General features: G+C 38.2%; 60 protein-coding genes and 1 riboswitch (2 of these 61 cut by a window edge). Of the genes, 27 read left to right on the top strand and 33 right to left on the bottom strand.

What is annotated here, in order from left to right:
- The 3 genes from KCTC52924_RS00575 to KCTC52924_RS00565 form a co-directional block, all read left to right on the top strand.
- A protein-coding gene (locus KCTC52924_RS00575; RefSeq protein ID WP_251808701.1) for a formylglycine-generating enzyme family protein crosses the window boundary here: on the top strand, positions 1-454 show its 3' portion. The gene continues 683 nt to the left of window position 1, outside the view; only the last 454 of its 1,137 coding nucleotides appear in the window; the start codon falls outside the window, past its left edge; its stop codon occupies positions 452-454.
- 365 nt (positions 455-819) lie between these two features.
- Positions 820-1,956, top strand: coding sequence for a galactokinase (galK, locus tag KCTC52924_RS00570; RefSeq protein ID WP_251808702.1), 1,137 nt, complete (start codon positions 820-822; stop codon positions 1,954-1,956).
- Positions 1,957-2,137: 181 nt separating this feature from the next.
- The gene (locus tag KCTC52924_RS00565; protein ID WP_251808703.1) at positions 2,138-3,100 is read left to right on the top strand and encodes an ROK family protein; all 963 of its coding nucleotides are present in this window, start codon (positions 2,138-2,140) and stop codon (positions 3,098-3,100) included.
- Here the strand turns inward: KCTC52924_RS00565 and KCTC52924_RS00560 are convergent.
- From KCTC52924_RS00560 to trxA, 3 genes are all read right to left on the bottom strand, one after another.
- Entirely contained in the window at positions 3,091-3,381 is a 291-nt protein-coding gene (locus KCTC52924_RS00560; protein WP_251808704.1) for a chaperone modulator CbpM, read from the bottom strand. The two genes, KCTC52924_RS00565 and KCTC52924_RS00560, sit on opposite strands and share 10 nt — an antisense overlap.
- Before the next feature lie 10 nt (positions 3,382-3,391).
- Positions 3,392-4,285 carry a J domain-containing protein gene (locus KCTC52924_RS00555; RefSeq protein WP_251808705.1) on the bottom strand — a complete coding sequence of 298 codons (894 nt, stop codon included), beginning with the start codon at positions 4,283-4,285 and terminating at the stop codon, positions 3,392-3,394.
- A gap of 79 nt (positions 4,286-4,364) precedes the next feature.
- Complete coding sequence (gene trxA / locus KCTC52924_RS00550) at positions 4,365-4,664, bottom strand: thioredoxin (RefSeq protein WP_251808706.1); 300 nt, start codon at positions 4,662-4,664, stop codon at positions 4,365-4,367.
- Positions 4,665-5,117: 453 nt separating this feature from the next.
- On the opposite strand from trxA, the gene KCTC52924_RS00545 reads away from it, so the two are divergent.
- Positions 5,118-5,966: a universal stress protein gene (locus KCTC52924_RS00545; protein WP_251808707.1), complete on the top strand. Its 849-nt coding sequence runs from the start codon at positions 5,118-5,120 to the stop codon at positions 5,964-5,966.
- 209 nt (positions 5,967-6,175) lie between these two features.
- The gene (trxB, locus tag KCTC52924_RS00540) at positions 6,176-7,144 is read left to right on the top strand and encodes a thioredoxin-disulfide reductase (protein ID WP_251808796.1); all 969 of its coding nucleotides are present in this window, start codon (positions 6,176-6,178) and stop codon (positions 7,142-7,144) included.
- A 222-nt stretch (positions 7,145-7,366) separates the two neighbouring features.
- On the opposite strand, the gene KCTC52924_RS00535 is transcribed toward trxB, so the two are convergent.
- The 7 genes from KCTC52924_RS00535 to KCTC52924_RS00505 all read right to left on the bottom strand — a co-directional run bounded on the left by KCTC52924_RS00535 (position 7,367) and on the right by KCTC52924_RS00505 (position 13,722).
- Complete coding sequence (locus KCTC52924_RS00535) at positions 7,367-7,813, bottom strand: hypothetical protein (RefSeq protein WP_251808708.1); 447 nt, start codon at positions 7,811-7,813, stop codon at positions 7,367-7,369.
- 116 nt (positions 7,814-7,929) lie between these two features.
- Complete coding sequence (locus tag KCTC52924_RS00530; protein WP_251808709.1) at positions 7,930-8,994, bottom strand: aminotransferase class I/II-fold pyridoxal phosphate-dependent enzyme; 1,065 nt, start codon at positions 8,992-8,994, stop codon at positions 7,930-7,932.
- Positions 8,994-10,004 carry a dipeptide epimerase gene (locus KCTC52924_RS00525; protein WP_251808710.1) on the bottom strand — a complete coding sequence of 337 codons (1,011 nt, stop codon included), beginning with the start codon at positions 10,002-10,004 and terminating at the stop codon, positions 8,994-8,996. The genes KCTC52924_RS00530 and KCTC52924_RS00525 overlap by 1 nt, the downstream gene beginning before the upstream one ends.
- Positions 10,005-10,123: 119 nt before the next feature.
- Positions 10,124-10,849 carry a head GIN domain-containing protein gene (locus KCTC52924_RS00520; RefSeq protein WP_251808711.1) on the bottom strand — a complete coding sequence of 242 codons (726 nt, stop codon included), beginning with the start codon at positions 10,847-10,849 and terminating at the stop codon, positions 10,124-10,126.
- Positions 10,850-10,998: 149 nt separating this feature from the next.
- On the bottom strand, positions 10,999-12,756 hold the full coding sequence (locus tag KCTC52924_RS00515; protein WP_251808712.1) for a PspC domain-containing protein: 1,758 nt from the start codon (positions 12,754-12,756) through the stop codon (positions 10,999-11,001).
- Positions 12,757-12,758: 2 nt separating this feature from the next.
- Positions 12,759-13,094, bottom strand: a complete 336-nt coding sequence (locus KCTC52924_RS00510; RefSeq protein WP_251808713.1) for a PadR family transcriptional regulator — start codon at positions 13,092-13,094, stop codon at positions 12,759-12,761.
- A gap of 154 nt (positions 13,095-13,248) precedes the next feature.
- Entirely contained in the window at positions 13,249-13,722 is a 474-nt protein-coding gene (locus tag KCTC52924_RS00505; protein ID WP_251808714.1) for a DUF4870 domain-containing protein, read from the bottom strand.
- A 135-nt stretch (positions 13,723-13,857) separates the two neighbouring features.
- On the opposite strand from KCTC52924_RS00505, the gene KCTC52924_RS00500 reads away from it, so the two are divergent.
- From KCTC52924_RS00500 to KCTC52924_RS00475, 6 genes are all read left to right on the top strand, one after another.
- Entirely contained in the window at positions 13,858-14,313 is a 456-nt protein-coding gene (locus tag KCTC52924_RS00500) for a DUF4442 domain-containing protein (RefSeq protein WP_251808715.1), read from the top strand.
- A gap of 305 nt (positions 14,314-14,618) precedes the next feature.
- The gene (locus KCTC52924_RS00495; protein ID WP_251808716.1) at positions 14,619-15,416 is read left to right on the top strand and encodes a TIGR00266 family protein; all 798 of its coding nucleotides are present in this window, start codon (positions 14,619-14,621) and stop codon (positions 15,414-15,416) included.
- Positions 15,417-15,533: 117 nt separating this feature from the next.
- Positions 15,534-16,187 carry a DUF2461 domain-containing protein gene (locus KCTC52924_RS00490; RefSeq protein ID WP_251808717.1) on the top strand — a complete coding sequence of 218 codons (654 nt, stop codon included), beginning with the start codon at positions 15,534-15,536 and terminating at the stop codon, positions 16,185-16,187.
- A 120-nt stretch (positions 16,188-16,307) separates the two neighbouring features.
- Positions 16,308-16,895: a GDP-mannose pyrophosphatase NudK gene (gene nudK / locus KCTC52924_RS00485; RefSeq protein ID WP_251808718.1), complete on the top strand. Its 588-nt coding sequence runs from the start codon at positions 16,308-16,310 to the stop codon at positions 16,893-16,895.
- An 18-nt stretch (positions 16,896-16,913) separates the two neighbouring features.
- A complete protein-coding gene (locus KCTC52924_RS00480) occupies positions 16,914-17,423 on the top strand; it encodes a peptide-methionine (S)-S-oxide reductase (protein WP_251808719.1) in 510 nt (169 codons plus the stop codon).
- Between the two features lie 637 nt (positions 17,424-18,060).
- The gene (locus KCTC52924_RS00475) at positions 18,061-18,258 is read left to right on the top strand and encodes a hypothetical protein (RefSeq protein WP_251808720.1); all 198 of its coding nucleotides are present in this window, start codon (positions 18,061-18,063) and stop codon (positions 18,256-18,258) included.
- Between the two features lie 334 nt (positions 18,259-18,592).
- On the opposite strand, the gene KCTC52924_RS00470 is transcribed toward KCTC52924_RS00475, so the two are convergent.
- The 7 genes from KCTC52924_RS00470 to KCTC52924_RS00440 form a co-directional block, all read right to left on the bottom strand.
- On the bottom strand, positions 18,593-19,537 hold the full coding sequence (locus tag KCTC52924_RS00470) for a LysR substrate-binding domain-containing protein (RefSeq protein WP_251808721.1): 945 nt from the start codon (positions 19,535-19,537) through the stop codon (positions 18,593-18,595).
- 180 nt (positions 19,538-19,717) lie between these two features.
- Positions 19,718-20,647, bottom strand: a complete 930-nt coding sequence (locus KCTC52924_RS00465; RefSeq protein ID WP_251808722.1) for a metallophosphoesterase — start codon at positions 20,645-20,647, stop codon at positions 19,718-19,720.
- 58 nt (positions 20,648-20,705) lie between these two features.
- Positions 20,706-21,128 carry a DoxX family protein gene (locus tag KCTC52924_RS00460; RefSeq protein ID WP_251808723.1) on the bottom strand — a complete coding sequence of 141 codons (423 nt, stop codon included), beginning with the start codon at positions 21,126-21,128 and terminating at the stop codon, positions 20,706-20,708.
- Positions 21,129-21,345: 217 nt separating this feature from the next.
- Positions 21,346-22,113, bottom strand: a complete 768-nt coding sequence (locus tag KCTC52924_RS00455; protein ID WP_251808724.1) for a hypothetical protein — start codon at positions 22,111-22,113, stop codon at positions 21,346-21,348.
- 349 nt (positions 22,114-22,462) lie between these two features.
- Positions 22,463-23,380, bottom strand: coding sequence for an ester cyclase (locus KCTC52924_RS00450; RefSeq protein WP_251808725.1), 918 nt, complete (start codon positions 23,378-23,380; stop codon positions 22,463-22,465).
- Between the two features lie 9 nt (positions 23,381-23,389).
- Entirely contained in the window at positions 23,390-24,157 is a 768-nt protein-coding gene (locus KCTC52924_RS00445) for a hypothetical protein (protein WP_251808726.1), read from the bottom strand.
- A gap of 58 nt (positions 24,158-24,215) precedes the next feature.
- A complete protein-coding gene (locus KCTC52924_RS00440; protein WP_251808727.1) occupies positions 24,216-24,755 on the bottom strand; it encodes an ester cyclase in 540 nt (179 codons plus the stop codon).
- Between the two features lie 182 nt (positions 24,756-24,937).
- Here KCTC52924_RS00440 and KCTC52924_RS00435 point away from each other — a divergent pair, with 182 nt between their 5' ends.
- The 3 genes from KCTC52924_RS00435 to KCTC52924_RS00425 all read left to right on the top strand — a co-directional run bounded on the left by KCTC52924_RS00435 (position 24,938) and on the right by KCTC52924_RS00425 (position 28,594).
- The gene (locus tag KCTC52924_RS00435) at positions 24,938-26,893 is read left to right on the top strand and encodes a histidine kinase dimerization/phosphoacceptor domain -containing protein (protein ID WP_251808728.1); all 1,956 of its coding nucleotides are present in this window, start codon (positions 24,938-24,940) and stop codon (positions 26,891-26,893) included.
- A 2-nt stretch (positions 26,894-26,895) separates the two neighbouring features.
- Positions 26,896-27,633, top strand: a complete 738-nt coding sequence (locus tag KCTC52924_RS00430) for a response regulator (protein ID WP_251808729.1) — start codon at positions 26,896-26,898, stop codon at positions 27,631-27,633.
- A 172-nt stretch (positions 27,634-27,805) separates the two neighbouring features.
- Positions 27,806-28,594 (top strand): hypothetical protein, encoded by a 789-nt coding sequence (locus tag KCTC52924_RS00425; protein WP_251808730.1) that lies wholly within the window; start codon positions 27,806-27,808, stop codon positions 28,592-28,594.
- Positions 28,595-28,722: 128 nt separating this feature from the next.
- Here the strand turns inward: KCTC52924_RS00425 and rpiA are convergent, their stop codons facing one another.
- The 5 genes from rpiA to KCTC52924_RS00400 all read right to left on the bottom strand — a co-directional run bounded on the left by rpiA (position 28,723) and on the right by KCTC52924_RS00400 (position 34,062).
- Positions 28,723-29,400, bottom strand: a complete 678-nt coding sequence (gene rpiA, locus KCTC52924_RS00420; RefSeq protein ID WP_251808731.1) for a ribose-5-phosphate isomerase RpiA — start codon at positions 29,398-29,400, stop codon at positions 28,723-28,725.
- A gap of 37 nt (positions 29,401-29,437) precedes the next feature.
- Positions 29,438-30,055, bottom strand: coding sequence for an FMN-binding negative transcriptional regulator (locus tag KCTC52924_RS00415; RefSeq protein WP_251808732.1), 618 nt, complete (start codon positions 30,053-30,055; stop codon positions 29,438-29,440).
- 41 nt (positions 30,056-30,096) lie between these two features.
- Positions 30,097-30,939 carry an endonuclease/exonuclease/phosphatase family protein gene (locus KCTC52924_RS00410; RefSeq protein ID WP_251808733.1) on the bottom strand — a complete coding sequence of 281 codons (843 nt, stop codon included), beginning with the start codon at positions 30,937-30,939 and terminating at the stop codon, positions 30,097-30,099.
- Positions 30,940-31,156: 217 nt separating this feature from the next.
- The gene (locus KCTC52924_RS00405) at positions 31,157-32,434 is read right to left on the bottom strand and encodes a DEAD/DEAH box helicase (protein WP_251808734.1); all 1,278 of its coding nucleotides are present in this window, start codon (positions 32,432-32,434) and stop codon (positions 31,157-31,159) included.
- 71 nt (positions 32,435-32,505) lie between these two features.
- Complete coding sequence (locus tag KCTC52924_RS00400) at positions 32,506-34,062, bottom strand: NAD(P)/FAD-dependent oxidoreductase (protein ID WP_251808735.1); 1,557 nt, start codon at positions 34,060-34,062, stop codon at positions 32,506-32,508.
- Between the two features lie 584 nt (positions 34,063-34,646).
- Between KCTC52924_RS00400 and KCTC52924_RS00395 the strand changes: the two genes are divergently transcribed.
- From KCTC52924_RS00395 to KCTC52924_RS00370, 6 genes are all read left to right on the top strand, one after another.
- The gene (locus KCTC52924_RS00395) at positions 34,647-34,946 is read left to right on the top strand and encodes a hypothetical protein (protein ID WP_251808736.1); all 300 of its coding nucleotides are present in this window, start codon (positions 34,647-34,649) and stop codon (positions 34,944-34,946) included.
- 5 nt (positions 34,947-34,951) lie between these two features.
- Positions 34,952-36,289 carry a histidine kinase gene (locus KCTC52924_RS00390; RefSeq protein WP_251808737.1) on the top strand — a complete coding sequence of 446 codons (1,338 nt, stop codon included), beginning with the start codon at positions 34,952-34,954 and terminating at the stop codon, positions 36,287-36,289.
- Positions 36,290-36,432: 143 nt separating this feature from the next.
- Entirely contained in the window at positions 36,433-36,735 is a 303-nt protein-coding gene (locus KCTC52924_RS00385) for a 2TM domain-containing protein (protein WP_251808738.1), read from the top strand.
- Between the two features lie 26 nt (positions 36,736-36,761).
- Positions 36,762-37,091: a 2TM domain-containing protein gene (locus KCTC52924_RS00380; RefSeq protein WP_251808739.1), complete on the top strand. Its 330-nt coding sequence runs from the start codon at positions 36,762-36,764 to the stop codon at positions 37,089-37,091.
- On the top strand, positions 37,091-37,417 hold the full coding sequence (locus KCTC52924_RS00375; protein WP_251808740.1) for a 2TM domain-containing protein: 327 nt from the start codon (positions 37,091-37,093) through the stop codon (positions 37,415-37,417). Before KCTC52924_RS00380 ends, KCTC52924_RS00375 begins: the two co-directional genes overlap by 1 nt.
- 47 nt (positions 37,418-37,464) lie before the next feature.
- A complete protein-coding gene (locus KCTC52924_RS00370) occupies positions 37,465-38,220 on the top strand; it encodes a LytTR family DNA-binding domain-containing protein (RefSeq protein WP_251808741.1) in 756 nt (251 codons plus the stop codon).
- Positions 38,221-38,314: 94 nt separating this feature from the next.
- Here KCTC52924_RS00370 and KCTC52924_RS00365 read toward each other — a convergent pair whose 3' ends face one another.
- From KCTC52924_RS00365 to gndA, 3 genes are all read right to left on the bottom strand, one after another.
- The gene (locus KCTC52924_RS00365; RefSeq protein WP_251808742.1) at positions 38,315-39,499 is read right to left on the bottom strand and encodes an LETM1-related biofilm-associated protein; all 1,185 of its coding nucleotides are present in this window, start codon (positions 39,497-39,499) and stop codon (positions 38,315-38,317) included.
- Positions 39,500-39,709: 210 nt separating this feature from the next.
- A complete protein-coding gene (locus KCTC52924_RS00360; protein ID WP_251808743.1) occupies positions 39,710-39,997 on the bottom strand; it encodes a hypothetical protein in 288 nt (95 codons plus the stop codon).
- A 75-nt stretch (positions 39,998-40,072) separates the two neighbouring features.
- Entirely contained in the window at positions 40,073-41,479 is a 1,407-nt protein-coding gene (gene gndA, locus KCTC52924_RS00355; protein ID WP_251808744.1) for an NADP-dependent phosphogluconate dehydrogenase, read from the bottom strand.
- A gap of 187 nt (positions 41,480-41,666) precedes the next feature.
- On the opposite strand from gndA, the gene zwf reads away from it, so the two are divergent.
- Together zwf and pgl are read left to right on the top strand one after the other, a co-directional pair.
- Positions 41,667-43,199 (top strand): glucose-6-phosphate dehydrogenase, encoded by a 1,533-nt coding sequence (gene zwf, locus KCTC52924_RS00350; protein WP_251808745.1) that lies wholly within the window; start codon positions 41,667-41,669, stop codon positions 43,197-43,199.
- A 111-nt stretch (positions 43,200-43,310) separates the two neighbouring features.
- Positions 43,311-44,021 carry a 6-phosphogluconolactonase gene (gene pgl / locus KCTC52924_RS00345; protein WP_251808746.1) on the top strand — a complete coding sequence of 237 codons (711 nt, stop codon included), beginning with the start codon at positions 43,311-43,313 and terminating at the stop codon, positions 44,019-44,021.
- Here pgl and KCTC52924_RS00340 read toward each other — a convergent pair.
- The 6 genes from KCTC52924_RS00340 to KCTC52924_RS00315 all read right to left on the bottom strand — a co-directional run bounded on the left by KCTC52924_RS00340 (position 44,014) and on the right by KCTC52924_RS00315 (position 49,873).
- Positions 44,014-44,580, bottom strand: a complete 567-nt coding sequence (locus KCTC52924_RS00340; protein WP_370671493.1) for an acyl-CoA thioesterase — start codon at positions 44,578-44,580, stop codon at positions 44,014-44,016. The genes pgl and KCTC52924_RS00340 overlap by 8 nt on opposite strands.
- A 58-nt stretch (positions 44,581-44,638) precedes the next feature.
- Positions 44,639-44,989: a 6-phosphogluconate dehydrogenase gene (locus tag KCTC52924_RS00335; RefSeq protein ID WP_251808748.1), complete on the bottom strand. Its 351-nt coding sequence runs from the start codon at positions 44,987-44,989 to the stop codon at positions 44,639-44,641.
- 59 nt (positions 44,990-45,048) lie between these two features.
- Positions 45,049-46,449 carry a DNA recombination protein RmuC gene (rmuC, locus tag KCTC52924_RS00330; protein WP_251808749.1) on the bottom strand — a complete coding sequence of 467 codons (1,401 nt, stop codon included), beginning with the start codon at positions 46,447-46,449 and terminating at the stop codon, positions 45,049-45,051.
- Positions 46,450-46,587: 138 nt separating this feature from the next.
- Positions 46,588-47,301 (bottom strand): ABC transporter ATP-binding protein, encoded by a 714-nt coding sequence (locus KCTC52924_RS00325; protein ID WP_370671492.1) that lies wholly within the window; start codon positions 47,299-47,301, stop codon positions 46,588-46,590.
- 394 nt (positions 47,302-47,695) lie between these two features.
- Positions 47,696-48,727: an iron ABC transporter permease gene (locus KCTC52924_RS00320; protein WP_251808750.1), complete on the bottom strand. Its 1,032-nt coding sequence runs from the start codon at positions 48,725-48,727 to the stop codon at positions 47,696-47,698.
- Positions 48,728-49,873 (bottom strand): ABC transporter substrate-binding protein, encoded by a 1,146-nt coding sequence (locus tag KCTC52924_RS00315; protein ID WP_251808751.1) that lies wholly within the window; start codon positions 49,871-49,873, stop codon positions 48,728-48,730.
- Positions 49,874-50,445: 572 nt separating this feature from the next.
- Positions 50,446-50,665, top strand: a riboswitch (cobalamin riboswitch).
- Positions 50,666-50,740: 75 nt separating this feature from the next.
- Between KCTC52924_RS00315 and KCTC52924_RS00310 the strand changes: the two genes are divergently transcribed.
- On the top strand, positions 50,741-52,600 hold the full coding sequence (locus KCTC52924_RS00310; RefSeq protein WP_251808752.1) for a TonB-dependent siderophore receptor: 1,860 nt from the start codon (positions 50,741-50,743) through the stop codon (positions 52,598-52,600).
- Positions 52,601-52,731: 131 nt separating this feature from the next.
- On the opposite strand, the gene KCTC52924_RS00305 is transcribed toward KCTC52924_RS00310, so the two are convergent.
- Together KCTC52924_RS00305 and KCTC52924_RS00300 are read right to left on the bottom strand one after the other, a co-directional pair.
- A complete protein-coding gene (locus tag KCTC52924_RS00305; protein ID WP_251808753.1) occupies positions 52,732-54,204 on the bottom strand; it encodes a S41 family peptidase in 1,473 nt (490 codons plus the stop codon).
- A gap of 71 nt (positions 54,205-54,275) precedes the next feature.
- Positions 54,276-55,739, bottom strand: a complete 1,464-nt coding sequence (locus KCTC52924_RS00300) for a S41 family peptidase (protein WP_251808754.1) — start codon at positions 55,737-55,739, stop codon at positions 54,276-54,278.
- Positions 55,740-55,971: 232 nt separating this feature from the next.
- Between KCTC52924_RS00300 and KCTC52924_RS00295 the strand changes: the two genes are divergently transcribed.
- The 4 genes from KCTC52924_RS00295 to KCTC52924_RS00280 all read left to right on the top strand — a co-directional run.
- Positions 55,972-56,481 (top strand): RNA polymerase sigma factor, encoded by a 510-nt coding sequence (locus tag KCTC52924_RS00295; protein ID WP_251808755.1) that lies wholly within the window; start codon positions 55,972-55,974, stop codon positions 56,479-56,481.
- A complete protein-coding gene (locus tag KCTC52924_RS00290; RefSeq protein WP_251808756.1) occupies positions 56,468-56,896 on the top strand; it encodes a hypothetical protein in 429 nt (142 codons plus the stop codon). The genes KCTC52924_RS00295 and KCTC52924_RS00290 overlap by 14 nt, the downstream gene beginning before the upstream one ends.
- Before the next feature lie 11 nt (positions 56,897-56,907).
- Complete coding sequence (locus KCTC52924_RS00285; RefSeq protein ID WP_251808757.1) at positions 56,908-57,456, top strand: DUF4252 domain-containing protein; 549 nt, start codon at positions 56,908-56,910, stop codon at positions 57,454-57,456.
- 84 nt (positions 57,457-57,540) lie between these two features.
- Positions 57,541-57,671 carry the 5' portion of a DUF4252 domain-containing protein gene (locus KCTC52924_RS00280; protein WP_251808758.1) on the top strand. Its footprint extends 415 nt past the window's final position, so the window shows 131 of its 546 coding nt (coding positions 1-131); the start codon lies at positions 57,541-57,543; its stop codon lies beyond the right edge, outside the window.

Genomic DNA, 57,671 nt, shown 5'->3' with positions numbered 1-57,671 from the left:
TAAAAAAGAAGGGAGCATTTATTTTTGGGGTGATAACGATACCGTCCTTTCGCAAATGGCAAATACTTGGGAAGGCGAATTTCCTGTGAACAATAGTATGGCAGACGGATTTGAAACGAGGGCACGGGTGAAATCCTACCCTCCTAACGATTTTGGACTGTACGATATGGCAGGGAATGTATGGGAATGGACCAGCGACTGGTACAATACCAACTATTATAAGGACATTGCCCAACAAAATACTATTGGAATAAATCCTACCGGGGCAAAAACTCCCTACAATCCCAATATGCCCTATGCCAAAGAAAAAGTAATGAAGGGTGGGTCTTTTTTGTGTAACGCCTCCTATTGTGCTAGTTATAGGGTGTCTTCAAGAATGGCCTCTAGTTTGGATTCGGCTTTGGAACACCTGGGCTTTAGGACCGTGGCAACAGTAGATATGGTTGCGGAATAATGTGCCAATGTACCAATGTAAAAATGAATTAATTGGTTGATTTGAAGATGTGCTGATTTGGAAATATGGCTTCCACCGCCCATGCCTATCGACAGGTAAATCGGCCACCGTATTGTTGGAGATTGAGCGTAGTCGAAATCGGTTATTCGTACAAGGGGCGTCAATCGAATTTTGGTAATCTCAAAATGAAACTATACGTTAATTTGAACTTCTTCGGCTACTGGTCACTGATTACTACTAACGGATTACTGCTTACGCCCCACTGCTAACTCTCTTTTCTCTTTTTTTCAACCTTACATTATAAGCGTATTATATACGTTTATTACAGGATTATTGCTATTTTTGAGTCATTAACCGATTTTCATATGTCCTTTTTAGAGAATTTTTTACCAGAACTTATTGTAGAATCCCCAGGAAGAATCAATTTAATAGGGGAGCATACAGATTATAATTTCGGATATGTTTTGCCCACGGCGATCGAAAAACGAGTCACCTTTAGATTTCGAAAGAACAACTCCTTAAACCAGTGCCATATCTATAGCTTGGGGTATACTATTGGGTTCGACCTAAGGTTAGATCGAATAAGCAAGAGTGAAGTGGAATGGGAGAATTATATATTGGGAGTTTTAAACGAACTATTAAAAAGGACTGATAAATTACGTGGTTTTGATTGTATTATAGAAAGTAAACTGCCCATTGGATCTGGATTGAGTTCCTCTGCAGCTCTGGAATGCGGCCTGGCATTTGGGTTGAATAAATTATTTGACCTTGGTCTTTCCAAAATGGATATTATACGCTTATCACAATTGGCGGAACATACTTTTGTGGGAACTCAATGTGGGATAATGGATCAATTTGCCTCTGTAATGAGTCAAAAGGGCCATGTGCTCCTCTTGGATTGCAAATCTTTGGAACACACCCAAATTCCTATTTCCATTGCCCCTTATAAAATGATTATGCTCAATACCAAGGTGTCCCATAACTTGGCATCGAGTGAGTACAATACTAGAAAAATAGAATGTGAGGAAGGGGTGCAAATAGTGCAACAAAAATTTCCAGAAGTGATGTCGCTTAGGGACGCTACAAGATCGATGTTGGAACAATGTGGAGCAGAGATGTCCCAGACCATATATAATAGATGTTCTTTTATTATAAGTGAAAACGATCGCGTATTGTCCGCTGCTAAAGCATTACAAGATAATAATCTGAAGCTTTTCGGGGAACTTTTATACCAAGCCCATACGGGAATTAGCGAACTATATGAAGTCAGTTGCCCTGAATCGGATTTTTTGGTGGACTTCTCTAAAGAATACGACACGGTGCTGGGTGCTAGGCAAGTAGGTGGCGGATTTGGAGGGTGTGTGCTAAATATCGTTCACAAAGATGCTGTTGATCAGTATATAAAGGAAGCTACTAAGGCGTATAAAGATGCTTTTGGAATTAGTCTGGAAGCCTTTGAAGTACGTCCCAGTTCAGGGACGTATATCTCTCATGAAATATAAGTTGATTTGATACTTTGCCAATGAGTTAATGTGAAAATTAGCAATGTGTTAATTAGACTACTGGCTACTGCTCACTAATCCTTATCTTTTCTCTTTTTAGTACCGGTACTACTGACAATTATCATTGGTTATTGCTGGAATCTTGTATTGCTTTGTACCTTACCTTTTAAATTACGGACGTATGGAAAAATGGGTTTTGGCAATAGACGTGGGCGGTACCTTTACCAAATTGGGATTGGTTAATGCGAAAGGCGATATCCTTGGCGCAAAAGTATATGATACGGGTGCTAAGCTACCCTATAAGGATTTCTTGTCCAAGTTAGGAATAGAGCTCCGGCAGTTGTTGAGTACCCATGGGAAAGGTATAGATGTTGTTGCAGCTGGGGTAGGGGCCCCTAATGCCAATATGCATACAGGACAGATGGAAGACCCTCCTAATTTTAATTGGGGAACTAGGGTGCCCTTGGCTAAATCCATTGAGGATATGTGCAACTTGCCAACGACCATTGCAAATGATGCCAACGCCGCAGCTTTGGGGGAAATGACCTTTGGGATGGCAAGGGGAATGAAAAATTTTGTGGTGCTTACTTTAGGGACCGGCTTGGGTAGCGGTATTATTATCAATGGGGAATTACTGACCGGGGAGAACGGAATGGCGGGAGAAATTGGGCACGTAAATGTGGATCCTCATGGACGTAAATGCAATTGTGGTTTAACAGGTTGTTTGGAGAATTATGCTTCGGTAACCGGCTTAAAGCGTACCGTTTTTGAATTAATTTCCGAAATGAGGGAGGAGTCTACTCTTAAACAGATTAGTTTTGATGATCTAACGGGAGTAATGATTGCCGATGCCGCCCATAATGGCGACCCTATAGCACTAAAAGCATTTCAATTGACCGGTGAAGTATTGGGAAGTAAAATGGCGGATACGGCAGCACATTTAGATCCTGAAGCATTTATATTGACAGGCGGTCTGGGGAAAGCGGGTGATCTTTTGCTAAAGCCCACCATTGCCAGTATGGAAAAAAACCTTTTTATAGCGTATCGGGGTAGCATAAAGGTCAACATATCCACGGCACCTAGTTCCCACGCCATATTGGGTCCGGCTGCCTTGGCCTTTCATTATCATGTAGATCACTCATAGCGCCTAAGCTTGTTGTGTAATGCAGTAATCTCATTTTGCATGGTTTGTATACGATCCAATAAATCTGTAATGACCCCAATGCCTTCCAAATTAATCTCCAAATCCAAATAAAGTCGGACTATTTTCTCTGCCTTGGGCAATTGTTGAATAGGTAAATACTGTAGGTCTTCCTGGAAAACAACATCTACAAGACCCATATCATAAAGTCGCGACACAAATTCGGATGCAATATTATGGGAAGTACAAAAATCTTCTATAGCGATATACTTATCCTGGTTCATAGGGTTTGTTTTATTTTCTTAAATCTACTAGCTCTTTAAAAAGGGCTTTTTCCTTCTCTGTTAAATGGGTTGGGGTGATTAGCTTATAGGTGATGAACAAATCACCATAAGTCCCTTCTTTCTTATACACGGGAAATCCTTTCCCCTTAAGCTTTACCTTGGTTCCGTTTTGGGTTTCCGGTTTTACAGTTAATTTTACCTGTCCATCAAAGGTATCTACCGTTATTTCACCTCCCAGCAGAGAAATATACAAATCTAGGTCTACGGTAGAATAGAGGTGATTTCCATCACGCTTAAAACGGGTGTCGTTTAAAATGGAAAATGTGATATACAGATCCCCGTTCGGTCCCCCTTGTTGTCCTGGTCCCCCATGACCGTTAATTTTAATGGTCTGTCCATTTTCAATTCCAGCAGGAACCGTAATCCGTATTTTTTTTCCATTTACGGTAAGGGTTTGCTTATGGGTTTTATAAACATCGCGCAAATGCAGTTTTAATTCGGCATTATAATCTTGCCCTCTAAACCTAGTGCTTCTTGCGTTTTGGAACCCCCCAGCACCGCCAAACATGGATTCGAAGAAATCTGAGAAATCGCCTCCCTCAAAATCTTGTGAATGAGCCTGCCTGCCATGTCTTGATGAAGCGCGACCTGATCTTTGGGCATTTTCAAATTCCTCGGCATGTTGCCAATCCTTACCATATTTATCGTACTTTTTACGTTTTTCTGGGTCGCTCAACACCTCATTAGCCTCATTTATATCTTTAAATTTATGCTCGGCTTCCTTGTCGTTCGGATTGATGTCCGGATGTAATTTTCTGGCCAATTTGCGATACGCTTTCTTGATGTCGTTCTGGTCCGCATTCTTATCCAACCCCAGAATTTTATAATAATCAATGAACTTCACCTGTATTTTGTTTTATGTATTTGTAAAAAGTTTTAGGGTCTCCACTTGTTCATCATCACAGAAATAATGAAAATAAGGTTTAGGAATGTGTGCGAATTACCGATACAATTTCTTGCTGCTGTAAAACGCCGGATTCCCTCCAAACCTGCTTTCCATTTTTAAATAAAATCATGGTAGGTACCCCGCGTACCTGATATTTAGCTGCCAAGGGCGCATTGGTGTCCACATCTATCTTCACTATTTTAACCGTATCTCCCAATTCTTTCTTGACCGACTCTAAAATTGGCCCCAGCATTTTACATGGTCCACACCAGGTCGCAAAAAAATCGATTAGAACGGGAGTGTCAGAATTTATAATCTCATTAAAACTACTTTTCATTGTCTGTTTTTTTTTAAAATGACTCGATAAACCTATCCTATAAAAATACTATTGGAAATAAAACTTCCAGCTGATTTTAATCATGTTTCGGCCCAAGTTATTTGTTTAAATTTAAGATAATTATTTAAATATACGTCTATGGAAATGCACATCTAACTTAGAGTAGAGGGGTGGGCAGTCACTGAATTCGGTGACATTTACCATTGTTCGGGATATAGTTTCAGCCCTTATCGGGCTTAAGACGTAATGCGAAAATACGAAATAGGATATACAGGATTTTTAATACTATAAATCTTAGATTTATTTATACGGGGACGAAAGGTAGAAGCTAATTTTTTCTCCGTTTTTAATCATGGGAAATCCATTTTATTGATGGTTTTCGTACAGGTTTATATATCTTATCCTATTATTCATCTTAACTAGCGCTGTTGAACCACATTTAAATTGAAATTCATGAAAAAAGTTCTAATACCTACCGATTTTTCCGATAACGCATATGGGGCCGTTTCCTATGCGGTACAATTGTTAGCCAATGAGGAATGTACCTTTCACTTATTGCATACCTATACGCCAGCGATCTATCAATCCGAGTATTTATTGCACAGTCCTGGCCAAGTTGGGCTCGGCGATATTTATCGCCTAGATTCCGAGGAAATGTTAAACAAGCTTAATCAAAGATTATTGGCGGATTTTAAGAATCCGAAACATCAATTTGAAACCCATAGTGCCTTTAGCATTTTTATGGAGGCGATGGATGATATGGTGGTGGAGAAGCAAATCGATTTAATAATTATGGGAACCCAAGGGGCAACAGGGGCAAAGGAGATATTTTTAGGTAGTAATACGGTGCATGCCATAAAAAGGGCCAAATGTCCAATTTTGGCAGTTCCTTTTAGTTTTGAATATAATTCTCCAAAAAAAATTCTGTTCCCTACAGATTATGAAATTGAATACAGTAGTTCCCTTGTAAAAGAATTGCTGTTTATGGCAAAACTTCACAGTGCTATTGTGGATGTAATGCATATTTCCAATAATCTGGAACTAAGCTCGTTTCAGAAAGAAAACAAAGCAAAATTGTCGGGTTTGCTAGGCGGGGTTGAACACAATTTCCACGAGGTACCCGATCAGGGCATTATAGAGGCTATAAATAATTTACAAGCAAAATTCAAGTCCAACTTTCTGGTGATGGTAAAGAACAAACATAGTTTTTTGGAGAATCTTTTTCTAAAGCCTGTGATAAACCAAATTGGATTTCATACCACTATTCCTTTTTTAGTGTTGCCACACCATCTTATGAAATAGCTCCATATCCTTATAACAACAAGGATTTTCGCTCAACTTCATTGAGACCTTGTAGCTTATATTATGCCAAAGGGATTGCAGAAATTTGAGGAGATTGTTTCACTATAGTTTTAGCAACTGCCCTTATAATAACTTTTTATAACTTTAGAGTCGTGGTTTTTGGTTAAAATCCTACTTTTGTTTTATAATAAGTAATGAAGATTTTGATTATGGCAGAAAAAGTAGAGCGATTAAAGACGTTGATTATAGGATCAGGACCTGCTGGCTATACAGCGGCAATATATGCGGCAAGAGCCGATTTAAAACCCGTGGTTTATACAGGAATGGAGCCTGGAGGACAATTGACAACTACTACCGAGGTTGATAATTTCCCCGGCTACCCAGATGGGGTAGATGGCCCAACCATGATGATCGACTTGCAAAAACAGGCTGAGAGATTTGGGACCGATGTCCGAATAGGAATGGCTACCGCGGTTGATTTTAGTGATGAGATTGGTGGGATACACAAAGTGACCATTGATGATGACAAGGTTATTGAAGCGGAAACCGTAATTATTTCCACTGGAGCAACTGCTAAATATTTAGGAATCCCTAGCGAACAAAAGCTTCGCGGAGGCGGTGTTTCTGCATGTGCCGTATGTGACGGTTTCTTTTATAAAGGACAGGAAGTTGCCATTGTTGGAGCAGGAGATACCGCTGCGGAAGAGGCTTCTTACTTGGCTAATATTTGTAGCAAAGTTACTATGTTAATAAGAAAGGATCATATGCGCGCCTCCAAAGCGATGCAGCATAGGGTAAATAGCTTAGATAATATAGAGATTCGTTACAATACGGAAGTAGATACAGTACTGGGAGACCAGGTAGTGGAAGGCTTGCGTATGGTGAACAACCTTACTGGTGAAAAAGAGGATATTGCCATTACCGGTTTATTTATAGCTATTGGGCATAAACCTAATACGGATATTTTTAAGGGACAATTGGAAATGGACGATACCGGTTATTTAATAACCAAAGGGAAATCTACTAAAACTAGTAAACCTGGTGTTTTTGCTAGTGGAGATGTTCAGGACAAGGAATATAGACAGGCAGTAACTGCTGCGGGAACAGGTTGTATGGCAGCACTGGACGCAGAACGTTACTTGGCGACTATTGAATCGCCTGAAGAAGTTTCTTCATAATTGAAGGTATATTTAATGCTTTAAGAACGAATTTAAATTCTTTTCGCGAATTATTTTCAGTGGAATTTCACAAGGCTCCTAATTACAATTAAATAAAGGCCCGATAGCAATAACGCAATCGGGCCTTCTATTTTTATGGGTTTTTTTTGAAGTTTTTTTGACTATTCTCAGAGATAGTGGGTTTCAATAATTTTTTAATCAAAAATCTATTGAAGAAGTAAATCAGTCTATGCGTTTATAATTCTCCGAGTTAATTCGATTGCCCTCTTCATCAATAAAAATTTGGCTGTAAGTGTTCCCATCAAAGACTAGTTCCATTGTCCATTCCATATTCTTATTCGCAATTTTGCGCATAGAGGAAGACATATATTCCAGTCGTTCTGTAAGCGTACTATCCGTAGCAGTATAGGAACCATAGCCGAACCATTCAATGGAATCTGTAGGGACATACCTTGTCCACATTACTTTTCCATTGTAGTACATTTTAATTTGCCGATAACCATCCGTTGCAGGTAAGGATTTTACACCCCCTGCGCCGTCGTAATTGTTAAATCCGATTAGTTCCCAAGTACCTTCGAGGGTGTTATTGCTTTGTAGTTTTGGAGATGTAAGTTCAGTACCTGCTACTAAAATTAACATCAAGAAAACCAATCCAAGTAATTTTTTCATAATGGTGCTGGTTTAGGGTGATGCATTAAATAAATTTATCACTAAAAAGTTACAAAATAAAAAGGACTTAGTCAATTAAAACGTTAATAAAATATAAGATTATTAAATTTAGGATGTTATTGTTGTTGATGTGAATTTAGGAGTTCTGTTATAGAAAATATGTCCTCTTTAGTATGCTGGGCACTGATGACAATCCTACTCATTAGGGCAGCGTCCTCATCCGGGTATTTAAAACTGGTCACCAATATTTTATGTTGTTCTAGGTAATTGGTGAGGTTTGCATCGGCAAAACTGAAGGCGGGATGTCCTTCCATCCACTTAAATCTTTCTAAATTTTTAATGTTGGCGATAAAGAGGGCTATATTATGTTTTAAGACGGCCCTTTTTATTGAATATATTTCTTTCCCGTCCATCAAGGACGCCATTGCTGCGGGGGCCGCCGGACTTGCTCCACCAAAAAATGCAGTATCCGTTAATTGTGTAATACGTTTTTTGGAGCCAAAAATAGCACCTGCCTGGATCCCAAAACCTTTCCCCAAGGAACAACAGACTAGTAGCTCCTTTGGTTTTAATTGTTGTAGGCTCTTAAATATCCCATTACCATTGTCGCCAATAACTCCTATTCCGTGGGAATCGTCTACCACCAAAATGATTTCTTTAAGCGGTAACTTTTTTAAGCCTTTAAAATCTGGATAGTTATACCCAGAAAAATCTATAGCATCCAAGAACACTACCGGAGTTTTGTTTTTATTTGTTTCCAGATGATCCCTAATGGCGATGTCCAAGGCGGTAAAGGATATATACGGTTTTAAACGGGTTCCGTGCTGCATTACATATAATGCGGAATGGGTATTGGGGGCATAAAATAATTTGTGCTCCTCACAATCCATGGTTTGCCTTACCAGCTGTCCCGCCAGATACCCGGACGAAACCGTAGCGCTGCTTTCACTACCTACCCAGTGGGTCAGTAGGTTTTCTACTTCTTCATAAACAGAGAGTTTAAGGTTGGCTTTTCTTGAGGCACCGTAGTTGGTCCCGTATTTCAGGATGTTGTTGATATAGACCTGCTGAAAGGCCTTGTCAGTCTGTAATCCTAAATAGGAAGTTCCGCCAAAATACAGGTATTTATCACCCTTTAATTCTATTTCCCTACTGGGGAAATGATCTATATAATAACTCATTAATGCAATGTTATTCCGCTTCCACCTAAGCTAGGGAAGATTACCTTTCCGTTTTTGGAGATGATCACTCCATCAGCAATATCCTCTTTTAAAAGCATGGCCCCGTCCATATCCACGAAATCCAATTGTGGAATAAGCTGGGCAATGGCTGATATACCTACAGTAGATTCGGTCATACAGCCTACCATGACCTTTAACCCCATAGCTTTGGCATTAGATATCATACGTCTAGCGGGGGTTAATCCGCCGCATTTGGTCAATTTTATGTTGACACCGTGAAAATGAGTATTGCATTTTTCTACATCGGCCTCCACTATACAACTTTCATCTGCAATGGTGGGCAATACACTGTGCTGTATTACTTTTTTCATGCCCTCCCAATCTTCGGCTTTCAGGGGCTGCTCAATAAATTCCACTCCCAATTCCTTTAATTGTGGGGCGTAAGCAATAGTTTCATCTGCGGTCCAGGCACAATTGGCATCTACCCTAAAAATAGCATCGGTATGTTTGCGTAATTCGCGCACTATTTCAACATCGTTTTGGGTGCCCAGTTTTATTTTGTAGATGGGCCAAGGGGTCTCTTGCATCTTGGCCACCATTTTTTCAATGGTCCCCAAACCAATGGTGTAGTTGGTAATGGGATAAGTGCTATTGTCAGTGTCCCAAATTTGGTATAAGGGTTTTTTTAAGAGTTTGCCATAGAGATCGTTGGCGGCCAAATCTAAAGCGCAAACGGCAAAATTGCTTAAATTTTTAGTGACTAAAAAAGCGTGGAAAGCTTCTGGATTCTTTAGGTTGAACTGCTCTATCTCCAATCTAATATTCTCAATCTCGGACCTCATGGTTTCAAAAGTAACCTTGTAGTACGGATTAGCAGTAGCTTCCCCGTAGCCGATTTTTCCATCTAACTCTAAGCTTATGATCATAGAGTCTTGAAAATCGCGGGATTCCCTAGAAATACTAAAGGTGTGTTTTAAAGGGAGTATATACTTTCTGATGTTTAATTTCATAGCATGATTTTAAAAACGAATATAAAGAAAGAAGATGTATATAATGTGAGAACCCATTGAAATTTCAATGGGTTCTCACCGTTTGGGTAGGCTGTTAATTTATTACTTACCGTGGGCTATTATAATTGCCTAACGCTTCCAGAACTCGATCTTTTTCCTTCTACCTTCGCATTTCCAGTATATTGAATATCTGCCCCACTACTAGCATCTGCAGACAGGGATTCGGTAACATTAACGGTAATACGAGCGCCACTACTGGCGTTGGCCCGACAAACAGCAGTAGTTAAATCGGAAGCCTTTATGGCTGAACCGCTGCTGGCATTACTATAAAAGGTAGTTGCCTGACCAGCTATTTTTAAATCTGCCCCACTACTGGTATTTGCACTTACTTTATCCGCGTTAAGATCGTCTATTTGTAATTCAGAACCACTACTGGCATTTAATTGAATAGTTTCTGCCCGAACAGCGCTTTTTGCAATTAGGTCTGCCCCACTTGAAGTTTTTAAAACGGTGATCTCAGGCAAGGTGACATAAATCTTTTTGGTCGCCCTACCAATGTTTTTAATGGTATGGATTTGTAAAACTCCATTTTTTAACTCGGTCGCGATTAAATCAATAACGTTTTCATCGGCTTCTACTAGAATTTCATAATCTGTACCTTGAGTAATATACACGTCTAGGCCTTCGGAAGCCGATACGCCGGAAAAGTCCCCGCTAACTGTACGCTGATCCTCCTCTATATTTCCGTTTCCTTTTTTACCGTTACCAAAATTAATATCGAAACCGCAGGAAGAAAATAGAAGGGCAAGGATTAAGGCAATCGTTATTCTTGCTAATGTTGTCATGATGGTTGTTGTTGTGAGCCAATACCACTTATCTTTAAAAGAAAAGGACTTGGATCTGATTAACTGAATATGTTAATTGTTCTACTACTTAAAATTATAATTTTTTATTTGAATTGGGTTCCATGTGGTTACCGAATTGTAGCGAACTACTACTGAACTGTATCAGCTGTAACGTTACGTTCCTTGTTTTCATTGGTATTGATCTGGACCCCCTGCTTTCCTATCTTCATTTTAAAGGAATCTTCGCCATCTTTTATAGAGATATCCACGCCATCCTCATTAATTATTATTTTTCCTTTACCACTATCCTTCTTTGAACTGGACTCGGACTCAGGGCAATCCTGACATAGCAACTCCCCATTTTTACTCATGGTCCATAGGTAGTTCGTTATTTCGCATCCGTCCATATCCTGGTTATTATTGGTTCGCAACATCCAACATCGCTTAGGAAAATTTTCAAATTGCACTTTTGTTCCCATAGGTATCGCTAGGTTGATTCTTACCTCTTGATCTCTGTATTTGTTCTCTTTGGCAGTCGTCAGAAAATCATCCAATAGTAATGTGTTATCCTTTATAATGTATGAATAATTGACCTTGTCGGCTGTTTCCGTTGCATTTTTAAAGGAGCTGCCATTAGCACTTTTTCGAATCTCTATATGTGCAAGGGAATCTTTGGACTTTTTTATATAAAGTCGAAGATCATCAAAAACCAATACCTCTTCGCCATTTTCAGTGTAATCCAGAATAATACCATTAATACCTATGTTATTTCCGTTTTCTTCCCAGTTCGAAGATTTTAAATTAATCTTTATCAGCTGGTCGGGTTTCTGAAAGGACAATACCTTCTCTACAGTTACATTACCAGAATAGGCATGGGCAGCAGCCTGGCGTATTCCAAAAACGGATAGTAAGATAATAGAGATCAACCAGAGGCCCAACAAACTAAATTTGGCGATATTTCCGATAGATTTAAGGTTGTTGACTAAAATTTTCAACCCTAGGTATAATAAAAAGAAAAATGGGATGGCAATGGCAAAGAAGGCAAGTAGGGAAGCTAACCAGACGGGCGTATTGGTAGAATTTACTAGGTAATAATATTCTATCCCTGGGATATGGATGATGTCTAGGATACCTACGGTAAAAAGTCCTATAAAAAGGGAGACGATTCCTGCAGCTCCGGTTATGATTAAGATAATCCCAATGAATTTCCCAATGACCTTAAAAACAAACATGATGATATCTGCAATGGTATTAAAAAAACTCTTACTTCCGCTTTTTACACGGTTGCCTACTTTTTCATAATCCACATTTTTAACTTTTTCGGCTACGTCGTCAAACCCTTCCTTTACTTTTTTTTCAATGTTACTGATATTGACAGTTTCCCCTCTCATATCCAGTTTTTGGGCGGTGGTAACGGCTTCAGGGATCAGGATCCACAACAGTGCATATATAAAGATAAAACCACCCCAACTAAATATGGTCAACAAGATCCATAGCAAACGAACCCAGAGTGCATCGATACCAAAATAATGGCCCAGACCGGAGGAAACACCTCCAATATATTTGTTGTCTATATCCCGGAATAATTTTTTCACCTTACTGGCTTTTTGGGCACTTTTGGGTTGGTCCTCAAAAATATCCTCGTCCACCATATAGTCTTCGGGCTGTCCCATGATACCTATTACCTCGTCTACTTCCTTTTGGGTAATTACCTGCCGCTCATTTTCCATTTTTTCATGGAATAATTCGGCGATCCTAGCCTCTATATCCGCTATAATTTCATCACTACCACTGGTATTGGCGAAGGAGCGTTTTATGGCCTCTAAATAACGTTGTAATTTAGAATAGGCTTCTTCATCTATATGAAAGAATAAATTGGCCAGATTTATATTTATTGTCTTGTTCATTTTTAGCTAATTTTTGATTTGGTTACGAGGTTTGTCGCATTTCTTAATTCTTCCCAGGTAGTATCTAGTTCTTTAAGAAATAGTTTTCCTGTTTCTGTTAGCGTATAATATTTTCTTGGGGGACCAGAGGTGGATTCTTCCCAGCGATAATTGAGAAGTCCCGCATTTTTTAGTCTTGTTAGTAAGGGGTAAATAGTACCCTCTACCACTAGCATTTTAGCGTCTTTTAAGGTGTCTAGGATTTCAGAGGTGTATTTGTCCTTTCCATCCAAGATAGAAAGAATACAGTATTCCAAAACGCCCTTCCGCATTTGTGCTTTTGTGTTTTCAACATTCATAATTTCATGATTATAATAATTTAACTGTTCGTTTTTTCCGCTGTTTGGTTTCAGCTTGGCGCCTGTTGGGCCATAACCCCCGAAAATTTCGGGGGGATTGATTTGATTGATGAATAAACTCTGGTGTTAGTGTGATGAGCACTTTTTTCTGTATTTATTTTATAAAATTGATGGTAATTGGATATTTAAAATTTATCCCTTCACTAGTTCGTATTGTCCCCAATATGGTATAGACAATGTTTACTATAAAAAGTCCCACTAGGGCAAACCCAGCAATTCCTAAGGGCCAAAGAAATTTAAATTGATCTACACTGAAATTAAAGTTTAGGCCGTTAAACTCGTTTATATGGTTTAAGTTAAATAGGCCATGGTGAAAAATGTTTGGCAAAAAGCCAAGGAAAAATGGCACCGTTAATATTCCAATGACAAATGAGTACAGCAACAAGCTAATTTGAAAGTTCAGTACCTGTTTGCCGTTCTGGTCTATAAACTGGTGGTCATTCCTATACGCTGTCCAAAGGATTAATGGCACAATAAAATTACCAAAGGGTATAACGTATTTAGAGAAAGTAGCAGCATGGATAATTGCCGATAAATTTTTTTGGTGTTTGCTAAGGGTCTTGGTCATGGCATAATAGTTTCTTATGCAAATATATATCTAAAAGAAGGTACTATGCAAAGCCAAGTACTATGATTTAACTTTAAATTAACATTTAATAGTTCGCCAATTTTATATACTTTAGCTCAAAATAAATACATGACCATGGCATCTAAGACTCGTAAAGTTAATGCATTCTGCTTTTTTAAACTACCCGCCGCATGGTGGACTGGAGTGCGTTTAAGGTATATTGATGAAGAAAAGGCAGTAGTTAGCGTTAGGCATAGATGGGTTAACCAAAACCCCTTTAAATCTATTTTTTGGGCCGTTCAAGGAATGGCAGCGGAATTGGCAACCGGAGCAATGGTCATGGAACAAATTAGAAAAAGTGAGCGGAAAATCTCTATGTTGGTAGCCAACAACAACGCTAATTTCTCCAAGAAGGCGATAGGAAAGATCACCTTTACCTGTACGGATGGTAAGCTAATTAAAGAGGCTATAAAAAACACCTTGGCCACAGGGGAAGGACAAACTGTTTGGATGAAATCTGTAGGAGTTAATGAGGAGGGAATTGTGGTGTCTACCTTTAATTTTGAATGGACCATCAAGGTAAAAAGTTGATTTTATAATGTAAAAATGGGTTAATTTACCAATGAATTAATGTAAAAATAATTTATTTTGGCTACTGGCTACTGGCTACTGGCTACTGGCTACTGGCTACTGGCTACTGGCTACTGGCTACTGTTCACTCCTTTTTATCTTTTTTCTTAAATCACCATGTAACAAATCGCCCTTTTTTGCTACCTATATCCAAAATTATTGGATTTTAATTACGTGATATCATATATTGAAGAATAGAGCACATTAAATATTAATTTGTAGTAGCGTATCACTCATTAACAACACAACCTTAAAACCTAAACAAAATGAATGCACACGAAATAGACTATCAGATTCACGGAGAAGAAATGCAATATGTGGAAATTGAGCTAGATCCCCAAGAAGCAGTAGTAGCCGAAGCGGGCAGTTTTATGATGATGGATTCCGATATTAAAATGGATACTATTTTTGGTGATGGTTCCAATCAGGATACCGGAGTTTTGGGAAAACTGTTCTCTGCTGGAAAACGGTTGCTAACTGGAGAAAGCTTGTTTATGACCGTTTTTCTTAATATAGGACAGGGTAAGAAACAGGTGAGTTTTGCTTCTCCCTATCCAGGGAAAATAATTCCGATTGACTTAACAGAATTTCGCGGAAAATTTATTTGCCAGAAAGATGCCTTTTTATGTGCTGCAAAAGGGGTCTCAGTTGGAATCGAATTTTCTAAGAAATTGGGACGAGGGCTTTTTGGGGGAGAGGGTTTTATTATGCAAAAACTGGAAGGCGATGGTTTGGCTTTTGTCCATGCAGGTGGTACAACGGCGAAAAAAAACCTTTCAGTAGGAGAAATCTTAAAAGTGGACACCGGATGTATAATTGGGTTTACCCAAGATGTGGATTACGATATTGAATTTGTGGGAGGTATTAAAAACACCGTTTTTGGAGGAGAAGGGCTTTTCTATGCCACTCTTAGGGGGCCTGGCACCGTTTATATTCAGTCGTTACCTTTTAGTCGACTTGCAGGACGGGTATTGGCATCGATTCCTAGAGGAGGGAAAGATAAAGGAGAAGGTAGTGTTTTAGGGGGCTTTGGAGATCTTTTAGGTGGTGATAATCGTTTTTAGTCGAGCTACGTTGAATAAGATGAAGTTTTTTCTAAAAAGGCCAATTAGAACATGTTCATCTCATTGGGGTAATAGTATCCATAATCAATTAAAAATTTAGTAAGCTTTATTATAATTATGAATTTTAATAACCTCTTCCAATTTCTAACAGAACTCAATCAGAACAATTCGAAGGAATGGATGGATAAAAATCGAAAATGGTACCAAGAGGTCAGGGACCAATACATCCAATGGTTGAATGAAATGGACCAAGCTTTAGCAAGCCTAGACAATGACTATTATCCAACTCCTGGTAAGAAAGGAATAAATCGAATTAATAACAATTTAATGTTCCATCCCAACAAACCTATTTATAAGGATCATTTTGGTGCTGGTTTGGACAAGGCTCCCAACTCAGGGGATTTTTATATAGAGATTGGTTTAGGGCAGTCCATGCTTGCTGGTGGAATCTGGAGACCAGACGCCAAAACATTACGCAGTATAAGGGATGCTATAGATTATGATGGAGAGGAATTACAAAGAATTTTGAACAAAACCAGCTTTAAAAAAGCTTTTGGGGATCTGGTAGTGGACCACCGACTTATAAAAGCTCCGAAAGGATTTTCCAATGAGCATCCCCATATAGATCTTCTAAGAAACAAGACTTTTGCCGTAACGCATCCCCTTAGTCAAGATGACATTTTTGAGCTCAACTTTAAGGAAAAAGTGATTTCAGTATATAGGGAAATGCTTCCTTTTAGAAGGTATTTAAACAAGGCTGTAACGGTTTAAAAAGGTATTCATTAATAGTATCATATATTTTATAGCTAGTGTTCGGTTTAAGCTGAAATTCCGTATAAGATTATGTAATAATTTTAGCTTAACTTAACAGCTGATCATTAATAATAAGAGTTGAAAAACAAGAATGTAAGAAATATTACAAGGGAAATTCTTTCCGATAATTGGTATACGCTGAACAAAATCACCTTTGAATACAAAAAGGAGGACGGTACTTGGGAAAAACAGTCGAGAGAAGCCTACAACAGGGGTAATGGTGCCGCAATACTATTGTACAACAGAAGCCAGGGAACCGTTATCCTTACCAAACAATTTAGAATGCCAACGTATATAAATGGCAATGAAGATGGAATGATGATCGAAGTTTGTGCAGGACTATTGGATGGTGATGCTCCGGAAACATGTATAAAGAAAGAGGCGGAGGAAGAAACCGGTTATAAATTAGATAAGGTAGAGAAGGTCTTTGAATCTTATATGTCCCCAGGATCCGTTACGGAAATCCTTCATTTTTTTATAGGCTCTTATGAAGCGAAAATGAAAGTAGGAGAAGGGGGAGGAGCCAACGATGAGACCGAAAATATAGAGGTGATGGAGATGACTTTTGAAAAGGCTTTGGAAATGGTTGCCACTGGTACTATTAAAGATGCCAAAACCATATTATTGCTTCAATACGCCAAAATAAATGCGTTATTTTCCTCTTGATACTACGACCAATATTTTATGGTAAATACGGATAAAATTGCTTTTGGTGGAGGATGTCATTGGTGTACGGAAGCGGTGTTCCTGGCTTTAAAAGGAGTTACAAGTGTAGCTCAGGGTTTTGTGGCATCTGAAGGAGAGGCCATTTCCTTTTCAGAAGCAGTGGTGGTGCATTATAACAAGCAGCTAATAGATTTGACGGATTTAATTTTAATTCATTTACATACCCATAATTCCACTTCGGGCCATAGCATGCGCAATAAATATAGGTCCGCTGTGTATACATTTACTGTGTTGGACTCCGAAAGAGCGAAAAGCGCCCTACATCGTTTTCAGTCGAATTTTGAAGGAAAATTGATCACCCAAATCCTGCCATTTGTAACCTTCAAGAGTTCGGATCCCATGTTTCATAACTATTACTTTAATGATAGGGGAAAGCCATTCTGCCAAAATTATATTGTGCCAAAATTAAAAATCTTATTAGAGAAATTTAACAAGCACGTAGATGCAACTAAGCTAATTGATCAATAAGGTTCTCGGAAATTTAAAATAATAATTTACATGAACTTCCTTGTTTCGGTGGCACTTTTTGGTAAAGATATTGTTCATATCACTTAAGACTAGGGTTTTACGAATAGGTAATTAAATATCCCCTTAGGAAATATTATTGTCCAATGTGCCCAGTTTTCTTTAGCACTTCGGTTTGGAATTTAATGGGAGTCTGCTCCGATTAGTGTTATACTGGTGTTTACAATATTTCCATTTGGTAGTCTTAAAGAGTGTTGTTGAAAAGTGTAATAGTAGTACAATCCTTAACGAACCTTAAAACGATGGAATCTTTAGCATTCGCCTATAATACTGTAGGGCTGATACTGCATTCCATACATAGAGTGTTGTTTTAAATGGAAAAACTAAGGGATAATAGGTTATTGTTCAATTTGTTGATATACAATGTTTTAAATCTAATGGTGACCAGTGCTGGTAACAACAAAACTCGGAAACTTAGGTGCCAATTTTAAAAACAAGAATATGAGACTAAAATCGTAGTTAAAAATAGGATTTAGCTTACTTTAACATCAAATTATCTATTATTTAACGATTGGAAAGTAATAATATATGGCTTAATTGGTTATATTAGTTGTAACAACCTAAATAAATATTTTGAAATATGGCAAGAGCTATGTTAGAGTATACCAAAACCGTTCTGCAAAAGGTTAGTTTTGACGCAAAGTTATTTTGTAAGGAATTAAAAAAAGCAGTGACAAGATTACTACCATGTGAAATAGAAGAATTAAAACTCTGGTTACAACGTTATATTTTTGACAAACCAGAATTAAGTCAAAGTCTAATTTATTTAAAGTCATGATCTAAAGCCCCCTATAAAAGAGGGCTTTTTTTTAGACAATTTAATTTTAATTCAGACTAAAGATTTCTGATGGTTATGTCATGAGATTTTTATTTTCCGATGCTTGCATCGGGGTAGGAAAAGGACATCTTATATGTAACGCCTTTCTGAGCCAGTTTTAGCGCGCATAATTCTATTAAATATACTATTCGTGACTATCGGCCATCGTTTAAAGTGAAATTCTAAATTTTAAAGATGGATTTTTTGATGTGATTTTGACCCCTCTTATCCACCTATTTTTGGATAGTAAATTATTATCAATACCTGCACCAGTTAAATGCTACTTGATTATTTTTTAGAACTTTTTGTTTAATGGACTGATAATCTTTACATCTTGAAATGCTATAGCACCACGCACTACACTTGATATTACATCGTATAGGGCGTTAGTAATTTGAATCTTGAGTTCGCTTTTGTGATAAATTAGGCTTACCTCTCTTGCGGGAGAGGGACTTTGAAAACTTTTTAGATTTTCTTTCTTTCTTTCGTCTAATTCTAAGGTATTCAAAAACGGAAGGAGTGTCATCCCCAAACCTTCATTAGATAAGTTTATGAGTGTCTCAAAACTACCGCTCTGTAATTGAAAATGTTCGTCCTTAAAATTTTTGGAGGCATTGCATAAATTTAATATGTTATCCCTAAAACAGTGACCGTCCCGCAACAACAATACATCATTAATATCCAAATCCTCAGGAATTAATTGGGTAGCCGTTCCCAGTCTGTGGCCTGGAGGTATGTAACCTACGAAGGGTTCGTAATATAAAGGCCGTTCCTTGATATATTCTATTTCCAAAGGAGTAGCCGCTATGGCAGCATCTAAATGTCCGTCTTGTAAATTGCGGATCAAGTTTTCCGTACTTTTCTCCTTTATAATTAAATTTACCTTGGGATACTTGGTAATAAAAGTCTTTAAAAACATAGGTAGGAGGGTAGGCATGACCGTGGGGATAATCCCAAGCGTAAATTCCCCTCCAATAAACCCTTTTTCTTGGTCTACTATATCCTTTATCCGATTGGCTTCATTGACAATATTTTTGGCTTGTGCCACAATTTTTGATCCCACCTCAGTTATGGCGATCGGTTTTTTACCTCTATCGAAAATTAAAATATCCAATTCATCCTCTAACTTTTGAACCTGCATACTTAAAGTTGGCTGGGTCACAAAACATTTTTCTGCTGCAAGCGTAAAATTTTGGTGCTCGGCAACGGCAAGAACATATTGCAATTGTGTAATTGTCATACAGTATTATTTAAACGTATAAAATTATGAAAACTATCTATAACACCTATTATGTTTAAACGTATAATGTGGTCTGTATGGAAGAAATTAATCAATAGGGATAACTGCTTTGACTGGATATTGGATTTTAATAGGAAATACTATATTCGACTAAATTATAGGTGGTTTTCATGGCGTTTATTATTCCAAAAACCTCCTGTCAAATAAAAATGGATTCTCCAAACGGGTATCCACCGTAATTTTAACGGCCTTGGATCCACCGTCAATCTGAAGTCGGCTAATATTTTTTTCTGGCCAGGGCTTGTTTTGAATCCAAAGGTGACCGTCGCCTTGCACAAAAAGCACAGGTTGATTAAAGCTTTTGGAGGCGGCCCTAAACGCATCTGTAAATACTCGAAATCTATCGGGTTCCGTTTCAACAATGTTGGCATGACCGAAAATTACGGCCGCAGAAACCTTATCTTTTTGTTCCTTCATTTGCTTTTTTATCCAATTCCCATTATCGGTCAATCTAGTTTGCCACTCTGTGGAGTCATGAACTGAGCTTCCAACCAGATTAATGCCAAGAAAAAGGACCTTTTCCATAACCCAGCTAAAATTTTCATTTCGTTCCTTCTGATATGATATAATGGGTTCAAAAGTCCAGTTTTCATTAAAATGTAAGAAACACTTATTCCAATATTCCATTCCCTGCGCTGGATCATCACAATCATTGTACTCATTATCACCCAAAACTATAAATGTAGGAGCCTTAAAAATTCTTAGAATACTATCCACATCCTTATAAATAAATTCTTCACAAGGAACGGCACCAGGTTTTATGTCTCCAACATGTACTACAAAATCCGAGGGATTTCTTATATTATGTGTGTGGATTAATTTCAACAACCCTGTTCGTTGGTCCTCGGAATAGGGCACGTCGCCTATTACCGTAAAAGCTACTGTTGTGGGTTCCGGGATTGGGTTGTCATCTGTGTGATTGGGGTTGCTTTTCTTACGCTCACAACCGTTCAACAGCAATAGGGCAGACAAAGGAATGAATAGTATCTTGAGGATAATACGTTCAATACTAGATAGAAAATTACTTTTGGGTCTTAGATTATTATCCACTCAAATATGTTAATGTTTTATTATGAGATACCTTAGATTACTATACGAGACGAACGTTTTATTTCTGCATTTTTAGATAATAGTCCGCAGAATGTTTGCCTGAACCATAGATTAAAAAGAAAACCAAAAGAATTAAAACGATAGTGGCCAGAATTAGGTTGCTGACATTCATTTCACCTAGGAAATTGACTAATATGGCCCCGATGATGATAGGCATTTGTGCTATAACTACCCACCTAGTCAATAATCCGATCACTAACAAAAAACCACCTAAAAAATGTGCGGGTGCCACGTAGTGCATTATAATCATCCCTCCTGGCATGCTTTGAAAAGGTTGGATCATTTCTGCCATAAGTTGGTGGTTCGACATAAAATCTATCCCTTTTATAAAGAGAAAAATTCCCAGGGCAATGCGTACCAAATCCAAGGGGTAATAAGAGTGTGCATTGGCCCATTTGTTTAAGGATTTAACTGTAGCCATGATTTTTGTATTTATTGTTAATTTACCTTTAAGGTACTCATATTTAATAATATATAAAAAGGTAAATTATTATTTTTTAGTCCTATTCCTGCGCATTCCTTGAGAATAATTTAGAATTAAAGCTTATTGTTTCGGGAAAATGATAAACCCAGGAAAAATTCCTGGGCTTATCGGCTAAGGTCCGTAAAGAAGTAAATGATAGCTAATTCAAATAGGATTATTGACGGGCCATGGCCTTAATTTCACCTTTTAATCCGCTTAGGTCCTCGCGGTATATCCAAATTTCAGAAGAATATTTCCCTAGTGTTATATCTTCCCAGTCTTCAAGGAATTTCTCAAAGCTCCCCGCGCCATGTACCTCATTGTATTTTTCAGAAAATTTGCCATCTATCCCCATCCAAGCCGATTTCTCAAAAAATGAAACATAAGCCAAATCCTTGCCATCAGTCATACTTGGGAGCTCGTTAGTGTACATGCCAAAAGTTTCCTCTGGAAATTTCTCTACCATGGTCTTATGTATTTTTTTTAGGATTTCGAGCATCTCATTGTCTTTAAATCTTTTTATGTCGTATACATCTATTAATAAATTTTTAAGGGTAACATCCTTTGGGAAATTGGATAGGTCTGGGTGGAATTTCCAATAGGTTTGTTCACCTTGTGGTAAAACAAAGGGCAAAACGTTCTTCTTCCAATCCGTATCGTGTTCCTTTTGGGCAGGTCTTTTATCCATTTCCCCCCATGGTAAAGGCCCCATTACCCACATATAACTACCGGTATTTTTTCCGTTGGCGATCCAATATACCCTAGCGCCATAAAGACCCTCCCCATGGTAGGTCTTGTTATGCGCAGCCAATCCCGATTCAAATTCTGTAATTTTTGCTGGATCTGGTGTGAGCATTCCATTTTCTAAAACAGCATAACCTTCATTATTTTGTGAGATTGCCATAACTGGAATCAGTAACAGCATTATAATTGCTTTTTTCATCGTCTTTTTTTTTAGATAATAACCTATTTATTATTGCTAGTACCATTGACTTTTGGCTCGTATTTTTGAAATTTCATGGCTCTAGAATGCCTTTCCATCTTTATCATTCTTACCTTTTTATAAAAAAAACCTAACAGGAAGCTACCCTAAGTTTCCCCCAAAATTAATAGGACAGATTACACTGTTAGGTTTGGTATTCATAGGTGCCTATTTAATGTCTTTTAACGTTTTTATTTCGACTGCGCCTGCCTCCGGCTGGTAAACTCCAGTACAGGTATGTAGACTTGCCTGACGGCAGTCAGGTTTACATTATTTATCATAAATTTTCGGTTATGCTCATTTCATGCTGTTAATTAGGGACTGGCATAGAATATCCAAGCTGTTGATAAACCACTAGATTGTCATAAAACGCATCCTCTTGCTCCCCTTTTCCTTCCTTGTCAAAACTCCAGATACTAAAGCCATGGGTTTCAATCTTTTTATTGGTAGGAGGGTTTCCCATAAATTCTCCTTTGTTGGTGCCTGTACAAGTCCAATTTAGGAAGGCCTTGTTTCCATCGATGACCATTTTGTTGATTTTCACTTTAAAGTCCGGAAATGCGGCGTGATATAATTCTATGAAATCCTCGTACTCCGATGTTTTTTTTGCAATAGTAGTACCGTTGTCCGTTCTGAGGATATTGCGACTCAGACTTGAATTCATTAATTCCTTATCCTTGGTATTCCAGACATTGACTATATTTTCAATAGTGGTTTTAATGACTTTTTCATCGGCAGACATTTCCTTGTTAGCCTCAATTTCTTGAAGGGCTAGAAGTACTGGTGAACCATCCCAGATACCAACCTCCCTAACAATTTTGCCATCTTTAAATTGATAGGTTAAATGTATGGGAATGGTTACTTCTTGGTTATCTTCCTTTAAGATTCCTTTCCAGTCCAACCAGCAATTAACCCAGGTTTCCCCATCATCTGTAACGACCATTTCAAATTCCTGATCCTTATCCAAAAAACCACGTGAAACATAATTGGCGTCATTAGCCTGGTGGTATGCCATTGTTTCGGAGGCCGACAAGGATTTTTCCACAGAATTGTAGCGGGTCTTTGAGGTGTCTGCATATATACTGGTATCGTAAGTCTTATTATTGTAATTCGTGACTAATGATTTTACAGTTTCAATTTCCGATGACTGTTGGCTGTAGCGCTTTTCTTGTTTTTCGCAGGAACTACTAAGGATTAGAGCTAAACTAATAAAAATAAACTTTTTCATGACCTTGAATTATTTTTCTGGTGCATATGCCAGTTCTGGATGCATGCCACCAGACTCAGTTTCATATTTATTGACGTATTCAAATAATTCCTGAAATAATTTTTTGCCTTCTTCACCTAGCAAGGCTTCATTTTCTTTGGATTTTTTCGCATAATCCTCTGCATCTATCGCAGAGACCACCGCTAGGTAATAATCGCCCATAGTGCCAAATCCGTTGTGGTAAATACGATAGTATTCCTTGGATCCTTTTTTTGCGTATAGGGCCTTTAGCTCTTTAAGCTTGCCCTTAAGGTTCTGAATGTTGTTCGGAGTTACGTTCAAAAAATGCCATTTACGAAAGTTTTGACCCTCAGTTGTGATACTGATTCCTTCTGGCATATAAGTAAGTTCGTTGTTGAGGTAAATAATGTAGTCCCCATGTTTGTCATAACATTGGTTAAAGCGTTTAAACATGTCCTTAAATGCTTCATCTCCCATTTTTTCTGCTAAGGGAGCCATGACATTCTTATCCAGTTCAGCCATATTTTCTATGGGTGATATATTGAAATAACGACCAGTTGAAGTAGAGGCCACTTGCCAACTTAAATCTTGAATATTGTGTTTTTTACAGGCTTCCATAAAATCTTTGGAAACCGTTTCATATTCTTGGATCATTGATGGTTTTACCTGATCCTCGTGAATGTAAAAGGCTTGGTTCTTTTCTGCCTGAGCGTGTAATAAAATAGATCCTTGTACTAAAAGGAATGCGATAATCAATACTTTTCTTAGTGTTCTCATGGTATTAATATGTTGGTTTATAATAATTAATTTACTAGGGAAATATTTATTTAAAGGGCTATTTTAAATTAGGAGGGGATAGGGAATAACCCAATTGTTGCAAAAAATCCAATTCATTAAAAAAAATATCCTCTTGGTACAGTTCGCCTTCCTTATTAAAATAGAGTTGTGAGAATCCAGTTATATGTACCTTTTTACCAGTGGCTGTAACTTCTGCGAAAAGCCCTGTATTGGTGCCCGAAAACTCCCATTGGATAAAGGCCCGATTGCCACATATTTCTGTATACGTTTTGTCAATGGTATAATTTGGGAAGCCTATGGCATATAGATTCATTTTGGCGTTTAGTTCAATTTTGTTGGTTGCAACGGGTATTCCGTTCATATTCCGTGTATAGTTTTTTGTAATTTTCCCATTTAATAGAGTATCGTTTATGGTATTTAAATAATTGTCCACGAAGGTTTGAACCCCGGTTTGCTCTTTAACTCCCATAGTCCATTTGTTATCCTTATGGAGGTCTATGTCTAAGGATTTTGTCTCGTTTTTACATGAAATAAAAAGGAGGAACATAATAGTAATTGGTATTGTTTGCCATTCCATTCTGGATCTTTAAACCTTGTTATACCACTAATTAATTGGATGCAAAGCTCTTAAACAATCAAATTTGGACGAAAAGACGCTATTGATGTCCGAATGGATGATATTATTTATCGAAGAGTTAAGAAAAAAAAAACGTATATTTAAAATCCCGACTTCTTAAGACCTAATAATAAGGTACTGAAATGGGAAGACCAGTCTATATTACTATTTTTTCATATCTAATGTTCAGCATAGCCTTGTCTGGACAGTTACCGGAATTTAATAAAAATGAACCCTACAAAAGAATTTTTGTAGAAACTGATAATTTTGGAGAATCCTATTTGTCCATTTTAGGGGATACCTATAAAAAGGTGACAAATAATGATACTTTACAATTTTCAATTCTGAACGACCTCTCCTATTATTGGCATACCCGGAATTTGAAAAAAGCCTTGCAGTATACCCAAGAGGGGCTGCAGCTGACTTCGCTTAAGGAAAATACCCTTTGGAACGGCCGATTTCAGATTACTCAGGGGGCTATTTTACTGCGAATGGAGAAATTGGATAGCGCACAGATCGTATTGGAAGATGCCAAAACCAAGGTGCTGAATCGTGATTTGGCATTTTTAAACACTCAATTAGGATATGTTTTTGAGCGTAGGGGGCAGCTAGACAGAGCAGCGGATTATGCGTTGGAATCCTTGAGGTTGGGCAATTTAAACAAGGATAAAAAGGCCATTGCTCTTGCCTATAGTGATCTTAGTAATATTTTTTGGAAGCAGTCTAAATTTGAAAAAGGACTGGAATATGGACTAAAAGCTACTAAAATCTTTGAGGAACGTGGCATCAACGACCTGGATTATGATTTTACGCTCTATGTAGTAGGTAATAATTATATGAATTTAAACGAGTATGAGAATGCACTTAAATATTATGACCACGCCAAATCTATAGGGGAACGATACGGGTTCTATAATAATTTAAGCGATATTTATATCTCTCTAGTAGAATTGTATTGCTACCAAAATAACTACGAGGCCGCAGAAAAGGCAGGAAAAAGAGCAATCAAATATGCCAACTTGCTGGAAAATACCTTTCTGTTGATGAGAGCTCACCTTTCCGTAGGGAAATTACAAAATTTGCAGGGCAAATATAGTAGCGCAATTGTAAGCCTTCAAAAGTCCATTGAAGTGGCTACCGAAAACTTTGGGGACGACTACTATTTAAGTCAGGCTTATGAAACCTTAGGCAAGGCCTTGGCAGGGAATCACAATTATATGGAGGCCTATAAGGCATTTTCAGAATACGATAAACTAAAGAAGAAAGTCTTTACTGCGGAATCGGATCAGCGTATCGCATTGTTGCAAACGGAATTTGATGTGGCGCAGAAGGAAAATACCATCCTTTTACAGCAGACCAAAATAAAGAAACAATATACCAAGCAAATTCTTACCTCCATAATTATAGGGTTGTTGTTGTTTTTATTGGTGCTGGGGTTCGTTGCTATTAAAAATAATCGAAGAAAGAATGTACTGCTACAGTATCAAAATGAGGAGAAGGAATTTCTGATCAAAGAAATACACCATAGAGTAAAGAATAATTTGGAAGTGGTATCTAGTTTATTGTCACTTCAAACAGCCCAGATCAACGATATAAAGATCAAGGACACCATGTGTCAGATACAAAATAGGATTCAGAGCATGAGTATGATACACCAAAACTTATATCATGGCAAAACCCTCACCTCCATAGAAATGAGGACCTATTTTATGAATCTTGGGAGTTATGTTTTGGATTCTTATGGTGCCAGCAATAGGATTTCCATGGTTTATAAAATGAAGGAAATTGAATTAAACGTAGATATTGCCACTCCAATTGGTTTAATAGTGAATGAGTTGATCACCAATTCCTTAAAATATGCCTTTCCCGATAATTCTGAAGGGACAATTACTATTGAACTTGTGGAAACCGAATCCCTATTGGAACTCAAGGTAACTGACAATGGGGTGGGATTCACAGAGGAAAGTGAAGTTATAGGCACAGGGTTCGGTACCAAGTTGGTGAAGTTACTGACACAGCAATTGGATGGTAAGATGGTTTTGAAAAATAGTGATGGAATCTCTATTTCCTTCGAGTTTCAACACCATAAAGCAGCATAGATATGGATCAAAAAACACGAATTTTAATTGTAGAGGACGATATGATTATTGCAGCGAATATTTCGTTGCAACTATCCAATTTAGGATACGAAGTTACCGGATTGGTAACCAGAGGTGAAGAGGCTATTTTACATGCGAAAGCTAACAAGCCCGATATTATTTTATTGGATATTAACTTGAAGGGAGATCTTGATGGGATAACGGCCGCGTCTAAAATACAGGAGACTCATAATATTCCCATTATTTACCTAACGGCGAATTCTGATGAACCCACTTTTGCGAGAGCCAAGGCCACACATCCGTATGCATTTATTTCCAAACCCTTTAGTAATCTTGATCTGCAACGTACTATAGCTTTGGTAGCACAACAAATAATGAATACTAATAATGATACTATAGGTGACGAACAACAACACATACAGGTAATGGACGACCGAATTTTTGTACGACATAATGGAAAAATGATGAAATTGTTACTAGATGATATTTCCTATATAGAAGCTGATAGAAATTACAGCAATTTAATAACCTCAAATGGCAGTTACCTCATCAGTACCACTTTAAAAGTTTTGGAAAACGAACTTAAAAATCACAAGTTTATAAGGGTGCACCGGTCCTATATGGTAAATATATCCAAGTTGGATGTTGTTGGTGAACATCATTTGGAAATAAAAAGGAAGGTTATCCCTCTAAGTAAAACCTTTAAAGAACACCTCTTGAAACACCTACATACTATTTAATTACTTTGGTAATTTTTAGTATATCTACGGACAAAAAAAGCTTTCCTTCGTCCTTTTTACTTGTATAATTTGGGATTTATTAATTAATATGTTTTGAAATTTAATATGAACTATGATTTTAAGGTAGCTTCATAATTCCACAAAATTACATTAATCAATAACCCCTATAATTATGAAAACTTTTCTAATTTTTTTCGCAGTAGTAATGGTTGGCAATATGGCTATTGCCCAAGAAAAATTATACCTGGTATTTGAATTTATGCAGGTGGACAATGAACAGGAAGTGGAATACAGCGCAACGGAAGAATTTTGGGAGAAAATTCACCAAGAGCGAGTGAATGCTGGAGATATTATGGGATGGGACCTTTGGCTCCTAAGTCCTGGGGGAGAACAGCAAGGATTTCAATACCTTACTGTAGCACTTTACAACGATCCCGTAAAGATGATGGATGGTAGCAGCTGGGAACATTTAATGGACAGGGTTAAGGCTGCCTATCCAGATAGGTCAGAGGCCGATCTAAATAAACAGTTACATCACTCCTCCTCAACTAGGAATCTGGCGGTAAGGATATATACAGAACAAATTTCTGCTACCAAAGGGGAATTCGATATGCCATTAGGTACCGTAGCCCAAATAGATATGATGAAGGTGGGTTTGGACAACTACAATTCTTATGAAAGAGCGGAAATGGAAATTTTTCAACCTATCCATCAGAAAGTAGTCGATGCTGGTGGAAAAGCCAATTGGGGGCTAATTCGGTTTATTAGTCCAATAGGTAGTGATACTTACGCATCACATATGACAGTAAGTATGTTTAAGGACTATACGCAGGCCTTAAACCAAAATATTAATTGGATGGAAGGCGCAACGCCAAGCTCTACCAAAGCAATGGAGGACGGTATTGCATTAAGGGACATGAAATACGTGTACATGGCCAATTTAATCCGAAAAGTCCGTTAAGGAATTTCCTTCGTTGGTCTCAATAATACAATAGTTTAGGCTATGTGCTTTAGTGCAATTCGCTTACCCTATATTGGGCTGACAATTTTTTAATTACCACGGGTTTATAGCGGAACATTAAACCTTGCTTATTTTTTTAAAGTAAGGGTAGATTTTCCTTTCCCAACAATAATAAAATCTGCTATATCCAGAAATAGCCCTGTTTCTACAATGCCTGGGATTTGTTTAAGGGTTGTTTCTAACAAGGGAATATTTGTGATCGTTTTAATGTTGAGATCTAAAATATAATTGCCCTCATCGGTGATAAAATGCTCGCCATCCTTTTGTCTTAATTTAGGCTGAAGCCCCATTTTATTAAGGAGTATTTCTATTTTATAAGTGGCGAATGGAATTGTTTCTACTGGTAGTTTAAAAGTGCCCAACCTTTTTACCTGTTTCTGGGAATCTGCGATAATAATAACGAGGTCGGAATTGTAGGCTAAAATCTTTTCACGTAACAAAGCCCCGCCACCACCTTTGATGAGTTGCATATAAGGGTCAAACTCATCCGTACCATCTATAGTGAGGTCTATACGGTCCGCTTTTTCTAAAGATATTAAGGGTATGCCTAGGTCTATTGCGAGTTTCCGAGTCTTTTCTGAGCTGGGTATCCCCGTAATTCTTAATCCTTCTGCAATCTGCCTTCCTAGTTCCTGGATCATTAAGTTAGCAGTGCTACCGGTCCCCAATCCGACCTTCATTCCCGATTTTACATATTTTACAGCTTCCAGGGCAGCTAATTTTTTTTCGTGATCAATATCGGCCATTTATATGTGGTTGTTTTTTACGGTAAATGTAAGTTAGTTATCGAGGACAAATATTATTTTTCATCATTTGGGCAATTTCCTTGGATCCGCTGTTCTTGTTTTTGTTGAGTTCCGAGATAATTTGTGGATGGTCTTCGGGGCGTGTCTGTGATAATTTATAGGTAGCCTGTACCTCCGAAATTCGGATTTGAAACCCTACAATACCATTAATTTGTTGCATGGTTTTTTCGGATAGATCATGAATTGAAACAGGCTGAGATGCTACCGTTTCATATTTATCAACAAGCTTGTGAAGGGATCTTAGAAGGGCCTCCTCATTCAATATTTCTATGGTGCCGTACACATGTACAGCAATATAGTTCCAAGTGGGGACTTCCTCTTCCTTATACCAAGAAGAAGAAATGTAGCTATGAGGTCCGTTAAAAATGGCCAAAACCTCTTCTTGCTCCCTAAAGTATTTCCATTGAGGATTTGCTTTGGAGACATGTCCTACCAAGAGATCGCTCCCATCTGTATCCACATCCAATTCCAGCGGAATATGGGTAGCCCATGGTCGGCCTTCAGTTTGGTTTACTAGGATTCCAAAACTGTTTTGCCTCATGAATTCCTTAACCTCACTTAGGTTTGTGTTCCTGTAATCTAATGGGGTATACATAAGATGTCACTTTAGGTACGGCTTATATTAAGTTACGAATATTAATCGGCGAACGTAACCAAAACAGGCAAATGGTCAGATATATGCTTGTTGTTCCCCATCCTATCATCAATATGCGTATAGGAGAGTATCTCTATATCCTTTACAAAGATATAATCTATTCGGTCCGTTAACATCCTATCCTGATTAAACCCACTAAAGGTGCCTATGGGGCCATAAAATGGATTCTTTGAAATATCCATTCCATCCGTCAGGTTCTTTTTAAGATATTGAATAGGCTCGGTGTCGGGCGTTAAATTTAAATCGCCCATAAGGACCACAGGCAGCTCGGAGCTATTTATTTCATTTATTTTTTTATAAATGAGTTGTGCCGAATTTACCCTAGCCTGCATTCCGCGATGATCAAAATGGGTATTAAAGACATAAAATTGTTTTTTGGTCTCTAAGTTCTCAAATAGGGCATAAGTGCAAATTCGTTCCATAGAGGCATCCCAGCCCACAGAAACCTTTTCGGGTGTTTCCGAAAGCCAGAAGGTATTCGTTTTTAGTACTTTGAATTTATTGGTGTTGTATAGAATGGCGGTATATTCTCCCTTTTCTTTACCATCATCCCGGCCAACGCCAACATACGCATATCCCGGAAGTGCTGTATCTAAATAGGTCACCTGTCGATGTAAGCCTTCTTGGATTCCCACGATATCCCCATTGTAGTGTTGTATTAATTGTACCATAGATTCCTTACGGTCGTTCCAATTGTTAATCGTATCCCCAGTATTGTCGTACTTAATATTATAACTGATTAAATTGGTGGTTTGAGAGGATAGGGAAATTGGGATTACAACTAGTGCGAAACCTAATAGCACTTTAGAAATAACATTTATCATAACATACATTTTTAAGAATGGACTAAAACAATTTTGTTGGCATTAAATATCTTCAATTTTTCAATAACCAACTAAAAATTATTCATTAATCATGAAAAGAATCGATTCAAGTATTGCTATTCGTTTAGATCGGTAGTGAGGATTGAGACTAATATCCACAAAAAAACCGGGATAATTTCTTAGCCCGGTTTTTATTTGTAATTTATGTTAGGATATCTTAATCCCTTTTGGGTCTACTGCTGTTATTTTTGCCCCGGTTGTTATTTCTACCTCCCCGCGGGTTGGAATGTCCAGTCCTTTGTTGCTGCTTATTGTTGTGATGTCTTTTTTCTGGTTGTAAAGGCACCTCTTCAACACCATCATCTACAAAAGGATGGTCTTTAATAACCGGCACTTGTTGGTTGATCAACTTCTGGATATCTTTTAGGTAGGGTCTTTCTTCGGCATCGCAAAAAGAAATTGCGACTCCACTGGCACTGGCCCTTCCGGTCCTTCCAATACGGTGGACGTAGGTTTCGGGCACGTTGGGAAGGTCATAATTGATAACCAAGGATAGTTCCTCTACATCTATACCTCTAGCAGCTATATCCGTTGCAACAAGTACCTTTAGTTCCCCGTCCTTAAAATCACCCAAGGCTTTTTGCCTTGCATTTTGGGATTTGTTACCATGAATTGCATCTGCCTTGATATCGGCTTTTGCCAATTGCTTTACAATTTTATTGGCACCGTGCTTGGTTCTCGAAAAAACCAATGCAGAATCGTTGGGGTCCTTTTCCAACAGGTGGATCAATAGATCCGGTTTATTTTTTTTAGAGACAAAATATAAGGCTTGTTCTACCTTTTCTGCCGTGGCTTGCTGAGGCTTGATGGTGACTTGTTCAAAATCACCCAATAATTTCCGTGACAATTCCACGATAGCTTTGGGCATTGTTGCCGAAAAGAAAAGCGATTGACGGTTATCCGGAAGTTTGGCAATTATCTTTTTTATATCGTGTATAAAACCCATATCCAACATTTGGTCTGCCTCGTCCAGTACCGCATATTTTACATCTCGTAAGGAAATAAAACCCTGGTTCATAAGATCGAGCAATCTTCCTGGAGTTGCAATTAGAACATCGACCCCTTTTCTTAGGGCTTCCGTTTGTCTCGCTTGTTTAATACCGCCAAAAATAACAGTGCTTCTAATTCCCGTAAATCGGGAATAGGAGGCAAAATTTTCCCCGATTTGTATGGCTAATTCCCGAGTAGGGGTCACTACCAAGGTTCTAATTTTGCGTTGTTGCAGATTGGCGTCCTTATCTAGAACAAGTTGTTGAATGATTGGAATTGAAAAGGCCGCCGTTTTACCGGTACCCGTTTGTGCACAGCCCAACAAGTCCTTACCTTTTAATAATATGGGAATGGATTGTTCTTGAATTGGAGTGGGATTTGTATAGCCTTCAGCCTCAAGGGCTTTTAGGATTGGCTCTATAATACCTAAGTCTTTGAATGTCATGTAGTATGTAAAATAAGGGGCAAAGGTAGTGGATTTGTTTGGATTATAGATTTATTATTTATTTTACCCCCTTATAGTCCCACCACAGCCGCCTCAGCACAACGTTCCCCGTCCATAGCTGCCGAAACAATGCCGCCTGCATAACCACCACCTTCTCCACAAGGAAAAAGTCCTTGAATCTCAGGATGTTCCAAGTTGTCTTTTCTCGGTATGTTCACGGGAGAGGAAGTTCTGCTTTCCACACCTACTATATTGGCTTCCTCAGTGTAATACCCTTTCATTTTTTCCCCAAATGCCAAAAATCCTGATCGCAATCTGCTACCTATTAATTTTGGTAATAAAGAATGTAAGGGTGCTGAGGTTAAACCTGGCTGGTAGGAGGTTGGATTTAGGTCGGCCGATAATTTTCCTTCCACAAAATCCGTTAAACGCTGGGCGGGTGCAGCCTGACTCCGACCTCCAGATGTAAAGGCCAATCGTTCTAAATTCTTTTGATATTCCAATCCTTTTAAAGGTCCAAAACGTTCGTATTTGTGAATGTCCACATCTACATCGATTTCTACCACAATACCCGAATTAGCAAATAGATTGTTTCTCTTGGAAGGCGACATGCCATTAACGACTACTTCCCCAGGAGCTGTTGCCGCTGGTACGATAAATCCGCCAGGGCACATGCAAAAGGAGTAAACGCCCCTATCTTTCACCTGTTCTACCAAACTATAGGTGGCGGCCGGTAGCAAAGGGTTCCGATCTCCAGAGCAATGGTATTGAATGCTATCTATGATATGTTGAGGATGTTCTACCCGTACGCCCATAGCAAAAGATTTTGCTTGAAGTGCTATTTTTTTGTCGTTTAAAAGGTAATATATATCCCTGGCCGAGTGTCCCGTAGCCAAAATAACACGGTCTACTGCCATTTCAGTCCCATCTTTTAACCGTAAGCCATTTAATTTGTGGTCCGTGATCATAAAATCTACTACCCTAGTTTCAAAGTGTATCTCTCCGCCAAATTTTATAATGGTTTCCCTTACGTTCTCTACTAGTTTGGGTAGCTTGTTGGTTCCTATATGAGGGTGGGCATCAATAAGGATCTGTTCCGTAGCGCCATGATAGACTAAGTTCTCGAATATCCGTCGAACATCCCCACGTTTAAGGCTTCTGGTGTAAAGTTTTCCATCCGAATAGGTGCCTGCACCCCCCTCGCCAAAGCAATAATTAGAATCTTCATTTACAATATGGTCCCGGTTAATAGCTTTTAAATCGCGCCTGCGATCTCTCACATTTTTTCCCCGCTCCAGAACTATTGGTCTATAACCTAGCTCTATACAGCGTAATGCGGCATACATCCCCGCAGGGCCAAAGCCAATGATGTGAATTTTTTTCGCTTTGGAAACATCCTTGTAATCGAAGGTGTAATTTGGTGTGTCAGGGACAGCTTGGTTTATATAAACCTCGACCTTATAATTAAAATAAATGGTAGATTTCCTGGCATCAATCGATTTTCGAAGAACCTTTACCACGGTGATATTCTCCATTGGGATCCCTAAATATTTTGCTGCTTTTTTCTTTAGGATATCTTCTACTGACGCCTCCAATAATGTAGTCCTAAGCTGAATCTTTCTTACCATATCGCAAAATTAATTTAATTAAAGCAACTATTTATTTAAAAAATTTTACTTTTTCTCGATTTCTAGGCATTATTATTAAATTGGAGCCCCATATTCCTGTGGCAGATGTTTTAGTATCCATTTAATTATTAGTGTACTGTGGGGAATGTATCGTTAAAAAACATATCAGGGTCAATATTTAGGAGTGTGTAAATGACTTTTCGCCGTTTAAGTCATTTTTTTTTGTAAATAAGCACATAGAACACAATTTTAACAAGTAATTTTATCATTCATAAGTAAGACTAAAAAATAGGGTTCAAATGAATCTATTTTTTAACTTTTTAAAGAGGACGTAGGGGTGCGTCCTCTTTTTTATGGGTAAAAAGTTTCTCATTTTAATGTCCAACTTTCTTCTAGGATTATGGACTTTAATTCTCTACAATGCCCATATTCTTTTATATTTTTGACATATTTCACTTCCTACACCTTTTAAAAATCAAATCTTCTTCAATTCATCCACCAATAGTTACAGTTGGGGGCAACTTAATTTAGAGTGATATTGATAAAGACAATATTTGTGCTAGAACCTATAAATTAAGGTATACATGCATAAAATCATACTAATTATTATCGCCATGATTATCAATCAGTCAGTGGCCAATCAAGATTTAGGCATACAGGGCATCAAAAGAGGGCGGATAGGAGGAGGTGATACAATCACCAAAGAGATTTTGAAGTCGGATTTAGAGATAGGTGATTGTACTTCTACCTCCCATTATCCGCAATCCAACACCCATACTAATGGTGTCTCATTAGAACTTTTTACTAACTTTAAACCTGAATTAACTTCCTTTTTAAATGGAAAAGGGATAATGACTGAAGCCTTCCTTACCCGCAAACAATAATTTTAATGAATCGATTTATAAAACATATTAGGAATGCAGTACTTATTGGAACCCTTATTTATTTCATTTTTCTGGCCATTTTCTTTTTTATGGGCAGATTTGATGATGGATTTTCTTATGATGGTGCCGTGCAAGAATACTATAGTAATCTCATTTACTCAGTTACCTTATACCTGTTAAATGCCTATTGGATACAGTATCTTATCGTTAAGCATAAGAATAAAATTCTGTCTAAGAAACCCTTACTAATCGGGATAACGGGTAATATTGTGCTATCCCTAATTGGGATATTTCTGGCTAGGTTAATGCTAAGGGTAGGCTTGGAAAGTATGCCCTTGGTCGATTTTTTACGCGGGGAAAAAGTGGGGTATTACAAGATTTCCATGCTTATTGCTTTAATGATATCCATTATCTTTTATGTGGCTTGGCATTTTAAGTATAGGCAGGAAAATAAGGTAAAGGAGCAAAAGATCATTGCCGGGACTGCATCAGCCAAATTTGATGCGTTAAAGAACCAATTAGATCCACACTTTTTATTTAATAGTCTGAACGTCCTTACCAGTTTAATAGAGGAAGACCCTATTCAGGCCCAAAAATTCACGACGTCACTTTCTAAGGTGTACCGGTATGTATTGGAACAGAAAAATAAGGACTTGGTAACCGTAGATGAAGAGCTCTCATTTGCTAGGACCTACATTAAGTTGTTGAAGATGAGGTTTGAAGAGAGTATTGTTTTTCATATTCCTGAACATAGTAGTAAACCGGAGGCCAAAATTGTACCCCTATCGTTACAGCTATTATTGGAAAATGCAGTAAAACACAATATAGTTACTGCTGCTAGACCTTTACGGATCAGGGTGTACGAAGAAGATGGGATGCTATGTGTTAGCAATAACCATCAAGAAAAGCAGGTGGTTAAAAAAAGTAGTGGGGTGGGACTCATGAATATTCAACAACGGTACCAAATATTGTCCAAAAGAGAAGTGCTCATCCAAAAGCAAAATTCAGAGTTTACGGTAAAGCTACCTATGCTGACTCAGAAATTGAATAATTTGGAAACACAAGAGCTCTTCATAGAGGATAAGCGATATAAAAAGGCGAAGGAAAGGGTGGAGGCTCTTAAAAGTTTCTATGGAAATATAGTTGCCTATATAGTGGTAATGCCAATTCTGGCTGTCATGAATTATAATACTACTTCTTTTCCTTGGGCGATATTTCCTGCGCTGGGATGGGGTTTTGGCGTGGTTATGCACGGGCTGGATGCCTATGGCCGCACCCCAATCCTTGGTAAGGGGTGGGAAGAGCGAACCATGAGAAAATTAATGGAAGATGATGATTTTTAAGAATTTCATCTGCTTTAATTGGATAGAAACATTGGGGCTAAAAACAGACGTTACAGTTCAGTACACCTTCGTTACAGTTCGGAACTTAATATTTATATATATTGGGAATTCCATCGAAATTTGTTCTAACAAAAACTATTAGCATGGATCATTCAGAAAAAGAAAGTAAATACTTTAGGGCCAAGGCAAGAGTGGTGGAAATAAAGAAGTTTTATAACAGTTTGTTTTCTTCACTTTTTACTATTGCCCTTGTAGCAGGTATAAACTATTACGTCAACGAATGGCGTTCCCCATGGTTTTTATGGGTAGTCTTTGGACTAGGGATCAGCTTGGTCTTTAAGGGGTTTAAGATTTTCGGATATAATGCCTTGTTTGGAAAAAATTGGGAACAACGTAAGATTAAGGAGTTCTTAGAGCAAGAGGATCAAAGGGAACATTGGAAATAATTCTTGGGTCAATAAATTTTTATGCAATGGAAAATCGTACCGATATTAAAAAGAAAAGGGCAAAAAAGAGGATAGAGGAATTAAAGGGATTTTATGTCCATCTGGTCATATTTATCGTGATTAATCTATTTATTTCTATTCATAAGATAGTAGGAAACCTTCAAGACGGGGAAACGTTATGGGAAGCGTTTTGGGATTTTGGGACTTTTGCAGTTTGGATATTTTGGGGTGTCGGGGTTGTTTTTCATGCATCCAAAACCTTTAACTACAATCCTTTTTTTACCAAGGAATGGGAAGACCGACAAATAAAGAAATTTATGGAGGAGGATAGAAAGGAATCTGAAAAATATAAGTAATGAAAGAGGTTCAGAAGAATGGTTCAAAATTGGAAAGGGCCAAGAAGCACGTAGCAGCAATTAAAGGGTTTTATAGTCACCTTTTTGTATACCTGTCCATTAACCTTGGATTGATATTGTTATATGTGGCCTATAGGTTTTTAAATCTCGAAAATTATCAAGTTTTGGAAGTTGGGTTTAGGAATTGGATGGATTGGAACATAGTATTTACCCCTTTATTTTGGGGAATAGGTCTTTTCATTCATGGGCTATACGTCTTTGGGAGGAAACCTGTATTTTTAAGGAAGTGGGAAGAAAGACAAATTAAAAAATATATGGAAGAGTAGGGACTTCTTCCTTTTTAAAACCATAACGAATCCCTTTAACCAAACCAATGAAGGTAATAATAATAGAGGATGAAAAACCAGCCGCAAGAAGATTGGGGCGTTTACTAGCCAACTTGGAGGTTTCTGTTGCTACCATGCTGCATTCTGTTGAGGAATCTATTTTATGGTTTCGGGAGAACGAACATCCCGACCTTATTTTTTTGGATATTCAACTTTCAGACGGACTCTCCTTTGAGATTTTTGATACGGTGGAAATAAAAAGTTCCGTAATCTTTACCACCGCTTTTGACGAATATGCACTACAGGCATTTAAGTTGAACAGTATTGATTATTTGTTGAAACCAATTGATGAAGAGGAGCTGGAAAGAGCGGTTAAAAAGTACCGATCTTTTAGCCCAGAAAAACAGAAGATTTCTCTTGAATTTGAGGACATAAAAAAGCTGCTTCTGAACCCCTTGGAAAGGGAGTACAAAAAGCGGTTTACGGTGAGTGTTGGGCAACACCTAAAAATCATATATGCAGATGAGATAGAATGTTTTTATAGCGAGAACAAAGGTACCTATGCGGCGACCACTGATGGTAGAAACTACTTGTTGGATGTGACTTTGGAAAACTTGGAACCGGAACTTCAGCCCGAAACTTTTTTTAGGGTAAGTAGAAAATTCTATATCAATGTAAATCATATTAAAGACATTATCTCCTACACCAATTCTAGGCTACAGATTAAGTTGAACAGGTATAATGAGCAAGAGGTAATCGTAAGTAGGGAACGGGTTAGAGACTTTAAGCTTTGGTTAGAATAAGGGTATGTTAAACATTGGTTTTAAAATGTTTAAATTCAAAATTAAGGCACAATAGATTTTCCTTATACTGCCGTTTTAGTGGATTTTTGAGTACTTAGTCCACCCTGTTTTCATCAAAGGAGGAAGGTAGTAATTTAGGAATCAATTTTATGAAAATTGGCAATAATACTGCACCCCCAGGAAGAATAAAAATGGCTAAAGAGGGAATGCTTTTAAATATATCCAATAATTGATCCTGTACCTTTTTCTTCTCCTCCGGACTTAAATCCTTTACAGTGGACTTAGATAAGAGCGTTACCAACTCTTTACTTTCAGACAATTCTTTTTGTAGTCTTTTGCTGTTTCTTAGGATTAATTTATTGACAATTTTAGCCATGCTTTCATAAAATTGAACGGCCATATTTTGGTCCCTTAAATGGGGTATTTTTGTGGCGTTCAATTTAAAGAATTCAGTGACGTCAAATATCGATTTTGAGATGTCCATTTTTGCGAAACCTAGGTCCTTTCCAATGCCAAAAATAAATTCGGATTCGGTGTAATTTAAGGAGTAATCTTCCCATACAGTTAGACAGGCCACATCTAAAAAGTACTGGTTTTCGCATGTGTCAAATTGGTTCAATAAGTCATTTCTGTAAGAGCCATCAAAATGTTTTTCCTGACTATCAATAAAGGTCAGGGACGAGGCAAAAAGTTGCGCCAACTTCTCATCATTCCTGCTTTTCTCCTTAGAATTTAAAGTGTGGTAAGTTATGTTGATGGTGATATGCTCAAGTCTTTGGGCAATTTTCCTTAAGTCTTGTTCTCCTTCCAAATGACGTTTAAAAGTAAGTACATCTATAAATAGCAGGGAATTGGTAATTATACTATTAAAGGTCTTGCTTATTAGATTGTCCTCCAAATAGATTCTAGAGTTTATCAGTGCTTCCAATTTTGCAGAAGTCTTCCTCCCCATTAAAATCTTGTTGATAAAAGAGATCTTGCTGATGTCCAATCCCTGGTAGAAATTTAGAAGACATTTTACAAATGCTTCAAAATTGGTGTCACCAGTTATAAATTTATGCGTGTAATAAAGACCTGCTAATAGGTTGATCTTGGCCTTTTCATCTTCAGACAGCGGATGTTCAATAACTATAAAATCAGGGATATTTAAGTTGATTCCATAAACAAAACCTGTTTTTTTTAATTGGATGTACATGGTTTCAAAGGAAGAACAATAGGTATTGTTATTCTTAGCCAAATGCCCAAATTTATCTATCCAACCTGAGGCCGATGGATTCATAATAGTAACTGTTTAGTCGGTAAAATTACGGTAAAATAAAGATATCTTAATTATTGACGTTATTTTGGGTGAATTACAGCCTACTTTATGGTGACAAAATAGGAATACCTATAACCAATCCACGGTTGTAGGTCGGCGTGGGTAAGGGCGTCTTTAACAGAGGATATGAAGCCGTATTAGTGCGCTAGTAATATCTCAGTGGTGAAGGTCTTAGGTGACGAGGAGGATGGTAAATAGTAATAGGGCTAAAATAATTCCAATTAGAATATACGTTTTTCTATTGTGCTCTTTTCTGGCCCTATTCCTAATTTTATTTTTAATTTCCTTTAGTTCTATTTCTGAAACTTTCTTAAAAGTCAGTTTTGAGGCAATAGGCTCGGAATCGGAAATAATAGTATCACGATTATTTTCTTTGAACCGGGTGCGATTGGATGGTTTTAAAGCGCGATTGCGATTCAATCTATTGTTCATGTCCGCTACGTGTCCGGCTCCGCTCATGATTGGCTATATTTAAGGGAAATTAAATATAGCCAAAATAGCTGGATTTATAAAGAATGGTGAATAGCGCTTGTGCTATTCCCATTCGGTATGAAAGATTCCTTCCATATCTGTACGTTCGTAAGTATGAGATCCAAAATGATCGCGTTGTGCCTGAATTAGGTTTAGTGGCAATCTCTCTGAGGTATAGGCGTCAAAATAGGTAAGGGAATTGGAAAGGCCCGGTAATGGAATACCGTTCTTAGCACCGTAGGCTACCAAACTTCTAGCTCCTTTAACGGAGGACTGCACTTTGGGAACAAAACTTGGCGATAGTAAAAGGTTAGCCAATTCTTTATCCTCGGTATACGCTTTTGATATATCTTCTAATAAACCGGCGCGGATAATACATCCTGCCCTCCAAATTTTGGCAATTACGGAAAGATCCAATTCGTAGCCATATTCGGTAGAGGCATCTGACAATTGATGAAGCCCTTGGGCGTAGGTAGTGATAAACGCAAAGTAAAGTGCCTCCTCGGCCCATTTTGCTAATTCATCCTTGTCCATTATTGCCGGTTGTGGCCTATTGTATAATTTATCTGCCAGAACACGTTCTTCCTTCAGCGCTGAAATCTCACGCATACTCACCGCTATATCGATGCTGGGAATCGGAATTCCAAGGTCCATCGCATTTTGTGAAGTCCATTTTCCCGTTCCTTTTTGCTTGGCCTTATCCAAGATTTTATCGATTAACCTACCAGTTCCCTGATCGTCGTCTTTTTTGAAGATTTCTGCGGAAATTTCTATTAGGAAAGATTGTAGTCGGCCTTTATTCCAACTATCAAATAGGGTATGGAGCTCGTCATTGCTGTAATTTCCGGCTTTTTTCAATAGATCATAAATCTCTGAAGTAAGCTGCATTAGGCCGTATTCTATGCCGTTGTGCACCATTTTAACGTAGTTTCCTGCCGATTTAGGACCCAAGTAGGCCACACAAGGCTCACCCTTAAATTTAGCCGATACGGCTTCGAAAATGGGTTGTACTTCTTTGTAGGCCTCTTTGTTGCCTCCAGGCATTATACTTGGACCTCGCCTTGCACCTTTTGCCCCACCGGATACCCCTGATCCAAAAAAGTGGATGCCTTTTTCCTGTAAATAGGCTTCCCTGCGATCGGTATCGGTGAAAAATGAGTTTCCACCGTCTATAATAAGGTCGTTTTTATCTAAATGTGGTAATAAGCTCTCTATTACCGAATCCACTATCTTTCCTGCCGGTACCAGAAGCATAATTTTTCTGGGTTGGGACAAAGAATTTACAAAGTTCTGTATATCAGAGGTTGCATTTACCTTTTTAGCATCCTGCCCTTCCTCTATAAGAGCGCTTACCTTTTCAACATCCAGATCGTAACCCATTGCAGAAAAGTTATTATCGGCGACATTTAAAATAAAATTCCGCCCCATAACGCCAAGTCCAATCAATCCAAAATCATATGTATTTTCCATAATTATGCTTTAAAATTCCTAACAAAATAAAGTAACTTTTGTTAAGTGTCCGTGTTTATAAATGTATAAGCTAAATTAGTTTTATCTTCGCAGCCTATAACAAAAATCAAAAATAGTCATTTTATGGGTTTTTGAAACCTTTGTTCCAAAAACCAACAAATTGTACTATTATTCCAATATTTATAAGATGAGTAAAACAGCAAATCAAATGCTTGTTATTTTTGGGGCTTCCGGTGATCTTACTGCAAGGAAATTGGTACCCTCATTATACAATTTGTACAAGGCAAATCAACTTCCAGAAAATTTTGTAGTGTTGGGAGTTAGTAGGAGCAATTTAACAGATGGAGAATTTAGAAAGAAAGTGGTTCTGGAAAGTTCGTATTTAACGGATAAGGTAAAGGGCGATACCGAGGAGGTAATAAACACCTTTTCTGACAAGTTCTTTTATGAGGATTTAGGGGATGATTACAGTCTGGAATACAGTAAATTAGCTACTAGGATATCAGATTTAAATAATAAATATGAGACTGGTGGGAACTATATCTTTTATTTATCTACCCCACCAAGCCTTTATGAAGTCATCGCCAAAAATCTTTCTGAACAAGGCCTGAATAATGAAAACAAGGGTTGGAAACGGATCATTGTAGAAAAGCCCTTTGGATATAATTTGGAAACTGCCAAAAATCTAAACAAGGGTCTTCAGAGTTATTTTAACGAAACACAAATTTATAGGATTGATCATTATTTGGGGAAGGAGACGGTACAAAATCTATTGGTGACTCGTTTTTCCAACAGTATTTTTGAGCCACTTTGGAACAGGAATTATATCAACCATGTCGAAATCACCAATGCCGAAGCGGGGGGCGTGGAAAAAAGAGGAGGCTATTACGATAAGTCGGGCGCTCTACGCGATATGTTCCAAAACCATTTATTACAGATTGTCTCCTTAATCGTTATGGAGCCACCCATAGATGCCAGTGCTTTGGAGATAAGGAACGAAAAGGTGAAAGCCCTTAAATCATTGCGGATAATGCGCGATGAGGAAACCCTATTTAAAAATACGGTAAGAGCTCAGTACCTTTCATCGGTAATAGACGGTGAAAAAGTAAAGGGGTACAGGGAAGAAGAAGGTGTAGATCCCAATTCCAAAACAGAGACCTATGCGGCCATTAAATTTTTTGTGGATAACTGGCGGTGGAAAGATGTACCGTTTTATGTGCGTACAGCCAAAAGGATGCCTACTAAGGTCACTGAAGTAGTTATTCATTTTAAATCGCCCCACCATCAGGTATTTAAGAATTCCGATTTAAAGAATAAGGATAATCAGTTGATAATTAGGATTCAACCAGATGAGGGTATTCTTATTAAATTTGGGGTAAAAGTTCCAGGACAAGGCTTTAAGGTAGAACGTGCCAATTTAGATTTTTACTATTCCAATTTAGCGGAGAACAATGTAATGGAAGCTTATGAGCGACTCCTTTTGGATGCCATGCAAGGAGATGCAACTCTTTACGCACGTGCGGATGAGGTGGAAGCGGCATGGGAATTTGTAGATCCTATTTTGGATTATTGGGAGAACACTCCCGATGTAAACATTTATGGCTATTCTGCCGGTGTATGGGGGCCTACAAATTCGGACGATCTTTTAGAGGGAAATCTTAGGTGGCGTAACCCAGGTGAGAACTTAGCGGACGACCCTGGCTTCTGTCTGATTCGATAATATTGAAAGGTTTAAGGATAGCAGTATCTTTATATTTTTAGATAAATAATATATAAGTAGAAAGGTCCCAGTGTGTTTGGACCTTTAAACATCAGTTAAAGAAAAGTAGAAATGAAAATTAATGTAGATCCGTCCAAAGCGGAAGTTGCCAAAAGATTTTCCGAGTATTTGGAAGAAGAGATTAATAAAAGCACTATTTTCCATGTGGCCCTTTCCGGAGGGAGTACTCCAAAAGGGGTTTTCGATTATATGTCTGAAAATGCTAAGGGTACAGATTGGTCCAAGGTGCATTTATATTGGGGAGACGAACGTTGTGTTGCCCCATCAGATTCTGAGAGCAACTACAAAATGACTGTGGATCATTTATTATCAAAAATAACCATTCCGAAAGAAAATATTCATCGTGTATTTGGGGAGGCAGAACCAGAATCCGAAGCTGTTAGATATGCTAAGGTATTGGATGATAATTTACCAAAAGAGCTAAGCCTTCCACAATTTGATCTAGTTATTCTTGGGATGGGGGATGACGGCCATACAGCTTCCATATTTCCCCATGAAATTGGACTTTGGGATTCCACAGCGAATTGCGAGGTGGCCATTCATCCAGATTCAGGCCAACGAAGGATTACTGTAACCGGAAAAATAATAAACAATGCCAAGACTGTAGCTTTCCTAGTAACTGGGGAAAGCAAAGCGGAAAAAGTAAAGACCATTATAGAAAAGGAAGCCGGGCATGAGGCTTATCCTGCTTCTTTGGTAGCTCCTACATCTGATAACCTGATCTGGTTTTTGGATGCCGATGCCGCTGCTGGAATCATTTAAGGATTATCTCAACATTTTCTTTGTCCAGTTCCCCTAAATGGTCCTGAAATTTAAACTGGGTCTCATCAATTAGGATCTGGGTCTCATCAAATTTAGTGGATCTGGACATTGATTGGTTTTTTCTTTCCAAACTACGGGTAAAACGTCTAACTCCTTGCTCTTCTTCTATGACCAATCCTGGGACGGCCAGGCTCTTGCCTTCTGAATCCTTTGCCACCATGGTGAAATAAGAAGAGTTACAGTGTTTCTTTTCCCCAGATCTAATATTTTCCGATTCTACACGTACACCTACCACCATAGAGGTACGCCCCGTATAATTTACCGATGCCTTTAGGGTAACCAATTCGCCCACCTCAATGGGATTTAAAAAGTCCACCTTGTTAACCGAAGCAGTAACACAATAAGTTCGGGAATGTTTTGAGGCACAGGCAAATGCAATTTGATCCATAAGATTTAGGATATGACCCCCATGAACCTTGCCTCCAAAATTGGAATGAGAAGGGAGCATTAATTGGGTGATGGAAACTTGGGATTCCTTGGCGGATTTAAATTTTTGCATGGTTATAATTTTAATCTATAAATTCAACAAAGGACTAATTTTTAAGGTCTAAATAATTTTAATGTGGCGACTTATCTTTTGCTACTTCAGTAACAAAATACTTAGTGTCTCCAAGCCAGAAAAAAGTGCGATATCGCTCTATATAAGTAAGTCTTACATAGGATCCCTGGTATTTTTTTAGTTTATCTATGGCCTCACGGTCGGTAACTGAAAATGAAAATATTTGTGCCCCGGACATCCCTTGACTAATTTCTCCTTCCCAAGTTTTAACAAGAACGCCCTTGTTGCTTATTTTAATTAGTTCGCCAGTGCGAATCCCTTTGCTGTATGGTACATAGTAAACAAAGAGAAAGTAAGATGTAATGATTAAAATAAGAGACAATACAATTAAGCCCAATGCTTTTTTCATCTTTAGATATTTATTGTTTTTAACGGTCATGCTCATTTCATACTATTATTTTAATTGAATTAACGCAGGGGTAATACCCCGGCCCTATCATGGTCAATATCTTCATCTTCGTCATGCTCAACGGCTCTTTTTAATATGGTTTCGGGAATGGATTTTTTTGCTTTAGCCCCCATTTTTTTTAACTTTTCTATACTGCTGACAATATTTCCCCTTCCCTCTGTCAATTTATTCATGGCACCTTTATACTCGGTCTTGGCCTCGTCCATTTTTTTTCCAACCTTCATTAAATCCCCAACGAAGCCTTCAAACTTATCGTACAAAGCTCCAGCTTGTCTAGCGATTTCAATGGCGTTACGCTGTTGTTTTTCGTTATTCCACATGCTGTCTATAGTGCGCAGCGTGGCCAAGAGGGTAGAAGGGGTTACGATAATAATATTTTGTTCAAATGCCTTGTTGTATAAGGCGTTGTCGTGATTAATAGCGATGGCGAAAGCGGGCTCTATAGGGACAAACATCAAAACAAAATCGGGACTTTCCATTTCATAAAGGTCCTCATACTTTTTAGCGGAAAGCTGGTCTACATGTCTACGGAGCGAATTGACATGGTCTTTTAGGAATTTGTCCTTTAACTCGTCTTCAGCATTTACATAGCGTTCGTAATCGGTGAGGGACACCTTGGAATCCACGATCATTTTTTTTCCATCGGGCAAATTGATGATTACATCTGGTAATACCCTAGTGCCATCCTGTCGGGTAAAGCTTTGTTGTACGGAATATTCCCGATCTTTTTCCAGCCCCGATTTTTCCAATACACGTTCCAATACCAATTCGCCCCAATTACCTTGCATTTTGCTATCCCCTTTTAAGGCTTTTGTCAGGTTTTCTGCCTCTTGGGTGATTTTTAGGTTCTGGATCTGCAAGTTGGCCAATTGCTCTTTAAGAGCAGAATGCATCCCCACACTTTCCTTTTGGCTGTCTTCTACCTTTTTCTCGAACAGTATTATTTTCTCCTGTAAAGGGGTTAGAATGTGCTTGATATTTTCCCGGTTCTGCTCGGTAAACTTAATGCTCTTTTCATCTAGAATCTTATTGGCTAGGTTTTCGAACTCTTTGGTGAACTTTTCCTGTAGTTTCTCTACTTCTTCCTTCTGTTCCCTGTTTTTTGCTTGAAGATTTTCCATATCGGCCTGATACCGTGTAATCTGGTTTCCCAAATTTTCCTTTTCCAATCGCAGTTGACTCTTGTCAGATTCTGTAGCTATGTGGAGCTCATTTTTATCGGTTACTGCCTTCTCCAAGTGCTGTTCCAAGGCAGCAATATTATAGCGTAATTGTTGTTCGCGTTCCAACAGCGCACTCTGTTCGGATTTTGTCTTTAACCCTTGGATATAATTCCCTAAAAAGTAGCCTACTCCCAAACAAACAAGGGCAATGACAACAGTTACAAGAAGTTCGCTCATTTATAATAGATCTTTAGGTAAAGATAATAGATTAGGTTTAGATTAGGTATGGATTTAATTTAAAGATTCCCCTACGGATACACTTGGGATTGTTCAATTCAACTCTCCTTGGGATCTGGAAAAATATAAAGTTATATTTTATTTATTCACTCTAAAAGCCCCTGTAGAGCCATCGAACGTTATGGTATCCGAAGGAAAGAGATTGTCGAAATTTTTGTTGATAATCAATTCGCAAGGTTCCCCAAAACTGCTCTTACCGTGTTCTAAAATAAGTATTTTATCACACAGTTGTATGGCGATTTCAATTTCATGAGTAGTAAATAGTATGGTCTTTTTGGTCTTATGGGCAATGTTTTGCAGTAATTTCAGGATTTGTACTTTGTGATATAGATCCAAATGAGAGGTGGGCTCGTCCATTAAAATTATAGATGTGTCCTGTGATAAGGCCCTAGCGATCATTACTTTTTGAAGTTGTCCGTCGCTTAACTCATAACATTTTTTGTGTTGCAATTGGGTGAGATCTACCATCTCCATGGCAGATTTTATTTTCTGTTTATCCTTTTCGCTTAGTGTACCGATCCAATTGGTATAAGGTTGTCTACCGAGGCTAACCAGTTCTATGACCGTTAAGTTTTTGGAGGCTATCGGTTCAGTCAATACCACGCTAATTTCGGTGGCTAGAGCTAGGTTGGAAAGCTTTTCCAAAGGGTGGTTGTTTAATAGAATGCTACCGGAAATTTTGGATTGGACATTTCCCAGGGTCCTTAATAAAGTGGATTTCCCAATTCCATTCACCCCTATGATTGCCACCAATTCTCCTTTTTCTACAGAAAAATTAATATTATCGGCCACCACATTGTACTGCTTTTTAGCGGTATATCCGATACTGAGATTTCTGATTGTTAATGCGGTATGTTCCTGGGTGCTGCTGATGACTATTGATTTTGGGGCTAAGTTATTTAATTGGTTTCAAAAATACTGTAAACTGTGCATTTTAGTGCATTTTGCCTTCCCTGAATCACTTGGCGTAAAAACTTTTGATGGCCACGGCTTATAAACCGTGGTATTGCTACAACTAAGGTGCTGGCTTTAGACAACCCCCTAAACATCTAGATAATATCCAAAACTCAGTAATGGTTTATCTTGACATCATTTTAAAGGTGCCTGTGTTCTGATGGAAGGTTACAGGACTATTAAATAAACTAGACTTACAGTTCGTATACAACCTATTGGTTACAACTGCCTATTAAAACACCATTTTTCGTTTCCTGACTAATAACCAAATCACTACTGGGGCACCTATAATGGAGGTAATGGCATTAATGGGCAGTACATTTTCCGAAGAGGGCCATTGAGCAATAGTGTCGCATATCAGCATTAATATGGCACCATAGACCAATACGGCGGGGAGCAAGATCTTATGGTCAGTAGTATTAAAAATTTGTCGCGTTAAATGGGGTACGGCCAAACCAATAAATGCTATTGGACCTGCAAAAGCGGTTGCTCCACCGGCTAGGAGTCCGGTAGCCAAAATAATGGAATAACGGGATCGTTTAATATTTACCCCCATGCTTTTTGCATAGTTCTCGCCCAATAGCAGGGAGTTTAGGGGCTTTATGGAAAGAATGCTTATGGCCAGTCCGACAGCTGTAAGCGAAAATAGTATTAATAATTGCTGCCAAGAAAGATTGCCCAAACTCCCAAAAGACCAATAAATGTATTGTTGTAATTTTTCGGCCGTGGAAAAGTAAGAGAGCACACTGACCAGAGCCGCGGTAAGACTTCCGAACATAAGACCTATAATAAGTAGCGCCATGGTGTCCTTTACCCTAGTAGCAACTACCATAACGGCTAAGAGCACTACAAAACTACCTATACTAGACGCTAGGGCCAGAGAGATATCGTTTACCATACCAAAGGCAACTACACCATTGAACAGCGAGGCTCCCATAATTAGTATGGCAGCACCCAAACTAGCGCCAGAGCTTATCCCAAGGACAAAAGGTCCGGCTAAAGGGTTCCGGAATAAGGTTTGCATAAGTAAGCCGCTCAATGCAAGTCCGCTACCTACAAGAATAGCCGTCAGAGCTTTTGGAATTCTATAGTCCCAAATTATATAGGCCCAAGAACCTCTTTCGGTTGCATTTCCTAAAATAGCATTGACTACCTCCTTAAAGGGAATGGAAACCGATCCCAAGCTAATATTCACCAAAAAACAGGCTAACAATACTGCAATAAGCAGTACGAAATATAGACCATATGATTTTGAGCGCGGCACTTAATCCAAGGGTTTAAAGAAAACTGGGTTATGATTGGGAAGTAGTTCCGGATGAAAAATATGGATCAGATCTTTTAGAACCAGATCTGGCCTGTTGGGTGCCAATTCAAAATAAAGCATCCCTTCCGTAGCTCCTTTGGTATTGGCATAGGTATATATCTTTTTATTTTTAAAAGGGGAAAATTGCGAGTAATGTCGGTTACTTGCTTCCATCTCTTTATAATTTGTAAACTGGGAGGGGGATATCCAATAATCAGCATTATGTCCTTTTTCCAGCACACTCTCCAAACTCAGGGAGAGGCTTCCGGTCTCTTGAGATTCCTTCCAGAGGTAATCAGTGTTGGCATCCGCCATAAATTGCGCCCCCCAACTCTTACCACCGGGCAGATACCAGATATCCTTATAAAGTGCTCCGCTCAATACAGTAGGTCGCTCTTTAGCTTTTTGCGCCAGAAGTTTGGTTTCGTTATAACTCTTTGCAATGCTTGAGAAGATGGAATCTGCCTTTGCTTCCTGTTGAAAAAATGGCCCAAAAAATTTGATCCACTCCGCTTTGCCCAGCGGCGTTTCTTCTGTCCACTCCCCATTGTAAACAACAGGTATACCTGCCCTTTGAATGGTTTCATAGGCCTTGTTCTCATTGTTGATTCCAAAACCTACCACTAAGTCTGGATTAAGGGCGATCGCCATTTCCGTATTTAAGGCTTCATTTCTCCCCAATTCCTCAACATATCCTGCATCTATACGTTCCCTTGTTTTTTTGGAAGAGATATATTTTGTATCGGGAAATCCTATAAGTTTGTCTGTTTGGCCCAAGGCTTCCAAAGCTGGAATATGGGTAGTGGAAGTTAGCACGATATTTTCAACGGGCACCCCAATTATGGCTTGGTACGCATCTTTATCTAAAGTAATAGAGTCCAATTTGTCTTTTGGAACAAGCGCATAGGTGAAAGCCGCTTCAGAATTGGGCCAGGGCGAGCTTATTTTGATGATGGTTAGTCCATTAGATAATTTCTCTACGGTAAATCCTTTGGCGTATTCTATGTTTATGGGCGTGGCCTGCTCCGCGGTAGGAATACTCACTTTTTTGTCCTGTTTACAGGATAAAAAAGCTAAAAGTAGAAGCAAGTAAATTGATCTTTTCAAAAGGTATTTTTTGTTTTATGGGTTCAAAAGTAGTATTAAATTCTTTGATCTGGGCACTTTGACAATAATCGTTTTACAATCCAATGATGGGGTTAGACAAAAGTCTGAAGATGATAATTTGCACATGAACTACGGTATATAGGTAGGTGACAACTGAATATTACCCTAATAGTAGGAGTCCATTTTCATTCGGTTATCGGCTTTAGAGAGAAGTTACTTGTGTTCTACCAGAAAGAATGCCTAACGTATATATAATCATAATCTGAACCTTTCACTTAATCACCGACTTTGGAATTATTGTTGAATAAAGGTCGTGTTCTCTGACCGCTGAATCTCAAACCTCATATCTCAATACTTTTTTCCGCGTTAGCTATTGCAGCGGCAACCTTTTTTGATATTAGTGAATCTTGGTCCTGCATGGTTTTGTGCGTATGAATCATAGTTTTAACCAATAAAAATAGTGTATGGCAAGAACCAAAAAAGTTATAGCGGAAAGAGCGACCCGATAGGGGAACGCCCAATATTAAAATCAGGAAACTCAAAACCTACTCCTCTAATTTAAAAATTAGCACTAATTTCGCGCTGAATCTGGTTTCTATTTCTCTTTTAAAAGGAGGAAAGGATTAAATGGGAATTCGGTTAAAATCCGAAACTGTTCCCGCAACTGTAAGCTTTGTCCGTTTTGCGACGGATGGCTGTCATTACTTCAAAATACCACTACCTATACGTTTGGGTGGGAAGGTAAATGACGGTACGCAAGTCAGGAGACCTGCCAATTTCAAAAAAATAATAGTGTTAAACTTTCGGGACAAAGGTTTGCGTATGGGTACATACATACTACTTTCCCGTTTATTGAATTAAACGAAAATGAACAAAAAATTTATTGGTTTGTGTGCAACTATAATGATTTGCACCGGTGTTGTAGCACAAGATGACGAGGCTTATGTTCAACAACTGGACGAAGTTGTAGTTAGTGATTCCCGTTTTGAATTGAAAAGGGAGAATTCCGGTAAAACTGTAATTAAGATTACCGCGGAAGATATTAAAAGAAATCAAGGAAAGACCATTGCAGAAATAATCAATGCACAAAGTGGGTTTTCTATAGCGGGGAGCAATAGCAGGGAAGGTACTGTTTTGGGAGTTTATGCCCGAGGGGGTAGAGGTAGACAAGTTTTGGTGTTAGTAGATGGCGTTCGGATATCCGACCCCTCATTGGTAAATCAGGAATACGATTTACGATTACTTTCCACTGCCAACGTAGCATCTATAGAAATTATTAAAGGAGCCGCAAGTACCCTATACGGTACTAATGCAGCGACTGCAGTTATAAATATCACGACAAAAAAATCGTCAGAAAATAAAATTTCCGGTAATTTTCAATCGAGTATCGGTACAAACCATACTACTGACGATCAAAATTATAACATAGCTGATTTTTCCAATAGTGTTTCCGTGAACGGTACCTTAGACAAGTTTACCTACAATGTGGGATTTTCAAATCGATATTCAGACGGATTGTCTGCACTGGTTACCCCTACCAACGAGAATGACGATTACTCCAGTTATAGTACGGATATAAAATTGGGGTATGCTTTTTCTGAAAGATTAAAGGTTGGTATATATGGCAACCAGACCAATATGAGGGCACAGTTTGATGAATCTTTTGGTATGTATGATGCTCCCTATGAGTACCTCAGTGATCAAAAAAGAGTAGGATTATCTACTGAATATAAATACAACAACGGATCTTTGGTTTTAAATACTGCCATTAGCGAATATATCTCTGAAAGCAAAGATTCCTATCCTGCTATTTATGAAGGGAAAAATAGGGTAGTAGATCTTTACAATAAGTATAGCTTGAATGATAAGTTATACACTATTTTGGGTTTAAACTATATACATGACGAAACGGAATATGCGGAAGTCCAAGATTACACTATTGTAGATCCATATGTAAATGTGGTTTACGTTTCAGATTTTGGTTTAAACCTAAACACCGGTATGCGGGCTAATAATCATTCTGAATACGGGTCGCATTTTGTTTATAATGTGAATCCCTCCTTTGTCATTAAAAAATCTAACGGTTATGTAAAGTTAATGGGGTCCTATGCCACATCCTATATAACCCCTAGTTTAAATCAATTGTTTGGGAACTTTGGTGCCAATCCAGATTTAGAACCTGAAGAAAATCAGACCATAGAAGGTGGCCTAGAATATATGACAAAAAATGATATTCGGTTTAGCGCGCTTTATTTTAATAGAAAGGAAAAAAACTTTGTTTTTTACGGTGCCAATGGTTATGATAATTCAGAAAACACCATTGATGCCAGTGGAGTAGAAGTAGAGCTAGAATGGATGCCAGTAAGTAGTTTTACTATAGGGGCAAACTATACGTTTACGGAACGGGAAGGTGATAATGCTATTAGGTTGCCAAAACATAGGGTAAATGCATTTTTAGGGTATGATTTTTCTAAACGTACTAATGCAAGTGTAAACTTTTCCATGACGGGAAAACGCAAGGATACCGATTTTGGTGCCTTCCCATCTGTGGATGTTGACTTGGATTCCTACTCGGTTTTAGACTTTTATATTGCGCACCAAGTGTTGGAAAACAAATTGACCTTTTTCTTGAATGCGAGTAACCTTTTAAATGAGCAGTACACGGAAATATTTGGACTTACTACTAAAGGAAGAAATATTAGATTGGGTCTAAACCTTAGTTTGTAAAGGTTTTTTTTTTGAAATATGGGTAAGGAAGTACCCCTGACCTAATACCATTTTCCGCATTTAGATGGATAAACAATGGGCCCGTTATATTGAACAAACAATATAACGGGCCCATTGTTTTTTGACTGCTTTTATGGAAGTGGCAAGGCTTCTACCTTGTCCAAATACATATTGTCTTTTATAGGGGTAAATAGTTTGGAATTAGAGACTTCCTCTACTGGCATTTGAACCGTGAAATCTCGTTTGGCGGTAGTCCCTGTGATATCTTGTATTGCCCTTGCGAAAAGTGCTTCGTTGGGATCTCCCAGTACTCCTAAGTTAGAAATATCTTCCTTAAGTGCTATATTGGGAGCCAAGCCTTTAGTGTAGTCCGAGAAACCTGCAGCGTTTTCATTACGTCCCATTAGGGGTTGCATGGCCCATTTGTTACTCGGGTTAATTTTGTTTTCTCTAGCGGGACTATAGATATAATCGTTGTCTATATCATCTACCATGGTGACAGAAAACTCATTCTTACCTCTGGTCCTTTCCCCTATATGAAAAACATTCATATAAGGTGCAAGTCCGTTCATTAGCAGTTCACTGGCGCTGGCAGAACTTCCCGAAGCCAAGACGTATACTTTGTTAAGACTTAAGGTATTAATGGCGGTCCCTTTATCTGTTTTGGAAGCAAAATAATCCTCTAATTGCCCCTTTTTAAAACTGGATTGTATTTTGTCGTTCCAACGTTGCCTAATATAAAGTTCGCTGGTATTGGTGCTGTAGATCATACTGGCCAATAATCTCGAGCTATTTACAGACCCTCCAGGATTATAACGAAGATCTACAACCAATTCTGTTGCGCCTTCCGATTTAAACTGGCCAAAGGCGGTATTTAATTGCTCATTAAATCCATTGGTAAATCCGTTGTACATAAGGTAAGCAATTTTGGTGCCGTTAACTTCAACTGTTTTGGCTACCAAAATTGGATTTTCTACCATACCTTCTTGTTTGATAAGGGTTACTTCTTTGTTATTATCTGTGATCACTGTTCCTGAAATATCGGCCATGCCAAGGGTATAGGAATCGTTGTTGCCAAAAAGGAGCCCTACATAATTGCTTTCCGTGAGCGTATTTCCATTTACCCGGTTAAAAATTTCTCCTCTAGAAATATCCTTGTTAGCAGCATCTGAATTGGGAATGATATAACGCACATAGCCAAAAATATTAGAACTTCCTTCGTAACGTACCAACCCAAATTCCATTCCGTTGCTTTTGGAAATTCCGTTCAAAGAGTTTACCAAGGTTCTATAATCGTTATTCAGAAAACTAAAACGATCTATAGCATTGTCAGTGCCTACAATATTGCTGTGCTTATAGCAGGTCTGGTAAAAGAACTCCTCTGGGTCTGTGTATTTTTCTAGGTAGGCTACATATTCCTCATTGGTGGCAAATCTGTTGTCGCCAAGGTTTGGTGCATCTGCCTGCCAAAAGTACCATTGATTTAAGCCCTGCCACATAAAGTTTTGGACCTCTGTCTCCTTGGGGTAGGTAAAGGCATCATCATCCTTGTCCGAGCAAGAAAGTGTTGTGGCAACGAATAATAGAGCTAGTATTTTTTTCATATTCAGTGGGTTATGACGGTAAAGCAAGGATAAATTTTAATATTATTAAGTACTTTCGCCTTTATCCTGTATTATTCTTTGTTAAGGGGCAATGGATTTTTAATATCCATATACATATTATCCTTTATTTTAGTGAACATTTTGGAGCTTGTAATTAATTTTACGGGAATATGGACGGTAAAATCCATTTTTGCGGTTACACCCGTAATTTCTGAAATGGCTTTTTTCAACAGTGGTTCTTCAATGTTTCCCAAAATTCCTAGGTTAGACAAGTCTTCCTCCAGATCGATGTCGGGTGCAAGTCCTTCTGTATAGTCTGAAAATCCAGCTGAATTTTCATTTCTTCCGATCAGTGGCTGAATGGCCCACTGGTTATCCGGATTTATTTTATCTTCCCTACTTGGATCATATACATTCCCGTTGTCTATATCATCTACAAAGGTGACGGAAAATTCGTTTTTCCCAGTAGTGGTAGATCCTATGTGGATTACGTCAATATAAGGCGCCAAACCGTTCATTACCAATTCGCTGGAAGAAGCGCTACTTCCAGTGGCAAGTATGTACACCTTATTTAGGCCCAAGGTATTTATTGGGGAATCCTTTTGTGTTTTATCTGAAAAATAACTGATAAGATCGGCATCATTAAACTGATCCTGTAATTTCTGATTGTATCTTGCTCTTAGGAAAATTTTATCGGGATAGGGCCCATAGATCATACTAGACAATAGACGGGCTGAATTGACGGACCCCCCGGGGTTATACCTTAAATCTAAAACTAAATCCGTTACGCCTGCTGCCTTAAAGGTTCCAAAGGCTTCGTTTAATTCCTCATCAAACTCATTGGTAAAACCGTTGTACATGAGATAGCCTATTTTATGACCGTTTACTTCCAGTACCTTAGAAATATGAACAGGGTTTTCTGTTATATCTGCTTCTTTGGTTAAGGTGACCTCGCGATTGGAATCGGTTATTAGGTTGTCGGAAATTTCGGCCATATTTAAAGTGTAGGAGTCTTTATCTCCAAATAACAACTCTTCGTAATTAGCCATATTTAGAGTTGTCCCATTTACTCCTGTAAATAGATCTCCTCTTTTGATCTCTTTGCTAGCGGCGTCGGAATTTGGAATTATATATCGAACATATCCAAATACGTCATTGTTATCGGCAAACCGGCTAAGTCCAAACTCCAGCCCATTGCTTTTTGAAACTCCGGAAAAGGCTTTGGTGAGTTCCTTATAATCCTCAGAATAAAAACTGAATCGATCTTCAGAAAAAAGAAGTTTATCCTCAAAAAATTTACCTGGTTCTTGTTCGGACTCTAAAAATTCCCTGTATTCCGTTTTGTTATTAAATCGATCGTCCCCTAGTGCGGCGACATCGCTTTGCCAAAAATAATAAGTATTCATTGTTTGCCACATAAAATCTTGGACTATAGGTAGTTCTTTTTGAACAATAGGGGCAACATCATCATTATTTTTAGAACATTGGATAAAGAGTAGGCTAATTCCAAGTACTATACTTAAATATTTTTTCATTGTAAGGATTAAATTTCTACTAATATCTTGTAAACAAAAATCATTCCAACAAAAAGATCGAACAATGCAGGGGAATAATTTACTTTATATACGGAAATATGTCAGATTTAGTTTCTTTGCGCCTAAATTACAAACATTGTAAATATATAAAGGCAAAATGTAACAAAAGTCGATGTATGTCGTCTTCCCATTGTAGGCCTGATGATGAGGATTGTAAAAACAACTGAACCAAATGCAACAAACCGAGTTTTTAAATGTGGTACTTCCTTTTAAGGATAAGCTCTTTAGGTTAGCCAAGCGATTGTTAGTCTCTAGGGAGGAAGCAGAGGACGCCACTCAGGAAATATTAATGAAATTATGGTCCAAGCATAAGGTGATCAGTAGTTATAATAATGTGGAGGCCTATGCCATGATGATGACAAAGAACTTCTGTTTAGACCGATTGAAATCCAAACAGGCAGGGAATTTAAAACTGGTCCACAGTAATTATAAGGATGAAAATGTTTCCTTGCAAACTGAGATAGAAGTCAGCGATAGTCTTAGTTGGGTAGAAAAGATTATGGAGGAGCTGCCAGACCAGCAAAAAATGGTCCTTCAATTAAGGGATGTAGAGCAATATGAATTTGATGAAATAGCATCCTTATTAGACATGAAGCCAACCGCGGTAAGGGTGGCTCTGTCCAGAGCAAGAAAATTAGTTAGGGAAAGATTAGTTCAAAAACATGAATATGGAATTGGATAGAATAGAAAAATTATTGGAAAAATATTTTGAGGCTACCGCTACGGTAGCTGAGGAAGAAACATTACGAGATTATTTTAAAAATGAGAATATTCCCGTGCATTTAAAACAATATGCACCAATGTTTCAATATTTTTCCGTTGCCAAAGAAGAACGGTTCACCAAGCAGGTCCCATTAAAACCTAGGAAAAGCTATTTGGAATGGGCTTCCGTTGCCGCAGTAGCAGTTTTAGTATTTGGAATTTATTTTGGTAATGAATACAGTGAAAAACAAGAGCAGAAAAAAGCAGAGTACGCATATCAGGAAACTAAAAAGGCGCTTAGTCTGCTAGCGGCAAATTTTGAAAGAGGTACAGAAAAAGTAGCATATTTAAATGAGTTTGAAGCAACAAAAGAAAAAATTTACAACAACAATTAAATATAAATCAGATGAGAAAGAATATCATAATTGCAATATTGGCCTTACTTCCCTTTTTAGGGTTCTCACAATCCATGTTCGATAAATACGAGGATTTGGACAAGGTAAGTGCCGTAGTGGTCAACGAAAGTATGTTTAGATTATTAAGTAAAATCAATGTAGAGGTAGATGACCAAGAGGCGCAGGATTTTATGGACATTGCCCAAAATTTAAAAAATTTAAAGGTGTTTATCACCGAGGATAAAGGGGTTTCTGCAGATATGCAAGTTACCATGGAGAAGTATTTAAAATCGGCCTCCCTACAAGAATTAATGCGGGTTAAGGATAAAGATGCCAATGTTAGATTTTATATCAAAAGTGGGAAGGACGAAGACCATGTTAGTGAGTTGCTAATGTTTGTTACCGGTATAAAAAATGTGAACGTAGAAATTAATGACAGAAAGATAGAAACCGTCTTACTATCGCTCACCGGGGATATAGATCTAAACAAGATCGGTTCGCTTACTAAGAAAATGAACCTACCCAGCGAACTGAATAAGGCTGGGAAGAACAAGAAATAGGTATTGCTTAATTGGGGTAGTTAAGATGTAGAAATGCATTGGCCTGCCCCAATAACTATAAAAAATCTTACTAAATCTATAAAAATGAAAGAGTTCATATCTAAGGGAAGTGTCTTACTACTGTTAATGGTGATCGTTGCCTGCTCCTCTACTCAAAGTTTACAGGAATACTATGTGGACAATGCCGAAAACCCCAATTTTATGTCGGTTGACCT

Origin of the sequence: Arenibacter antarcticus, assembly GCF_041320605.1 — a bacterium.
In the GTDB taxonomy this organism is placed as follows: domain Bacteria; phylum Bacteroidota; class Bacteroidia; order Flavobacteriales; family Flavobacteriaceae; genus Arenibacter; species Arenibacter antarcticus.
This window is presented reverse-complemented; position numbering and strand designations above follow the sequence as displayed.

Bases quoted from the DNA above. Each gene is read 5' to 3' on its own strand.
- galK (WP_251808702.1), top strand. From the start codon at position 820: ATGTCCTTTTTAGAGAATTTTTTACCAGAACTTATTGTAGAATCCCCA.
- KCTC52924_RS00565 (WP_251808703.1), top strand. From the start codon at position 2,138: ATGGAAAAATGGGTTTTGGCAATAGACGTGGGCGGTACCTTTACCAAA.
- KCTC52924_RS00560 (WP_251808704.1), bottom strand. From the start codon at position 3,381: ATGAACCAGGATAAGTATATCGCTATAGAAGATTTTTGTACTTCCCAT.
- trxA (WP_251808706.1), bottom strand. From the start codon at position 4,664: ATGAAAAGTAGTTTTAATGAGATTATAAATTCTGACACTCCCGTTCTA.
- KCTC52924_RS00545 (WP_251808707.1), top strand. From the start codon at position 5,118: ATGAAAAAAGTTCTAATACCTACCGATTTTTCCGATAACGCATATGGG.
- trxB (WP_251808796.1), top strand. From the start codon at position 6,176: ATGGCAGAAAAAGTAGAGCGATTAAAGACGTTGATTATAGGATCAGGA.
- KCTC52924_RS00535 (WP_251808708.1), bottom strand. From the start codon at position 7,813: ATGAAAAAATTACTTGGATTGGTTTTCTTGATGTTAATTTTAGTAGCA.
- KCTC52924_RS00530 (WP_251808709.1), bottom strand. From the start codon at position 8,994: ATGAGTTATTATATAGATCATTTCCCCAGTAGGGAAATAGAATTAAAG.
- KCTC52924_RS00525 (WP_251808710.1), bottom strand. From the start codon at position 10,004: ATGAAATTAAACATCAGAAAGTATATACTCCCTTTAAAACACACCTTT.
- KCTC52924_RS00520 (WP_251808711.1), bottom strand. From the start codon at position 10,849: ATGACAACATTAGCAAGAATAACGATTGCCTTAATCCTTGCCCTTCTA.
- KCTC52924_RS00515 (WP_251808712.1), bottom strand. From the start codon at position 12,756: ATGAACAAGACAATAAATATAAATCTGGCCAATTTATTCTTTCATATA.
- KCTC52924_RS00510 (WP_251808713.1), bottom strand. From the start codon at position 13,094: ATGAATGTTGAAAACACAAAAGCACAAATGCGGAAGGGCGTTTTGGAA.
- KCTC52924_RS00505 (WP_251808714.1), bottom strand. From the start codon at position 13,722: ATGACCAAGACCCTTAGCAAACACCAAAAAAATTTATCGGCAATTATC.
- KCTC52924_RS00500 (WP_251808715.1), top strand. From the start codon at position 13,858: ATGGCATCTAAGACTCGTAAAGTTAATGCATTCTGCTTTTTTAAACTA.
- KCTC52924_RS00495 (WP_251808716.1), top strand. From the start codon at position 14,619: ATGAATGCACACGAAATAGACTATCAGATTCACGGAGAAGAAATGCAA.
- KCTC52924_RS00490 (WP_251808717.1), top strand. From the start codon at position 15,534: ATGAATTTTAATAACCTCTTCCAATTTCTAACAGAACTCAATCAGAAC.
- KCTC52924_RS00480 (WP_251808719.1), top strand. From the start codon at position 16,914: ATGGTAAATACGGATAAAATTGCTTTTGGTGGAGGATGTCATTGGTGT.
- KCTC52924_RS00475 (WP_251808720.1), top strand. From the start codon at position 18,061: ATGGCAAGAGCTATGTTAGAGTATACCAAAACCGTTCTGCAAAAGGTT.
- KCTC52924_RS00470 (WP_251808721.1), bottom strand. From the start codon at position 19,537: ATGACAATTACACAATTGCAATATGTTCTTGCCGTTGCCGAGCACCAA.
- KCTC52924_RS00460 (WP_251808723.1), bottom strand. From the start codon at position 21,128: ATGGCTACAGTTAAATCCTTAAACAAATGGGCCAATGCACACTCTTAT.
- KCTC52924_RS00455 (WP_251808724.1), bottom strand. From the start codon at position 22,113: ATGAAAAAAGCAATTATAATGCTGTTACTGATTCCAGTTATGGCAATC.
- KCTC52924_RS00450 (WP_251808725.1), bottom strand. From the start codon at position 23,380: ATGAAAAAGTTTATTTTTATTAGTTTAGCTCTAATCCTTAGTAGTTCC.
- KCTC52924_RS00445 (WP_251808726.1), bottom strand. From the start codon at position 24,157: ATGAGAACACTAAGAAAAGTATTGATTATCGCATTCCTTTTAGTACAA.
- KCTC52924_RS00440 (WP_251808727.1), bottom strand. From the start codon at position 24,755: ATGGAATGGCAAACAATACCAATTACTATTATGTTCCTCCTTTTTATT.
- KCTC52924_RS00435 (WP_251808728.1), top strand. From the start codon at position 24,938: ATGGGAAGACCAGTCTATATTACTATTTTTTCATATCTAATGTTCAGC.
- KCTC52924_RS00430 (WP_251808729.1), top strand. From the start codon at position 26,896: ATGGATCAAAAAACACGAATTTTAATTGTAGAGGACGATATGATTATT.
- KCTC52924_RS00425 (WP_251808730.1), top strand. From the start codon at position 27,806: ATGAAAACTTTTCTAATTTTTTTCGCAGTAGTAATGGTTGGCAATATG.
- rpiA (WP_251808731.1), bottom strand. From the start codon at position 29,400: ATGGCCGATATTGATCACGAAAAAAAATTAGCTGCCCTGGAAGCTGTA.
- KCTC52924_RS00415 (WP_251808732.1), bottom strand. From the start codon at position 30,055: ATGTATACCCCATTAGATTACAGGAACACAAACCTAAGTGAGGTTAAG.
- KCTC52924_RS00410 (WP_251808733.1), bottom strand. From the start codon at position 30,939: ATGATAAATGTTATTTCTAAAGTGCTATTAGGTTTCGCACTAGTTGTA.
- KCTC52924_RS00405 (WP_251808734.1), bottom strand. From the start codon at position 32,434: ATGACATTCAAAGACTTAGGTATTATAGAGCCAATCCTAAAAGCCCTT.
- KCTC52924_RS00400 (WP_251808735.1), bottom strand. From the start codon at position 34,062: ATGGTAAGAAAGATTCAGCTTAGGACTACATTATTGGAGGCGTCAGTA.
- KCTC52924_RS00395 (WP_251808736.1), top strand. From the start codon at position 34,647: ATGCATAAAATCATACTAATTATTATCGCCATGATTATCAATCAGTCA.
- KCTC52924_RS00390 (WP_251808737.1), top strand. From the start codon at position 34,952: ATGAATCGATTTATAAAACATATTAGGAATGCAGTACTTATTGGAACC.
- KCTC52924_RS00385 (WP_251808738.1), top strand. From the start codon at position 36,433: ATGGATCATTCAGAAAAAGAAAGTAAATACTTTAGGGCCAAGGCAAGA.
- KCTC52924_RS00380 (WP_251808739.1), top strand. From the start codon at position 36,762: ATGGAAAATCGTACCGATATTAAAAAGAAAAGGGCAAAAAAGAGGATA.
- KCTC52924_RS00375 (WP_251808740.1), top strand. From the start codon at position 37,091: ATGAAAGAGGTTCAGAAGAATGGTTCAAAATTGGAAAGGGCCAAGAAG.
- KCTC52924_RS00370 (WP_251808741.1), top strand. From the start codon at position 37,465: ATGAAGGTAATAATAATAGAGGATGAAAAACCAGCCGCAAGAAGATTG.
- KCTC52924_RS00365 (WP_251808742.1), bottom strand. From the start codon at position 39,499: ATGAATCCATCGGCCTCAGGTTGGATAGATAAATTTGGGCATTTGGCT.
- KCTC52924_RS00360 (WP_251808743.1), bottom strand. From the start codon at position 39,997: ATGAGCGGAGCCGGACACGTAGCGGACATGAACAATAGATTGAATCGC.
- gndA (WP_251808744.1), bottom strand. From the start codon at position 41,479: ATGGAAAATACATATGATTTTGGATTGATTGGACTTGGCGTTATGGGG.
- zwf (WP_251808745.1), top strand. From the start codon at position 41,667: ATGAGTAAAACAGCAAATCAAATGCTTGTTATTTTTGGGGCTTCCGGT.
- pgl (WP_251808746.1), top strand. From the start codon at position 43,311: ATGAAAATTAATGTAGATCCGTCCAAAGCGGAAGTTGCCAAAAGATTT.
- KCTC52924_RS00340 (WP_370671493.1), bottom strand. From the start codon at position 44,580: ATGCAAAAATTTAAATCCGCCAAGGAATCCCAAGTTTCCATCACCCAA.
- KCTC52924_RS00335 (WP_251808748.1), bottom strand. From the start codon at position 44,989: ATGAAAAAAGCATTGGGCTTAATTGTATTGTCTCTTATTTTAATCATT.
- rmuC (WP_251808749.1), bottom strand. From the start codon at position 46,449: ATGAGCGAACTTCTTGTAACTGTTGTCATTGCCCTTGTTTGTTTGGGA.
- KCTC52924_RS00310 (WP_251808752.1), top strand. From the start codon at position 50,741: ATGAACAAAAAATTTATTGGTTTGTGTGCAACTATAATGATTTGCACC.
- KCTC52924_RS00305 (WP_251808753.1), bottom strand. From the start codon at position 54,204: ATGAAAAAAATACTAGCTCTATTATTCGTTGCCACAACACTTTCTTGC.
- KCTC52924_RS00300 (WP_251808754.1), bottom strand. From the start codon at position 55,739: ATGAAAAAATATTTAAGTATAGTACTTGGAATTAGCCTACTCTTTATC.
- KCTC52924_RS00295 (WP_251808755.1), top strand. From the start codon at position 55,972: ATGCAACAAACCGAGTTTTTAAATGTGGTACTTCCTTTTAAGGATAAG.
- KCTC52924_RS00290 (WP_251808756.1), top strand. From the start codon at position 56,468: ATGGAATTGGATAGAATAGAAAAATTATTGGAAAAATATTTTGAGGCT.
- KCTC52924_RS00285 (WP_251808757.1), top strand. From the start codon at position 56,908: ATGAGAAAGAATATCATAATTGCAATATTGGCCTTACTTCCCTTTTTA.